Origin of the sequence: Streptomyces sp. NPDC087422, assembly GCF_044744145.1 — a bacterium.
In the GTDB taxonomy this organism is placed as follows: Bacteria; Actinomycetota; Actinomycetes; order Streptomycetales; family Streptomycetaceae; genus Actinacidiphila.
Window position 1 is genome coordinate 166,706 of sequence record NZ_JBIUXT010000012.1, and the last position, 57,671, is coordinate 224,376.

Annotated in this window: 48 protein-coding genes and 1 pseudogene (1 of these 49 cut by a window edge); 14 read left to right on the plus strand and 35 right to left on the minus strand. The window is 72.5% G+C overall.

What is annotated here, in order from left to right:
• Positions 1-262: 262 nt before the first annotated feature.
• The 6 genes from dxs to ACIO6U_RS30415 all read left to right on the plus strand — a co-directional run bounded on the left by dxs (position 263) and on the right by ACIO6U_RS30415 (position 8,818).
• The gene (gene dxs / locus ACIO6U_RS30390) at positions 263-2,188 is read left to right on the plus strand and encodes a 1-deoxy-D-xylulose-5-phosphate synthase (protein ID WP_355338639.1); all 1,926 of its coding nucleotides are present in this window, start codon (positions 263-265) and stop codon (positions 2,186-2,188) included.
• Between the two features lie 219 nt (positions 2,189-2,407).
• Positions 2,408-3,913, plus strand: a complete 1,506-nt coding sequence (locus ACIO6U_RS30395; RefSeq protein WP_401723965.1) for an amino acid permease — start codon at positions 2,408-2,410, stop codon at positions 3,911-3,913.
• Between the two features lie 45 nt (positions 3,914-3,958).
• Complete coding sequence (locus tag ACIO6U_RS30400; RefSeq protein WP_401723968.1) at positions 3,959-5,473, plus strand: glycosyltransferase; 1,515 nt, start codon at positions 3,959-3,961, stop codon at positions 5,471-5,473.
• A 43-nt stretch (positions 5,474-5,516) separates the two neighbouring features.
• Positions 5,517-6,383 (plus strand): thioredoxin domain-containing protein, encoded by an 867-nt coding sequence (locus ACIO6U_RS30405; protein WP_391048769.1) that lies wholly within the window; start codon positions 5,517-5,519, stop codon positions 6,381-6,383.
• A gap of 180 nt (positions 6,384-6,563) precedes the next feature.
• A complete protein-coding gene (locus ACIO6U_RS30410; RefSeq protein WP_401312151.1) occupies positions 6,564-7,829 on the plus strand; it encodes a peptidoglycan-binding protein in 1,266 nt (421 codons plus the stop codon).
• Positions 7,826-8,818 (plus strand): SPFH domain-containing protein, encoded by a 993-nt coding sequence (locus tag ACIO6U_RS30415; protein WP_355338651.1) that lies wholly within the window; start codon positions 7,826-7,828, stop codon positions 8,816-8,818. The genes ACIO6U_RS30410 and ACIO6U_RS30415 overlap by 4 nt, the downstream gene beginning before the upstream one ends.
• A 93-nt stretch (positions 8,819-8,911) precedes the next feature.
• Here ACIO6U_RS30415 and ACIO6U_RS30420 read toward each other — a convergent pair whose 3' ends face one another.
• From ACIO6U_RS30420 to ACIO6U_RS30440, 5 genes are all read right to left on the minus strand, one after another.
• A complete protein-coding gene (locus ACIO6U_RS30420; protein ID WP_355338654.1) occupies positions 8,912-11,038 on the minus strand; it encodes a 3-hydroxyacyl-CoA dehydrogenase NAD-binding domain-containing protein in 2,127 nt (708 codons plus the stop codon).
• On the minus strand, positions 11,035-12,255 hold the full coding sequence (locus tag ACIO6U_RS30425; protein WP_355338657.1) for an acetyl-CoA C-acyltransferase: 1,221 nt from the start codon (positions 12,253-12,255) through the stop codon (positions 11,035-11,037). Before ACIO6U_RS30425 ends, ACIO6U_RS30420 begins: the two co-directional genes overlap by 4 nt.
• A 286-nt stretch (positions 12,256-12,541) precedes the next feature.
• Positions 12,542-13,798, minus strand: a complete 1,257-nt coding sequence (locus tag ACIO6U_RS30430; RefSeq protein ID WP_401723974.1) for an HRDC domain-containing protein — start codon at positions 13,796-13,798, stop codon at positions 12,542-12,544.
• Positions 13,799-14,013: 215 nt separating this feature from the next.
• On the minus strand, positions 14,014-14,679 hold the full coding sequence (locus tag ACIO6U_RS30435) for a LuxR C-terminal-related transcriptional regulator (RefSeq protein WP_188280408.1): 666 nt from the start codon (positions 14,677-14,679) through the stop codon (positions 14,014-14,016).
• A gap of 247 nt (positions 14,680-14,926) precedes the next feature.
• Entirely contained in the window at positions 14,927-15,559 is a 633-nt protein-coding gene (locus ACIO6U_RS30440) for a DUF3000 domain-containing protein (RefSeq protein WP_188280407.1), read from the minus strand.
• Positions 15,560-16,154: 595 nt separating this feature from the next.
• Here ACIO6U_RS30440 and hemE point away from each other — a divergent pair.
• Positions 16,155-17,195, plus strand: coding sequence for a uroporphyrinogen decarboxylase (hemE, locus tag ACIO6U_RS30445; RefSeq protein ID WP_401723977.1), 1,041 nt, complete (start codon positions 16,155-16,157; stop codon positions 17,193-17,195).
• 4 nt (positions 17,196-17,199) lie between these two features.
• On the opposite strand, the gene ACIO6U_RS30450 is transcribed toward hemE, so the two are convergent.
• A complete protein-coding gene (locus ACIO6U_RS30450; RefSeq protein WP_401723980.1) occupies positions 17,200-18,330 on the minus strand; it encodes a DUF4349 domain-containing protein in 1,131 nt (376 codons plus the stop codon).
• 148 nt (positions 18,331-18,478) lie between these two features.
• On the opposite strand from ACIO6U_RS30450, the gene hemG reads away from it, so the two are divergent.
• On the plus strand, positions 18,479-19,891 hold the full coding sequence (hemG, locus tag ACIO6U_RS30455; RefSeq protein ID WP_401723983.1) for a protoporphyrinogen oxidase: 1,413 nt from the start codon (positions 18,479-18,481) through the stop codon (positions 19,889-19,891).
• A gap of 83 nt (positions 19,892-19,974) precedes the next feature.
• Positions 19,975-20,727, plus strand: a complete 753-nt coding sequence (gene hemQ, locus ACIO6U_RS30460) for a hydrogen peroxide-dependent heme synthase (protein WP_355338673.1) — start codon at positions 19,975-19,977, stop codon at positions 20,725-20,727.
• Here the strand turns inward: hemQ and ACIO6U_RS30465 are convergent.
• From ACIO6U_RS30465 to ACIO6U_RS30495, 7 genes and pseudogenes are all read right to left on the minus strand, one after another.
• Positions 20,676-21,020, minus strand: coding sequence for a hypothetical protein (locus ACIO6U_RS30465; RefSeq protein WP_401723986.1), 345 nt, complete (start codon positions 21,018-21,020; stop codon positions 20,676-20,678). The genes hemQ and ACIO6U_RS30465 overlap by 52 nt on opposite strands.
• Positions 21,021-21,084: 64 nt before the next feature.
• Positions 21,085-21,483: pseudogene (locus tag ACIO6U_RS30470) on the minus strand (TIGR04222 domain-containing membrane protein); the annotation flags it as partial.
• Between the two features lie 77 nt (positions 21,484-21,560).
• Complete coding sequence (locus ACIO6U_RS30475) at positions 21,561-22,358, minus strand: peptidyl-tRNA hydrolase (protein ID WP_401724042.1); 798 nt, start codon at positions 22,356-22,358, stop codon at positions 21,561-21,563.
• Positions 22,359-22,825: 467 nt separating this feature from the next.
• Positions 22,826-23,230, minus strand: coding sequence for a peptide-methionine (R)-S-oxide reductase MsrB (msrB, locus tag ACIO6U_RS30480; protein WP_355338679.1), 405 nt, complete (start codon positions 23,228-23,230; stop codon positions 22,826-22,828).
• A gap of 10 nt (positions 23,231-23,240) precedes the next feature.
• Positions 23,241-24,635 carry a UDP-N-acetylmuramate--L-alanine ligase gene (murC, locus tag ACIO6U_RS30485; protein ID WP_401723989.1) on the minus strand — a complete coding sequence of 465 codons (1,395 nt, stop codon included), beginning with the start codon at positions 24,633-24,635 and terminating at the stop codon, positions 23,241-23,243.
• Between the two features lie 261 nt (positions 24,636-24,896).
• Positions 24,897-25,364, minus strand: coding sequence for an indole-3-glycerol phosphate synthase (locus tag ACIO6U_RS30490; RefSeq protein ID WP_355338685.1), 468 nt, complete (start codon positions 25,362-25,364; stop codon positions 24,897-24,899).
• 210 nt (positions 25,365-25,574) lie between these two features.
• Positions 25,575-26,336 carry a pyrimidine reductase family protein gene (locus tag ACIO6U_RS30495; RefSeq protein ID WP_355338688.1) on the minus strand — a complete coding sequence of 254 codons (762 nt, stop codon included), beginning with the start codon at positions 26,334-26,336 and terminating at the stop codon, positions 25,575-25,577.
• 181 nt (positions 26,337-26,517) lie between these two features.
• Between ACIO6U_RS30495 and zapE the strand changes: the two genes are divergently transcribed.
• Both zapE and ACIO6U_RS30505 read left to right on the plus strand, forming a co-directional pair.
• Positions 26,518-27,555: a cell division protein ZapE gene (gene zapE / locus ACIO6U_RS30500; protein ID WP_391163888.1), complete on the plus strand. Its 1,038-nt coding sequence runs from the start codon at positions 26,518-26,520 to the stop codon at positions 27,553-27,555.
• A 19-nt stretch (positions 27,556-27,574) separates the two neighbouring features.
• Positions 27,575-28,549 (plus strand): PPK2 family polyphosphate kinase, encoded by a 975-nt coding sequence (locus tag ACIO6U_RS30505; RefSeq protein ID WP_355338694.1) that lies wholly within the window; start codon positions 27,575-27,577, stop codon positions 28,547-28,549.
• Between the two features lie 16 nt (positions 28,550-28,565).
• Here the strand turns inward: ACIO6U_RS30505 and ACIO6U_RS30510 are convergent, their stop codons facing one another.
• The 5 genes from ACIO6U_RS30510 to glgX form a co-directional block, all read right to left on the minus strand.
• On the minus strand, positions 28,566-28,718 hold the full coding sequence (locus tag ACIO6U_RS30510) for a hypothetical protein (RefSeq protein WP_223186409.1): 153 nt from the start codon (positions 28,716-28,718) through the stop codon (positions 28,566-28,568).
• Complete coding sequence (treZ, locus tag ACIO6U_RS30515) at positions 28,715-30,481, minus strand: malto-oligosyltrehalose trehalohydrolase (protein ID WP_401723994.1); 1,767 nt, start codon at positions 30,479-30,481, stop codon at positions 28,715-28,717. The genes ACIO6U_RS30510 and treZ overlap by 4 nt, the downstream gene beginning before the upstream one ends.
• A gap of 251 nt (positions 30,482-30,732) precedes the next feature.
• Positions 30,733-31,683, minus strand: a complete 951-nt coding sequence (locus ACIO6U_RS30520; RefSeq protein WP_391163891.1) for a GNAT family N-acetyltransferase — start codon at positions 31,681-31,683, stop codon at positions 30,733-30,735.
• Between the two features lie 316 nt (positions 31,684-31,999).
• Positions 32,000-34,522 carry a malto-oligosyltrehalose synthase gene (treY, locus tag ACIO6U_RS30525; RefSeq protein WP_401723998.1) on the minus strand — a complete coding sequence of 841 codons (2,523 nt, stop codon included), beginning with the start codon at positions 34,520-34,522 and terminating at the stop codon, positions 32,000-32,002.
• 205 nt (positions 34,523-34,727) lie between these two features.
• On the minus strand, positions 34,728-36,866 hold the full coding sequence (gene glgX / locus ACIO6U_RS30530) for a glycogen debranching protein GlgX (RefSeq protein ID WP_355338705.1): 2,139 nt from the start codon (positions 36,864-36,866) through the stop codon (positions 34,728-34,730).
• Between the two features lie 275 nt (positions 36,867-37,141).
• Between glgX and ACIO6U_RS30535 the strand changes: the two genes are divergently transcribed.
• Together ACIO6U_RS30535 and ACIO6U_RS30540 are read left to right on the plus strand one after the other, a co-directional pair.
• A complete protein-coding gene (locus ACIO6U_RS30535; RefSeq protein ID WP_355338811.1) occupies positions 37,142-38,371 on the plus strand; it encodes an SAV2148 family HEPN domain-containing protein in 1,230 nt (409 codons plus the stop codon).
• Positions 38,372-38,496: 125 nt separating this feature from the next.
• Complete coding sequence (locus tag ACIO6U_RS30540; RefSeq protein ID WP_391048729.1) at positions 38,497-39,207, plus strand: exonuclease domain-containing protein; 711 nt, start codon at positions 38,497-38,499, stop codon at positions 39,205-39,207.
• Between the two features lie 169 nt (positions 39,208-39,376).
• Here the strand turns inward: ACIO6U_RS30540 and ACIO6U_RS30545 are convergent, their stop codons facing one another.
• Entirely contained in the window at positions 39,377-40,243 is an 867-nt protein-coding gene (locus ACIO6U_RS30545; RefSeq protein ID WP_355338711.1) for an aminoglycoside phosphotransferase family protein, read from the minus strand.
• Between the two features lie 342 nt (positions 40,244-40,585).
• On the opposite strand from ACIO6U_RS30545, the gene ACIO6U_RS30550 reads away from it, so the two are divergent.
• Positions 40,586-40,807, plus strand: coding sequence for an STAS domain-containing protein (locus tag ACIO6U_RS30550; protein ID WP_188280389.1), 222 nt, complete (start codon positions 40,586-40,588; stop codon positions 40,805-40,807).
• Here ACIO6U_RS30550 and ACIO6U_RS30555 read toward each other — a convergent pair.
• The 16 genes from ACIO6U_RS30555 to ACIO6U_RS30630 form a co-directional block, all read right to left on the minus strand.
• On the minus strand, positions 40,766-41,788 hold the full coding sequence (locus tag ACIO6U_RS30555) for a sigma-70 family RNA polymerase sigma factor (protein WP_355338814.1): 1,023 nt from the start codon (positions 41,786-41,788) through the stop codon (positions 40,766-40,768). The two genes, ACIO6U_RS30550 and ACIO6U_RS30555, sit on opposite strands and share 42 nt — an antisense overlap.
• 258 nt (positions 41,789-42,046) lie before the next feature.
• Positions 42,047-44,296 carry an MMPL family transporter gene (locus ACIO6U_RS30560; RefSeq protein ID WP_401724046.1) on the minus strand — a complete coding sequence of 750 codons (2,250 nt, stop codon included), beginning with the start codon at positions 44,294-44,296 and terminating at the stop codon, positions 42,047-42,049.
• Positions 44,297-44,508: 212 nt separating this feature from the next.
• A complete protein-coding gene (locus ACIO6U_RS30565) occupies positions 44,509-45,261 on the minus strand; it encodes a sirohydrochlorin chelatase (RefSeq protein ID WP_355338717.1) in 753 nt (250 codons plus the stop codon).
• Entirely contained in the window at positions 45,261-46,196 is a 936-nt protein-coding gene (locus tag ACIO6U_RS30570) for an ABC transporter permease (protein WP_355338720.1), read from the minus strand. Before ACIO6U_RS30570 ends, ACIO6U_RS30565 begins: the two co-directional genes overlap by 1 nt.
• Entirely contained in the window at positions 46,183-46,986 is an 804-nt protein-coding gene (locus ACIO6U_RS30575) for an ABC transporter ATP-binding protein (protein WP_401724004.1), read from the minus strand. Before ACIO6U_RS30575 ends, ACIO6U_RS30570 begins: the two co-directional genes overlap by 14 nt.
• Before the next feature lie 73 nt (positions 46,987-47,059).
• A complete protein-coding gene (locus ACIO6U_RS30580; RefSeq protein WP_401724007.1) occupies positions 47,060-48,205 on the minus strand; it encodes an aliphatic sulfonate ABC transporter substrate-binding protein in 1,146 nt (381 codons plus the stop codon).
• Positions 48,206-48,466: 261 nt separating this feature from the next.
• Positions 48,467-49,831: a sulfate adenylyltransferase subunit 1 gene (locus tag ACIO6U_RS30585; protein ID WP_401312203.1), complete on the minus strand. Its 1,365-nt coding sequence runs from the start codon at positions 49,829-49,831 to the stop codon at positions 48,467-48,469.
• A 2-nt stretch (positions 49,832-49,833) separates the two neighbouring features.
• On the minus strand, positions 49,834-50,769 hold the full coding sequence (cysD, locus tag ACIO6U_RS30590) for a sulfate adenylyltransferase subunit CysD (RefSeq protein WP_355338732.1): 936 nt from the start codon (positions 50,767-50,769) through the stop codon (positions 49,834-49,836).
• Entirely contained in the window at positions 50,766-51,305 is a 540-nt protein-coding gene (gene cysC / locus ACIO6U_RS30595) for an adenylyl-sulfate kinase (protein WP_355338820.1), read from the minus strand. The genes cysD and cysC overlap by 4 nt, the downstream gene beginning before the upstream one ends.
• Before the next feature lie 95 nt (positions 51,306-51,400).
• Positions 51,401-52,105, minus strand: a complete 705-nt coding sequence (locus ACIO6U_RS30600; RefSeq protein ID WP_355338735.1) for a phosphoadenylyl-sulfate reductase — start codon at positions 52,103-52,105, stop codon at positions 51,401-51,403.
• Positions 52,102-52,281: a hypothetical protein gene (locus ACIO6U_RS30605; protein WP_355338738.1), complete on the minus strand. Its 180-nt coding sequence runs from the start codon at positions 52,279-52,281 to the stop codon at positions 52,102-52,104. Before ACIO6U_RS30605 ends, ACIO6U_RS30600 begins: the two co-directional genes overlap by 4 nt.
• Positions 52,278-54,002 carry a nitrite/sulfite reductase gene (locus ACIO6U_RS30610; RefSeq protein ID WP_391048716.1) on the minus strand — a complete coding sequence of 575 codons (1,725 nt, stop codon included), beginning with the start codon at positions 54,000-54,002 and terminating at the stop codon, positions 52,278-52,280. Before ACIO6U_RS30610 ends, ACIO6U_RS30605 begins: the two co-directional genes overlap by 4 nt.
• 155 nt (positions 54,003-54,157) lie before the next feature.
• Complete coding sequence (locus ACIO6U_RS30615; protein ID WP_355338823.1) at positions 54,158-54,241, minus strand: putative leader peptide; 84 nt, start codon at positions 54,239-54,241, stop codon at positions 54,158-54,160.
• A gap of 150 nt (positions 54,242-54,391) precedes the next feature.
• The gene (locus tag ACIO6U_RS30620; RefSeq protein ID WP_355338744.1) at positions 54,392-54,943 is read right to left on the minus strand and encodes a GNAT family N-acetyltransferase; all 552 of its coding nucleotides are present in this window, start codon (positions 54,941-54,943) and stop codon (positions 54,392-54,394) included.
• A gap of 229 nt (positions 54,944-55,172) precedes the next feature.
• Complete coding sequence (locus ACIO6U_RS30625; protein WP_391048710.1) at positions 55,173-56,450, minus strand: GAF domain-containing protein; 1,278 nt, start codon at positions 56,448-56,450, stop codon at positions 55,173-55,175.
• Positions 56,451-56,833: 383 nt separating this feature from the next.
• Positions 56,834-57,671: the 3' portion of an acyl-CoA dehydrogenase family protein gene (locus ACIO6U_RS30630; protein WP_401724013.1), read on the minus strand. The gene runs 800 nt beyond the window's last position; only the last 838 of its 1,638 coding nucleotides appear in the window; its start codon lies beyond the right edge, outside the window; the stop codon is at positions 56,834-56,836.

The window sequence follows — 57,671 nt, forward strand, 5'->3', positions numbered from 1 at the left end:
ACGCGGGCGGACACGCGCACCCCGGCAGCACCTCGAACCGCCGGGCGGACCTGGAAATCCAGGTCCGCCCGGCGGTTCGCCGTTGCCGTGCCGTGACATACATCGCACAGGGCGGCCGACAGCCTTGGAACCGGAAGATTAGACTCGTCGGATCGGCCGTATCGAAGCGATCCGGCCGTGTCGGCGTCCACGTCGGCAAAACCGTGGGACAGACCTTCGACAGGTGCCGACAGGTACCGACAGGCAGCAGAGGGAGGAACGGGTGGCAGTGCTGACCCGTATCAACGGACCGCGCGACCTCGACCGGCTCAGCCAGCAGCAGCTCGTGGAGCTGGCGGGGGAGATCCGTGCCTTCCTCGTCGACGCGGTGTCCAAGACCGGCGGGCACCTCGGCCCCAACCTCGGTGTGGTCGAGCTGACCATCGCCCTGCACCGCACCTTCCACTCGCCCGTCGACCGGATCCTCTTCGACACCGGCCACCAGGCGTACGTGCACAAACTGCTCACCGGACGCAAGGACTTCGCGAAGCTCAAGAGCAAGGGCGGCCTGTCCGGCTACCCGTCGCGCGCCGAGTCCGAGCACGACGTGATCGAGAACAGCCACGCCTCCACCGTCCTCGGCTGGGCCGACGGTCTCGCCAAGGCCAACGAGGTGCTGGGCCGCACCGACCACGTGGTCGCCGTGATCGGCGACGGCGCGCTCACCGGCGGCATGGCCTGGGAGGCGCTGAACAACATCGCCGCCGCCCAGGACCGCCCGCTGATCATCGTCGTCAACGACAACGAGCGGTCCTACGCGCCCACCATCGGCGGCCTCGCGGACCACCTGGCGACCCTGCGCACCACCGACGGCTACGAGCGCTTCCTGTCCCGTACCAAGGACCTCCTGGAGCGCACCCCGCTGATCGGCCAGCCGCTCTACGAGACGCTGCACGGCGCGAAGAAGGGCCTGAAGGACTTCATCGCCCCGCAGGGCATGTTCGAGGACCTCGGCCTGAAGTACGTCGGCCCGATCGACGGCCACGACGTGGAGGCGCTGGAGTCCGCGCTGCTGCGCGCCAAGCGGTTCGGCGGCCCGGTCATCGTGCACTGCATCACCGAGAAGGGCCGCGGCTACAAGCCCGCCGAGCAGGACGAGGCCGACCGCTTCCACGGCATCGGCCCGATCCACCCCGACACCGGTCTGCCGGTCGCCGCCGCGGGCGCCGACTGGACGTCCGTCTTCGGTGACGAGATGGTCGCGCTCGGCAAGGAGCGCGACGACATCGTCGCCATCACCGCCGCGATGCTCCAGCCGGTCGGCCTGGAGAAGTTCGCCAAGGCGTTCCCCGACCGCGTCTACGACGTCGGCATCGCGGAACAGCACGGCGCGACCTCGGCCGCTGGTCTGGCCACCGGCGGCCTGCACCCGGTCTTCGCGGTCTACGCGACCTTCCTCAACCGCGCCTTCGACCAGGTCCTGATGGACGTGGCCCTGCACAAGTGCGGTGTCACCTTCGTCCTGGACCGGGCGGGCGTCACCGGCAGCGACGGCGCCTCGCACAACGGCATGTGGGACATGTCCATCCTCCAGGTCGTGCCGGGACTGCGGATCGCCGCCCCGCGCGACGCCGACCAGGTACGCGCCCAGCTCCGCGAGGCCGTCGCGGTGGACGACGCGCCGACCGTGGTGCGCTACTCCAAGGGCGCGGTCGGCCCGGCCGTCGCCGCCGTCGGCCGGATCGGCGGCATGGACGTGCTGCGCGAGCCGTCCGAGGGCGAGCGCCCCGACGTCCTGCTGGTCTCGGTCGGCGCCCTCGCGCCGATGTGCCTGGAGATCGCCGGGCTGCTGGACGCGCAGGGCATCACCACCACCGTGGTCGACCCGCGCTGGGTCAAGCCGGTGGACGAGGCGCTGCCCGGCCTGGCCGCCAAACACCGCGTCGTGGTCACCGTCGAGGACAACGGGCGGGTGGGCGGCGTCGGTTCCGCCGTCGCGCAGGCGCTGCGCGACGCGGAGGTGGACGTGCCGCTGCGCGACTTCGGCATCCCGCAGCGCTTCCTCGACCACGGATCGCGCAAGGACGTGATGGCCGACATCGGGCTCACCGCGCCGGACATCGCCCGCCAGGTGACCGGCCTGGTCGCCACCATCGACGGCCGCTTCGCGGACGACGCGGACCACGCCCGCGAGATCGCCCGCGACTGATCCCACCGCCCGCCCGCCCCTCGCCGGGGACACGGCGGCGCACCCGTACGACGCGGGGGTCCACCCATACGGGTGGACCCCCTCTTCCATCGGCGTACGCGTAGGCGCGCCTATTCGGGTGAGACGGACCTCCGGAGTGCAGTAACGCAGTAGCGGCTGCCGACCGACGGAATCGACCGGCCGAACCGACCGGCCGCCGGACGATCTGGAGGTGTGACGGTGGACACCGACACGCGTGACGACACGGCCCCCCGACCCCGGGGGGTGTTCCGCACCAAGAGCATCGAACAGTCGATCGCGGACACCGAGGAGCCGGAACACGGCCTGCGCAAGGAGCTGTCCGCGCTCGACCTGATCGTCTACGGGGTCGGAGTCATCGTCGGCACCGGCATCTTCGTGGTCACCGGCTCGGTCGCCAAGGACTACGCGGGGCCCGCCGTCGCGCTCGCCTTCATCGTCTCCGCGATCGTCTGCGGCCTGGCCGGGCTCTGCTACGCCGAGTTCGCCTCGACCGTGCCGGTGGCCGGATCGGCGTACACCTTCAGCTACGCCTCCATCGGCGAACTGCCCGCCTGGATCATCGGCTGGGACCTGATCCTCGAACTGGCGCTGGGCGCGGGCGTGGTGGCGGGCGGCTGGTCCGGCTACATGGCCAATCTGCTGTCGCACTTCGGCATCGACATCCCCAAGGTCCTCACCCACGACGGCGGCGGCTTCGGCTTCGACCTGCTGGCCGCGGTGCTGGTACTGGTGCTCACCGGCATCGTGATGGCCGGAATGAAGCTGTCCGCGCGGGTCACGACGCTGATCGTCGCCGTCAAGGTGACCGTGGTGCTGCTGGTGATCTTCGCCGGGCTGTTCTTCATCACCGGCAGCAACTACCACCCGTTCCTCCCGGCGTCGAAGGCCAACACCGGCAGCGGCTCCGACCTGCACGCGCCGCTGGTGCAGATGATCTTCGGCTTCACCCCGTCCTCGTTCGGCGTGATGGGCATCTTCTCCGCCGCCGCCGTGGTCTTCTTCGCCTTCATCGGCTTCGACATCGTCGCCACCGCCGCCGAGGAGACCAAGAAGCCGCAGCGGGACATGCCGCGCGGCATCCTCGGCTCGCTGGTCATCTGCACCGTGCTGTACGTGGCGGTCTCGCTCGTCGTCACCGGCATGCAGAAGTACTCGGAGCTGGACACCACCGCGCCGCTGGCGTCCGCCTTCAAGTCGGTCGGCGCGCCCTTCTGGTCCGGCCTGATCAGCTTCGGCGCGGCCGTCGGCCTGACCTCCGTGGTGATGATCCTGCTGATGGGCCAGACCCGGGTGTTCTTCGCGATGAGCCGCGACGGGCTGCTGCCGCGCGCCTTCTCCCAGGTGCACCCGAAGTTCGGCACCCCCTACCGGACCACGGTGCTGCTCGGCGTGATCGTCGCGCTGATCGCCGGATTCTTCACCGTCGGCGAACTGGAGGAGATGGTCAACGTCGGGACGCTCTTCGCGTTCGTCGTCGTCGCCATCGGCGTCGTCGTGCTCCGCCGCACGCGCCCCGACCTGCCGCGCGCCTTCCGCGCGCCCTGGGTGCCCGTCCTGCCGGTGGCCTCGGTGTGCGCGTCCCTGTGGCTGATGCTCAACCTCAGCGTGGAGACCTGGCTCCGGTTCGCCGTATGGATGGTGATCGGCTTCGTCATCTACTTCGGCTACGGCCGCTCCCACAGCAGGCTGGGCCGCGGGCGCTAAGTGCAGCCGACGAGCGCGGTACTGCCGGCGCGGCCGGCCGTACCGGTGGCCGTACCCGCGGGTGCCCCCGGCCGCCGCGACCGGCGCTACTGGTCGCGGCTGGCCGCGCTGCTCGCGGCGCTCACCGTCCTGCTGCGCCTGCCGTCCTTCGCCCGCCCGGTGTGGAATCCCGACGAGGGCTATCTGGCCGTCCAGGCGCGGCTGCTGGCGCACGGCGGGGTGCTGTACGACACGGTGGTCGACCGCAAGCCGCCGCTGCTGCCGTGGCTGTACCAGGGGCTCTTCGCGGTCTTCGGCGACGGCTCGCTGTGGCCGCCGCGCACGGCCGCGCTGCTGGCGCACCTGGCGACCGCGCTGCTGCTGGCCGCGGTCGCCCGCCGCCGCTGGGGCGACCGGTCGGGGGCGGCGGCGGGCGCGGGATACCTGCTGCTGTCGGTCGGTCTCGCGCCCGAGGACACCCTGGCGGCCACCTTCGAGGTCTTCATACTCCCGTGGACCGCCGCCGCCGTCTGGTGCGCCGACCGGTCCCGCTGGGGACTGGCGGGCGTGGCCGTGGCGGGCGCGGCCCTGACCAAGCAGACCGGCGCGGTGATACTGCTCCCGGTGGCCTGGACGCTGTGGCGGGCGGCGCGGGCCGGACGCGCCCCGGCGCTCGCGGGCGCGCTGCGGCTCTGCCTCGGCTTCGCGCTGCCGGTCGGCGCGGTGGCCCTGCTGACCGGACCCGGCCGCTTCCTGTTCTGGACGGTCACCGGCTCCGCCGAGTACGTCTCGCCGCGCGGCGCCTGGCTGACCGGGCTGAGCCGGGCGGCGGGCGGCGCCAGCGTCCTGGCGGTGGCCGCCGCCGGAATGCTGCTGGCCGCGGGCGCCGCCTGGGCGCTGCGGCGCCGCCCGGTCCCCGCCGACCTGTGGGTGTGGCTGGCCGCCTCCGGGGTCGCCGTGGTCTCCGGCTTCCAGTTCTACGGCCACTACTTCCTCCAGATGGTGCCCCCGCTGGTGCTGATCGGCGTGGCCGCCGTCCGCGCGCTGCCCCGGCTGCGCGCCGCCGTCACCTGCTGGACGGTCCTGGCCTGCGCCGGATTCCTGGTCTGGGACCTGGCCGCGCCGAGCCGCGAGCTGGACCACGCGGTCGCCGTCGCCGCCGCGGTCCGCGCGCACACCGCGCCCGACGATCGCGTCCTGGTGTGGGGCATACACCCCGAGACGTACTGGTTCGCCGACCGGCGGCCCGCCAGCCGCTATCTGACCGCGGGCTTCCTCACCAACTTCAGCGGCGGGCGCGGCGGGGTCCGGGTGGGGGAGCGGTACGCGGTCCCCGGCGCCTGGCGTGCCTTCGGCGCGGAATTCTCCGCGCACCCGCCCGCGCTGGTGGTCGACGACTCCCGCGGCGACCCGTACGCGATCTCGCGCACGCCGACCCTGCGTGACCTGCTGGGTTCCGACTACCGGCGGGTGGCGACGGTCGACGGCGCGGTCGTATGGGCGCGCGAGGCCGCAGGACCGGCCGGGCGCGGCGGCGCCCATGGGGGACCGGCTGGACGTGGCGCATGGGGGCGATGGTAAAAAGGCGCGAGAGCTGGTGCGGCAATATCGAGGTGGCGTTGTCATGACGGAGTCCAAGGGACCCGGGAACCAGGACCGTGCGAAGGACGGGGGGAGCAAGCCCAAGCGCAAGTCCCTCCTGGACCGGGTACGGCCCTACGCGGTCGGCACGACCGCGATCGTGGTGGTCTTCGGCGGGTCCGCGCTGATCGGCCAGCACGTACGCAGCACCAAGGACGACAAGGTGCGCGAGCCCTCGGGCGTCATCGCCGCGCCCATCGTGCCCACGGGCCCGGTGGACACCGCGTCGCCCAGCCCCAGCGCCGCCCCCACGGGCCCCAAGCTCGGCCTGCCGGTGCGGCCGTCCGTGCCGGTCACGGTCACGATCTTCGTGGACCTGCGCAGCCCCGACTCCAAGGCGTTCGCCGACGAGTACCAGGCCACGCTGACGCAGTTGCTGACGACCGGCCAGGCGGAGCTCCAGTACCGCCTGGTGACCGCCTCCGACCAGCAGTACGGCGGCGAGGGCTCCAAGACCGCGGCCAACGCGGCGGCGTGCGCGCAGGACCAGAGCCGCTTCACGCAGTTCATGAAGGAGGTCTGGAAGCACCAGCCGGACCCGAAGAGCGACACGCTGACCCACCTGAACTTCCTGAAGGAACTGGCCGTCAAGGCCGGGAAGATCAAGCTCAGCACCTTCGAGCCGTGCCTGGAGCAGGGCGACCACAACGGCTGGGTGCAGCAGTCGCAGAACGACTTCGCGAAGTCCGACCTCGGCTCGATCCCGGTGGTGGAGATCAACGGCACGCCGGTCAAGGACGTGCACTCCACGCTGACCCCGCAGAAGCTGCGCAAGATGGTGCTCGCCGAGGCCAAGCGCGTGATCGCGGTGCAGGCCACGCCGTCGGACACGCCCGCGCTGCTGGGCTGACGGACTGTCGGATTTCTCCGGCAGCTCCGTCGTCCGCACCGCGGTAGCTCCGCTGTCCCGCCGCTCCCCGCGGTCGGGTGTTTCGTGCCCTTGAATCATCGGTATGTCAGATTTCGTCAACTTTTAGGCGAAATCGGGTACTGAAGGCATGTGACACCCGATCACGGAGGAGTGGTGCGCATGTCCATACCGGTGTTCGATGACGTCGAACCGCTGCCCGCCTGCGGTTGCGAGGAGTGCGCCCGACGGCGCCTCACCGACTCGATGGCGCGCGACACCGGTGGACCGGCCACCGGCGCGACGACCCGTGTGGTGGTCGTGGCCGCCGCCGCGGGCACCGCGCTGGGCAGCGCCGCCGGAGCGGTCGCCGCCGTGCCCGTGCCGTCGGAGGCCACCGCCTTCACCACGGGCCACGCCGCGCTCGCCGCCGCCCCCGCCACGGTCCCGGCCGCCACCCCCCTGCGGCTCACCCGCGACCAGATCATCCAGCGCGCCCGCACCTGGGCGGACGCCAAGGTGCCGTACAGCATGACCGCGTACTGGAAGGACGGGTACCGGCAGGACTGCTCCGGCTTCGTCTCCATGGCCTGGGGTCTGGGCAGCAGCGCCTGGACCGGCAGTCTGGCCGGCTACGGCGTCCGGATCACCAAGGACGAGCTGATGCCCGGTGACATCCTGCTCTTCCACAACGCCGCCGACCCCGAACACGGGTCGCACACGGTCATCTTCGACGGCTGGGTGGACGACGCGCACACCGCGTACACCGGCTACGAGCAGACGGTCCCGGCCACCCGGGTCCAGACCACGCCGTACGCATACTGGTCCAATTCCGGGAAATACATTCCCTACCGGTACAAGTATCTGGCGGGTGGCAGCAGTTCGGGATCGGGGTCCGGTGGGTCGTCGTCGGGTTCCACGGCCTTCCCCGGCACGTCCGCCTTCGGCCCCGGCGCCGACAACGCCAACGTCACCCGGCTCGGCACCATGCTGGTCGGCCGCGGCGCCAGCTCGTACTACAAGGTCGGTCCCGGACCGAAGTGGAGCGAGTCCGACCGCGGCGCGACCAGCGCCTTCCAGCGCGCCCAGGGCTGGTCGGGCAGCGACGCGGACGGGCTGCCCGGCCCCACGACCTGGTCGTACCTCGTCCAGGACAAGGGCCGCGACATCTCCGGCGCCCCGCGGGCCTCCGGCGGCACCCCCGCCAAGGCCCCGGCCTACCCCGGCGCGGGCGCCTTCCGGCCCGGCCAGACCAACGACTCGGTACTCGCCCTCGGCAAACGGCTCGTCGCCAAGGGCTTCGGCAAGAACTACACGGTGGGCCCCAGCCGTACATGGGGCGAGGCAGACCGGCGCAATGTCGAGGCGTTCCAGCGGTCCCTGGGCTGGACCGGGCGCGACGCGGACGGCTACCCCGGCCCCGAGACCTGGAGACGACTGTTCACGTGACGACATCTTCCACCGCCGCCGGGACGGGGCTGCCGGAGCAGACCCGCCCGGCCGCCCACAGCGGCGGCACCGAAGTCCACCCCGCCCCCGCCGCCCCGCCGGAGCTCGTCGAACGGCCGGGGCCCTGCCTGCCCGGCTGGACCGCGACCGCCGTCGTGCTCGCCGCGACCGTCGGCGTCTGCTGGCTGCTGTGGCGCGCCGGCGTCCTGCCCGCCGACGTCGCCGGCCGCCCCCTGCTGCCGCCCCCGCCCGGCGGCGGCTCCGCCAGCGGCCTGTGGAGCGGCGTCCTGCTGCTCGCCGCGGTCGCCGCCTTCGCCGCGGGCGGCCTCACCAGAGGCCGCAACGGCAGCGTCTGGGTGCTCACCCGGCACGGCTCCTACCGCGGCACGGTCCGCCGTACCGGCCTGCTCTGGATCAGCCCGCTGCTCACCCGCCGCAGGCTCGACGTGTCCCTGCGGCACTGGCGCAGCCGCCCGATCGACGCGGTCGACGCCAACGGCACCCCGCTCCAGCTCAGCGTCCTGCTGGTGTGGCGGGTCAGGGACACCGCCAAGGCGGCCTTCGCCGTCGACGACCACAACCTCTTCCTGCGCGAGCAGGTCGAGGCCGCCGTCGCGCTGGCCGTCTCCCGGCACCCGGCCGACGACTTCCGGGGCGCCGCGCCCACCCTGCGCGACAGCGAACGGCTCGGCGACCACCTCACCAAGCTGATCGCCGCCGACCAGCGCCCGGTCGGCATCGAGGTCTTCTCGGCCACCCCGGTCCGCCTCGACTACGCCCCCGAGGTCGCCGCGGCCATGCGGCGCGCCCAGATCGCCGCGCTGGACGCCAAACACCGCAGAGCCGTACTCGACGACGTCCTGGCCACCGTCGCCGAGACCGTCCGCGGTATCACCGAGCGCGGCCTCGTCCAGCTCGACGACTACGAACGCAAGGCGCTGGTACGGGACCTGACGGTGGCGCTGTGCACGACCGTGCCGAAGAAGTGAGCCGCGCCGGGACCCGCGTGAGCTGAGCCGGAACGGCGAAGCGCCGGACGGCCCCCTGACATCGGGGCCGTCCGGCGCTTCGCCGCGTCCGTCCTAGGCGGGGACGCTCGCCACGCCAGGCGCCAGGAACGGCTTGCCGTTCACCCGCTGGGACACGCCCTCGCGGTCCAGGTACGGGGTGACGCCGCCCAGGTGGAAGGGCCAGCCCGCGCCGGTGATCAGGCACAGGTCGATGTCCTGCGCCTCGGCCACCACGCCCTCGTCCAGCATCAGGCCGATCTCCTGCGCGACGGCGTCCAGCACCCGGTCGCGCACCTGCGCCTCGGTGAGCACCGAGTCGCCCTGCTTGAGCAGCGCGGCGACCTCGGGGTCCAGCTCCGGCACGCCGGAGTCGTAGACGTAGAAGCCGCGCTTGCCCGCCTTGACCACGGCCGCCAGATTCTCCGAGACGGTGAAGCGGTCGGGGAAGGCGCCGTGCAGCGTCTCGGAGACGTGCAGACCGATGGCCGGGCCGACCAGTTCGAGCAGCACCAGCGGCGACATCGGCAGGCCGAGCGGCTCGACGGCCTTCTCCGCGACGGCGACCGGCGTGCCCTCGTCGATGACGTTCTGGATCTCGCCCATGAAGCGGGTCAGGATGCGGTTGACGACGAACGCCGGGGCGTCCTTGACCAGCACCGCGGTCTTCTTCAGCTTCTTCGCCACGCCGAAGGCGGTGGCCAGCGACGCGTCGTCGGTCCGCTCGGCGCGGACGATCTCCAGCAGCGGCAGCACCGCTACCGGGTTGAAGAAGTGGAAGCCGACGACCCGCTCCGGGTGCTCCAGCTTCGAGGCCATCTCGGAGACCGACAGCGAGGAGGTGTTGGTGGCCAGGATCGCGTCCGGGCGCACCACCGCCTCCAGCTCCGCGAAGACCTGCTGCTTGACGCCCATCTCCTCGAAGACGGCCTCGATGACGAAGTCCGCGTCGCCGAAGGCGGTCGCCTTGTCCAGGTGACCGGAGACCAGCGCCTTGAGGCGGTTGGCCTTGTCCTGGCCGACGCGGCCCTTGGCGAGCAGCTTGTCGATCTCGCCGTGGACGTAACCCACGCCCTTGTCGATCCGCGCCTGGTCGATGTCGGTCAGCACGACCGGCACCTCCAGGCGGCGGGCGAAGAGCAGCGCGAGCTGCGAGGCCATCAGGCCCGCGCCGACCACGCCGACCTTGGACACCGGGCGGGCCAGCGACTTGTCGGGCGCGCCCGCCGGGCGCTTGCCGCGCTTCTGCACCAGGTTGAAGGCGTAGATGCCGCTGCGCAGTTCGCCGCCCATGATGAGGTCGGCCAGCGCCGCGTCCTCGGCGTCGAAGCCCTGCCGCAGATCGCCGTTCTTCGCCGCGGCGATGATGTCCAGCGCGCGGTACGCGGCAGGGGCCGCCCCGTGCACCTTGCTGTCCGCGACGGCCCGGCCGCGGGCCACGGCCTGGTCCCACGCCTCGCCGCGGTCCACCTCGGCCCGGTCCACCTCCAGCTCGCCCTTGAGGACGGCCGCGGTCCAGGCCAGCGACTGCTCCAGGAAGTCCGCCGCCTCGAACAGCGCGTCGGCGATGCCCAGTTCGTACACCTGGGCGCCCTTGAGCTGACGGTTCTGGTTGAGCGAGTTCTCGATGATGACGGTGACCGCGCGGTCCGCGCCGATCAGGTTCGGCAGCAGTACGCAGCCGCCCCAGCCGGGCACCAGGCCGAGGAAGACCTCGGGGAGCGAGAAGGCGGGCAGCGAGGCCGACACCGTGCGGTAGGTGCAGTGCAGACCGACCTCGACACCGCCGCCCATGGCCGCGCCGTTGTAGTACGCGAAGGTCGGCACGGCCAGGGACTGGAGCCGCTTGAAGACCTCGTGGCCGCTCCTGCCGATGGTCAGCGCCTCGTCGCGTGTCCTGAGCACCTCGACGCCCTTGAGGTCGGCGCCGACCGCGAAGATGAACGGCTTGCCGGTGATGCCGACGCCGGTGATCGCGCCCTCCGCCGCCTCCTTCTCCACCTGGTCGAGCGCCGCGTCCAGGTGGGCCAGCGACTGCGGGCCGAAGGTGGTCGGCTTGGTGTGGTCCAGGCCGTTGTCCAGCGTGATCAGCGCGAAACGGCCCGCGCCCGGCAGCTCCAGGTGCCGCACCTGGGCCTGGGTGACGACCTCGCCGGGGAACCGCTCGGCCGCCCCCTTCAACAGCTCGGTGGTGCTGCTCACTTGGTGCCTCCGTCGAAGTGGGGGTTCTCCCAGATGACCGTGCCGCCCATGCCGAAGCCGACGCACATGGTGGTGATGCCGTAGCGCACGTGCGGCTGCTCCTCGAACTGCCGGGCGAGCTGCGTCATCAGCCGCACACCGGAGGAGGCCAGCGGGTGGCCGTAGGCGATGGCGCCGCCGTACTGGTTGACCCGCGGGTCGTCGTCGGCGATGCCGTAGTGGTCGAGCAGCGAGAGCACCTGGACGGCGAACGCCTCGTTGATCTCGAACAGGCCGATGTCGCCGATCGACAGACCGGCCTTGGCCAGCGCCTTCTCGGTCGCCGGGATCGGGCCGATGCCCATCACCTCGGGCTCGACACCCGCGAAGGCGTACGAGACCAGGCGCATCCGTACCGGCAGGTCCAGCTCCCTGGCGACGTCCTCCGCGGCGAGCAGCGAGGCGGTGGCGCCGTCGTTGAGACCGGCAGCGTTGCCCGCGGTGACCCGGCCGTGCGGGCGGAAGGGGGTCTTGAGGCCCGCGAGCTGCTCCAGCGTGGTGCCCGGCCGCATCGGCTCGTCCGCCGTCGCCAGGCCCCAGCCGGTCTCCCCGGCCTCGGGGGTGGTGCGGCGGATCGCGATCGGCACCAGGTCCTGCTGGATCCGGCCGTTGGCGTACGCCTTCGCGGCCTTCTCCTGGCTGCGGACGGCGAATTCGTCGGCGCGCGCCTTGGTGAGCTGCGGGAAGCGGTCGTGCAGATTCTCCGCGGTCATGCCCATGAACATCGCGGACTCGTCGACGAGCTTCTCCGAGACGAACCGCGGGTTGGGGTCGACGCCCTCGCCCATCGGGTGCCGTCCCATGTGCTCGACGCCGCCGGCCACCACGACGTCGTACGCGCCGAAGGCGATGCCGCCGGCCGTGGTCGTCACGGCGGTCATCGCGCCCGCGCACATCCGGTCGACGGAGAAACCGGGCACGGTGGTCGGCAGCCCGGCGAGAATGCCCGCCGTCCGGCCCAGGGTGAGGCCCTGGTCGCCGATCTGCGTGGTCGCGGCGACCGCGACCTCGTCGATCCGCGCCGGGTCCAGATCCGGGTTGCGCCGCAGCAGCTCCCGGATGCACTTGATCACCAGGTCGTCGGCCCGGGTCTCGTGATACATGCCCTTCGGGCCCGCTTTGCCGAACGGGGTGCGGACGCCGTCAACGAATACGACGTCCCTTCCGGTACGAGGCACGGTGGGTCTCCCTCTTCGACGATGTGGAACGCGGCGCTGAAGCACGCTTCCTACGGCTCGCCTCACATGCTACTCGTCGGTAACTCATGTGCACAGCTTCCCTCGCGGAAGCGGCGCAGCTCACATCGCACGGATGTTACCGAAGGTTACCCCTAAGGCGGGAGACCCTGAGGGAGCGCCGCAGGCGGGTCGGCCGTTCGGACGCAGAACCGCTGACTGCGGACCACCGACGCAGGACCACGGACGGGGAACCGCCGCCTGCGGACGGGCCACCGGCCCCGGCGGGCTATTCGCCCGGGGGCGGGTCCGCCGGGCGGGCGGTCAGCGCGACCGTCAGCAGCGGGGTGGTCAGCTCGACCTGCCACGGGCGGGCGCCCATGTCCGCGAGCTGGGCGGCCACGACCTCCTCGCTCGCGTTCGCCGGAGGCGCCCAGCACAGTCGTCGCACGGTGTCCGGGGTGATCAGATTCTCCTGGGGGAGATTCAGCTCCTCGGCCAGCGCGCTCACCGCGGCGCGCGCCGCGGAGAGCCGGGCGGCGGCGACCGGGTCCTTGTCCGCCCAGGCGCGCGGCGGCGGGGGGCCGGAGTACGCGGCGGCGGGCTGCGGCAGCTCCCGCTCGGGCAGCGCGCGCGCCCGGTCGATCGCGGACTGCCACTGGTCGAGCTGGCGGCGGCCCATCCGGTGCCCGAAACCGGGCAGGGCTGCCAGCGCGTGCGCGTTCGGCGGGCTCTCCAGCGCCGCCGTCACGATCGCGGCGTCGCTGAGCACCCGGCCGGGGGAGACGTCCCGCTCACGGGCGGTACGGTCGCGCGCCAGCCACAGCTCGCGCACCACGGCGATCTGCCGACGCCGCCGCACCTTGTGCATGCCCGAGGTCCTGCGCCAGGGGTCGACGCGCGGCGCGGCCGGCGGGGCGGCGGCGATGGCCGCGAATTCCTGGAGCGCCCACTCCAGCTTCCCCTGGGTGCGCAGCTCCTCCTCCAGCGCGTCGCGCAGATCCACCAGCAGCTCGACGTCGAGCGCGGCGTACCGCAGCCACGGGTCGGGCAGCGGGCGGGTGGACCAGTCCACCGCCGAGTGGCCCTTCTCCAGCGCGAAGCCCAGCACGTTCTCCACCATCGCGCCGAGGCCGACCCGGGCGAACCCGGCCAGCCGCCCGGCCAGTTCTGTGTCGAACAGCGAGGTGGGGTGCATGCCGATCTCGGACAGGCACGGCAGATCCTGGGTGGCGGCGTGCAGCACCCACTCGGTGCCGGTCAGGGCGTCGCCCAGGGTGGACAGGTCGGGGCATCCCGTGGGGTCGATCAGCGCGGTCCCTGCTCCGGCGCGGCGCAACTGGACCAGATAGGCCCGCTGCCCGTAGCGGTAGCCGGAGGCGCGCTCGGCATCGACGGCGACCGGACCGGAACCCGCGGCGAAAGCCGCGACGACATCTGCGAGAGCCTCCGGGCTGGCGGTCACCGGCGGGATTCCCTCGCGCGGGTCCAGCAGCGGGACCGGCGCCGGGCCTGCTTGGGTTGCGGTCTCTCTGGCGTCGGTCACTTGTTAAGGGTAGCCGGGTACGGCGTGTCAGGTGGAGATCCAACGGACAGGGCGTACGGTACGTCGCCGCCGGGTCCGTGAGCGCCGGGGCCGCGGCACCGCCACGACGGCCGACGCGCGCGCGTATACGGCGGGCGTACGCGCGGACACGGGCGCGCGTATACGAAACGACCCCCGGCGGAACGTTCCGCCGGGGGTCGCTCACGGCCGGGGCCTCAGTGGATGATTCCGGTGCGCAGGGCCACCGCGACCATGCCGGCGCGGTCCCCGGTGCCCAGCTTCCTGGCGATCCGGGCGAGGTGGCTCTTGACGGTCAGCGCCGAAAGGCCCATGGAGACGCCGATCGCCTTGTTCGACTGGCCTTCCGCGACCAGCCGCAGGACCTCGACCTCGCGGCCGGACAGCTCGCGGTAGCCGCTGGGGTGGCCGGGGGCGCCCGGCGGGCGGCGCTGCATACGGGCCGCGGTGGCGCCCAGCGGCGCCAGTCCCGGCCGGGTGGCGAGACCGCCGGGGCTGTTGCGGGTGCCGGTCACGACATAGCCCTTCACCCCCCCGGCAAGCGCGTTGCGCACGGCGCCGATGTCGTCGGCGGCGGAGAGTGCGAGGCCGTTGGGCCAGCCTGCCGCGCGGGTCTCGGCGAGCAGGGTGAGGCCGGAGCCGTCGGGGAGATGGACATCGGCGACGCAGATGTCGCGGGGGTTACCGACCCGGGGACGGGCCTCGGCGATGGACGAGGCCTCGATCACGTCGCGAACCCCGAGAGCCCACAGGTGTCGGGTGACAGTGGAGCGGACGCGGGGGTCGGCTACGACGACCATGGCCGTCGGCTTGCTGGGGCGGTAGGCGACCAGGCTCGTGGGCTGCTCGAGAAGAACGGACACCGGGCCTCCTGTGGCAAAGGGGACTGAAACGGTCACAATCTCCTTCGGCAGCAATTGCTCCGGCCTTTAGGGAAAGATCACGATTTATTGAGGATCATTTCCGGCAATTCGGACGAGAAATCGAACATGCGAGAAGTGAGTGCGCCGCGCGATACGCCGGGGAGTGCGCGGGGGCGCGTCATTGGGGGCGCGTGACGTCACCGCAGGCCGGGGCGGTGCGCCGAGCTACGGAAGCGGTCCGACGGACTCAGGTACGGCGCTTCGGCATCGGCACCACGCCGCTGCCCCCGCGCACCAACGGCTCCGGGCCCTCCGACGGCGGCAGACCCGCGCACGCGCACAGCAGATCGCACCAGGCCGCCAGGTGCGCCGCCACCTCGGGCGCGCCCCCCGCCCGCTCCCTCGGCGTCCACGACGCCCGGATCTCGATCTGCGTGTCGTCCACCCGGTCCGCCAGCGCGCCGAAGTAGTGCGACGACGCCCGCGAGACCGTACCGCTCGGGTCGTTGTACGCCGCCCCGCGCGCCGCCAGCGCCCCGGTCAGCCAGGACCAGCTCACCTCGGGCAACAGCGGATCCCCCGCCATCTCCGGCTCCAACTCGGCCCGCACCAACGTCACCAGGCGGAACGCGCCGTGCCACGCCTCGTGCCCGTCCGGCTCGTGCAGCAGCACCAACCGCCCGTCGGCCAGCTCCTCGCCGTCCGCCAGCACCGTCGCCTCCAGCGCGTACGCGTACGACGCCAGCCGCTTCGGCGCGGCCGTCTCCTCGATCCTGACCTCCGGCCTCACCCGCACCGAGCGCAGGGTGTCCACCGAGCGCCGAAAGGGGAGGGGGACGTCGTCACTGCCGTCGCCGAGGTGCCCGTGAACCGCTGCCATGCCCGGAAGACTAAGCCGCCGATGCCCTCCGGGCTCGGAACAACACCCTTATTGCCCTTCGGGGCGCGTTCCCGCTCCCCGCGAGGAGCACCCTTGCGCCTGCCGCGCGCCCCCAACCCCCCGACTGGGCGGCGGGGTTCGCCGCTGGGGTGGCTGTGGGGGGTGAACGTCAAGGGGGGCGCTCTTGCGTGGGGTCAGCGGTACGGGGGGGCGGGGGTGGGAGGGGGTGAACGTCAAGGGGGGCGCTCTTGTGTCGGCTCAGCGTCACGGCGGACCGTGCGTGGGAGCCGTCTTTTCTATGCTCACCGCGATTCCCTTTTTTTGCCGCCCTCTCGCCTCCGGCGGCTTAGATCCGGTGTCGACGGTCGATCGTGCTCGCTCCCTCGTTCCTCGGTCGCTGTGCGCGTTCTCCCTTTCGACACCGGCGCCGCCTTCGGCTCGCTGGCTACCGGCGAACCCCACCGCGCAGCGGTGCCGTAGGGGCGCAGCCCCTCGCGTAGACGCACCCTGGGGGCGAACCCCAGCGCGCGGACGTGTGCTAGGGGCGCAGCCCCCTTGGTGGGGGTGGTGGGGGAGACGTGGGAGGATTCTCGGCGTGAGTGCGCACCAGCAGACCGCTGCTTCCCCGTTCATCCGCGCCTGTCGGCGCGAGCCCGTGCCGCATACGCCGGTGTGGTTCATGCGGCAGGCCGGGCGTTCGCTGCCCGAGTACCTGAAGATTCGCGAGGGCGTCGCGATGCTGGACTCGTGCACGCGGCCCGACCTCATCGCCGAGATCACGATGCAGCCGGTGCGGCGGCACAAGGTCGACGCGGCGGTCTACTTCAGCGACATCGTGGTGCCGCTCAAGGCGATCGGGATCGACCTCGACATCAAGCCCGGCGTGGGCCCGGTGGTGGAGGACCCGATCCGTACGCGGGAGGACCTGAAGCGGCTGCGGGCGCTGGAGCCCGAGGACGTCGGTTACGTCACCGAGGCGATCGGCCTGCTGACGGCCGAACTCGGCGAGACGCCACTGATCGGATTCGCTGGCGCGCCCTTCACGCTGGCCAGCTACCTCGTGGAGGGCGGCCCGTCGCGCAACCACGAGCGGACCAAGGCGCTGATGTACGGCGACCCCGAGCTGTGGCGTGACCTGCTGGACCTGCTCGCCGACATCACCGTGGGCTTCCTGAAGGTGCAGATCGAGGCGGGCGCGAGCGCCGTCCAGGTCTTCGACTCGTGGGTGGGGGCGCTCGCGCCCGTCGACTACCGGCGCTACGCGATGCCCGCGTCGGTGAAGGTCTTCGACGCGGTCGAGGAATACGGCGTCCCGCGCATTCACTTCGGCGTCGGCACCGGCGAACTGCTCGGTCTGATGGGCGAGGCGGGCGCGGACGTCGTCGGCGTCGACTGGCGGGTGCCGCTGGACGAGGCGGGCCGTCGGGTCGGTCCCGGCAAGGCGCTCCAGGGCAACCTCGACCCGTCGGTGCTCTTCGCCCCGACGGCGGCCGTCGAGGCGAAGGCCCGGGAGGTGCTGGACGCGGCCCCGGCCACCGGCCATGTGTTCAACCTCGGCCACGGTGTCCTGCCCAGCACCGACCCGGACGCTCTCACCCGTCTCGTCGACTTCGTGCACACCTCGACCGAGGTGTGACGGCTCAGTCCGTCGGCGGCTCCTCCGCACGCTCCGGCGCGTCCGTACCCGCCGGAGCCGTGGAGGGCGTGCGCTGCGGGTGGATCGGCGCGTGCGAGGACGGGCTCCAGGGGCGCGGCGCCATTGTCGGCGGCTCCTGCCGGGGCCAGCGGCGGCGCACCAGCCGGTAGCCGATGAAGCCGGCCAGCGCGACCACCAGGAACGGCAGCACGGCCGACAGGACGACCAGCACACCGCGGATCGTCACGTAGAAGGCGTGCCAGCCGCCGCCCAGCGCGTGGCCGACCTGCGTCCAGAAACCGTCCTCGTGCTTCGGCTTCGGCTTCGCCGCGACGTGCTTCACCGGCGGCTCGACCAGCCGCAGCGTCACCGTGGCCAGATCCGTCCGCTCCCGCAGTGCCGCCTGCTGCGCCTGGAGGGACTCCAAGTCGGCCTCGCGGGTGCTCAGTTCGCGCTCCAGCGACACCACGTCGCTGAGCGAGCCCGCCTGGTCCATCAGCTTGCGCACCCGGGCCACACTGGCCTGCTGCGACTTGATCCGGCTCTGTACGTCGACCACCTGGCCGGTGACGTCCTCGACGCCGACCTTGCGCTCCATCAGCGTGCCGAGCCCGGCCAGCCGGGTCAGCAGACCGTCGTACGCCGCGGGCGGCACCCGGAGCTGGATCGTCGACTGCTCGTGGCCCCCGGCGTCGACCGAGGTGTCCTCGGTGCCCCCGTAACCGCCCGCGTCGGCGACCATCGCGCGGGCCTTGTCGAGCGCGTCGCCCACCTTCGGGGTGCGGACGGTCAGGTGGGCCGTACGGACGAGGTAGCTGGGCGCGGACGGCTTGGCGTTGTTGCCGGTGGTGGCGGCCTTGTCCGACGCGGAACCGGGCGTACCGGAAGGCGCGTTCCCGGCGTCCGTACCGCTGCCGCCGTTCTTCATCGAGTCGCTGCCGCTGTCGTCCTGGCCGCGGGCCGCCGGGGCGGCGGCCTTGTCGGAAGCGCCGCCGCTTTCGCTGCTGCACCCGGCGACCGCGAGCGAGGCGGCCAGCAGCAGCACGGCAGGGACGGCGGCCAGCCGCCGCCGTCCGCGCCGGCCGGCGTGGTGCGCGCGCCCGGTGCGCGGCGCTCCGGGTCTGTGTGTCCTCACGTCAATTCCCCCCAGGTGCGAGCCTCGTGAGGCCCGCCTAGTGACCTGTAGTGACAGTTGGACGTGGATGGTCCGCGCCGGGTTGCGGTCCCGCGGTAGCGATGGGATCACGTTCGGAACTCGGAACGGAGTCTGAGACAGTGGACGCATGAGCCAGACGCACAACGGCACGGGCGCTCCTGAACACGCGATCGTCATCGGCGGCGGAATCTCCGGCCTCGCCGCGGCGCACCGGCTGGCGGGCGCGGGCGTCCGCGTCACGCTGCTGGAGGCGTCGTCGCGGCTGGGCGGCAAGCTGTACGCCGACGAGATCGCCGGGGTGCCGGTCGACCTCGGCGCCGAGTCGATGCTGGCCCGCCGCCCCGAGGCGATCGCCCTGGCCCGCGAGGTCGGGCTCGGCGACGACCTGGAGCCGCCCGCGGTGCTCGGCGCCGCGCTGTGGACCCGCGGCAAGCTGCGGCCCATGCCCAAGGGACACGTCATGGGCGTGCCCGGCGACCTCGGGCCGCTCGCCTCGTCCGGTGTGCTGTCCGCCGCCGGTCTCGCCAGGCTCCCGCTGGACCACGTACTGCCGCGCACCGAACTCGGCGACGATGTCGCGGTCGGCGCCTTCGTCGCCGCCCGGCTCGGCCACGAGGTCGTGGACCGGCTCGTCGAACCACTGCTCGGCGGCGTCTACGCGGGCAACGCCTACGAGATCTCGCTGCGCGCCGCGGTGCCGCAGCTCTTCGAGGCCATGCGCACCGGGCGCTCCCTGATCGAGGCGGCCCGCGACATCCAGCGCCGGGCCGCGGCCAGGGCGGGCGGCGCGGGACCGGTCTTCAACGGCATCCGCGGCGGCGTCGGACGGCTGCCGCTCGCGGTCGCCGAGGCGTGCCGCGCCACGGGCGTCACCATCGAGACGGACGCGCCCGTCCGCGAACTGCGGCGCACTCCGCACGGCTGGCAGGTCGGCCTCGACGGCCGCGCGCTGGAGGCCGACGCCGTGGTGCTCGCCGTGCCCGCGCCGACCGCGGCCCGGCTGCTCGCCGCCGAGTCGCCCGCCGCCGCGGCCGAACTGGACACCGTCGAATACGCGGGCATGGCGCTGGTCACCATGGCCTTCCGTCGCCGTGAGATGACACGGCTGCCCAACAGCAGCGGCTTCCTCGTCCCGCCGGTCGACGGCCGCACCATCAAGGCGTCCACCTTCTCCAGCCGCAAATGGGGCTGGCTCGGCGAGGCAGGCGGCGACACCGTCGTCCTGCGCACCTCTATCGGCCGCCACGGCGACGAGGCGGACCTCGCCTGGGACGACACCGACCTCGTCCGCCTCTCCCGCGACGACCTGGAGGCCGCCGTGGGCCTGCGCGCCGCCCCGATCGCCGCCCGCGTCACCCGCTGGACCGCGGGTCTGCCCCAGTACCCGGTCGGCCACCTCGCCCGCGTCGCCCGCGTCCGCGAACACCTCACCAAGCTCCCCGCCCTGGCCGCCTGCGGCGCCGCGTACGACGGCGTCGGCATCCCCGCCTGCATCGCGGGCGCCCACCGCGCCGCGGCCGAGCTGCTGCCGCGGGGCTGAACGGCTCCGCGCCGGGTGGCCCCGCGGGCGTCGTGGGGGACCCTGGTGCCGAGAGCGTCGGGGGGCGCGGGAGAATGGGGGGTATGACCGACTCGACTGCCGACCGCGCTTCCGATTCCGCCGACGCCACGTCGGCGAAGGCCCCCAACGCGGGGAAGAAGGCCAAGGACCTCAACGAGGTCATTCGCTACACGCTCTGGTCGGTGTTCCGACTGCGCGACACCCTGCCCGAGGACCGCGGCGGGTACGCGGACGAGGTCGAGGAGCTGTTCGCGCAGCTCGCCGCCAAGGACATCACGATCCGCGGGACCTATGACGTCTCGGGGCTGCGGGCCGACGCCGATCTGATGATCTGGTGGCACGCGGAGACGGCCGAGGAGTTGCAGGAGGCGTACAACCTCTTCCGCCGCACCAAGCTGGGGCGCGCGGTGGAGCCGGTGTGGTCCAACATGGCGCTGCACCGCCCGGCGGAGTTCAACAAGTCGCATGTTCCGGCCTTCCTCGCCGATGAGACGCCGCGCGAGTGGGTCAGCGTCTATCCCTTCGTGCGCTCCTACGACTGGTACCTGCTGCCGGACGAGGACCGCCGCCGGATGCTCGCCGACCACGGCAAGATGGCCCGTGGCTACCCCGACGTGCGGGCGAACACCGTCGCGTCCTTCTCGCTCGGCGACTACGAGTGGATCCTGGCCTTCGAGGCCGACGAGCTGTACCGGATCGTCGACCTCATGCGGCACCTGCGCGCCTCCGAGGCCCGCCTGCACGTCCGCGAGGAAGTCCCCTTCTACACCGGCCGGCGCCGCGAGATCGCCGACCTGGTCGCGGGCCTGGCCTGACGCAGCAGCGCCCGTATCGCGGGGTCGCGCGGCGTGCGCGGCCCACGGGCGGCCAGGGCCGACAGCGGCGGCGCGTCCCGGGGTATCCCCCGGAGCGCCTCCTGCCCGGCCGGGGCCGCCCACCGCGTGTACGGATAGACCTCGACGCGCGCCACCGACCAGCACGCCCCCGTCAGCAGCAGCGGCAGCACGTACCAGAGCAGCGCGGGCGTGCCGTCCGGCGCACGGACCGACCCGTTCAGCGCGACGGTGGCCACCGCCATCGCCAACGTCAGCCCGGTGGCGCCGCGCACCTGCCGCCCCCCCCGCCGCGAGCCGTTCGCGTGCCGCCGCCGGAACCCCGAGCCCGGCGGCCACCAGCCGCTCGCCGAGCGCGCGTACGGCCTCCGGCCCGGCGTGCGCCGTGCGTATCGCGGCCAGCGGAGCCTGGCCGTCGGGGCCGGCCGACGCGAGCAGTGAGCGCTCCACCTCGTGCAGGCCGTCGAGGCCGCTGCCTTCCTCCGGCGCGACGACCGTGACCCAGCCGGTGTGGGCGGCCAGCACCCGCCGCTCACCGGCCAGCGCGACCAGCGCCGTGTCGGTCACCCGGCGCGGGCCTCCGGCCGGGAACGCCGTTTCGTACCGCCCGAGTTCGACGCCGTCCGTGGGCCGCCGCTCCCCGGGCGCTCCACTGGCCGCGGCGACCCCGGCCAGGCACAGGCGCGCACCGGCGGCGGTCGCCGCGGCGAACGCGACGAGCAGCAGAAGAATCCACATGAGGGATTTCTACCGGACTCCGCCGACACCGCGTTCTCGGCCTGTGGATAACTCCGCGAGCGGGCTGGCGGGGCCCGTCAGAGCGTGCCGGGGGCGGGATGCGCGCGCAGGGACGGGTGGTCCGCGACGACGGTGGCGGAGCCCGGGGCGACCTCGGTGAAGCCCGCGTCACGGACGACGGGGAGCGCGGAGGCGCTCAGGCGGGTCCACAGGGCGGGGGAGGGGGTGCGGACGGCCAGGGGGAAACCGGCGGCGCGCCAGGCGTCGCGGTCGGCGTCCGACAGCTCCCACCAGGCGAGTTGGGCGCCGTGCCCGGCCTGGGCCATGGCCTTCCCGGCCGACATGGTGACGTCGGGATTCATCCACAGCACGGGGCGCGGGTCGCCGGGTTCGAGCGGTGACGGCGGCTCCGGGTCGTCCAACTCCGTGCCGGAGACCTGGAGTTTGGCCAGTTCCTTCGGCCAGCCGTCGAGCGGCACGGGCGGGTAGACCCGCACTTCGGCGGGCGGCACATCGGCCGTACCCGCTTCCGTGTCCGCCCGCGGCACCGATCCCGACGCGGACCCCGATCCCGATCCCGATCCCGTCACCGTGATGCCCGGCAGGGCCGCCGCCCGCCGCCACTCCGCTCCGCGCGCCCGCCGTACGACCTTACGAATCCTGGCGTCCTGCCAGTCCCGTACGGCCTGCGCCCACTCGCCGTCGTCGGCCGTCGCGCGCTCGTCGCAGAGCAGGGTGAGGACGGCGCGCGCCGCCGTCTCCAGAGCGTCGGTACGGGTCGGGGGCGCGTCGCGCTCGATCCGGACGACGAGCGGGAGGACGAACTGGGGTGCCGCGTCGCGGTCGGCGGCCTGGTGCTGGAAGGGGCTGCTCACCGCCCCAGTCTGCCACCCGCTGCTGGACGCCGATCCGCCGTGGCGTGCGGCGTCGGTCCGTACGGAAGCGGCGGCTGCGGTGGCCACGCCGGAGCTGGTGGCGCCCGCCGATGCCGTCGTGCCAGCCACGATGCTCCCGCAGGGGCACCGCCCGCCCCGGCGGGGCGGTTCGGTTGTCTCCGGACCACCGGCCGGTGGGGGCGGGTCGCGCAGTTCCTCCCCCAGCCTTCGGCCGGGAGGTGCCCCCAGCGCCCCTTCGGGGCCCGTCCCGCCGTGGGGACGGTGGCCCGCCGTCGTGGCGGGCCGCGCAGTTCCTCTCCCAGCCTTCGGCCGGGAGGTGCCCCCAGCGCCGCTTCGGGGCCCGTTCCGCCGTGGGGACGGTGGCCCGCCGTCGTGGCGGGCCGCGCAGTCCCCGCGGCGCTGAACGGCTGCCCCCCCGCCGGAGGCGCACGGCACCCCCGGAGGGGTTACTCCGTGGGGGTCAAGGTCAGGGAGATGGAGTTGATGCAGTAGCGCTGGTCGGTCGGTGTGCCGTAGCCCTCGCCTTCGAAGACGTGGCCCAGGTGGGAGCCGCAGCGGGCGCAGCGGACCTCGACGCGGGTCATCCCGAGGGTGCGGTCCTCGATGAGTTCGACGGCGTCGGTGTCGGCAGGGTCGTAGAAGGAGGGCCAGCCGCAGTGGGACTCGAATTTGGTGTCGGAGCGGAAGAGCTCGGCACCGCAGGCACGGCAGGCGTAGACGCCGGTCGTCTTCGTGTCGGTGTACTCGCCGACGAAGGGCCGCTCGGTGCCGGCTTTGCGCAGGACCGCGTACTCCTCCGGCGACAGCTCGGCGCGCCACTGCTCGTCGGACTTGCTGACTTCGTAGGACATGGAGGTCTCCTCAGCTGCCGAGGCGGGCGAGAATCAGGGGACCGAGGTCGGTCACGTCGCCCGCGCCCATGGTGAGAACGAGATCACCCGGCTTCGCCATTCCTGCGACCACGTCCGGTACCGCCTGCTTGTCGTGTTCCGCGGTCACGTCGGCGCCCGCCGCGCGGGCCGCGTCGATGATGAGTGCGCTGGTCACACCGGGGATCGGGTCCTCGCGGGCCGGGTAGATGTCGAGGACGACGGAGGCGTCGGCGAGGGCGAGGGCGGCGCCCATCTCGGTGGCCAGCTCGCGGGTGCGGCTGAAGAGGTGCGGCTGGAAGACGACCAGGACGCGGGCGTCCCCGGCGGCGCCGCGGATCGCCTCCAGGTCGGCGGCCATCTCGGTCGGGTGGTGGGCGTAGGAGTCGATGACCTGGACGCCCGCCGCCTCGCCCTTGAGCTGGAGGCGCCGCTTGACGCCGGTGTACTTCGCGAGGGCCGAGGCCAGATTCCGGGTCGGGGCGCCGATCGCGGTGCCCGCGGCGAGCGCGGCGACGGCGTTGTGCGCGTAGTGGCGGCCCGGCACGGAGACGGTGAAGGTCAGCGGGCGGCCGTCGATGACGACGGTGACCTCGCTGGTCAGCCCGCGCGGGTTGACCTTCGTGATGCGTACGTCGGCGGTCTCGGCCTCGCCGACCGTCACGATCGTCAGACCGCCGATGTCCCGTACCCGCTTCGTCAGCTCGACGGCGCCCGGCTGGTCGGCGGAGATCACCAGTGTGCCGCCGGGGCGGATCTTCCCCACGAAGGTCTCGAAGGAGTCGTAGATCTCGTCCATCGAGGCGTAGTTGGCGTGGTGGTCGAGCTCCACGTTGAGGATGATCGCGACCTCGGGCGCGTACGTGTGGAAGCTGCGGTCGCTCTCGTCGGCCTCCGCGACGAAGATCTCGCCGCCGCCGTGGTGCGCGTTCGAGCCGGGCGCGTCCAGGTCGCCGCCGATCGCGTACGACGGCTCGCTGCCGAGCGCCGTCAGCGCGACCGCCAGCATCGAGGTGGTGGTGGTCTTGCCATGGGTGCCCGCGACCGCGATCGGCCGGGTGTCCTCCATCAACGCGGCCAGCGCGTCACTGCGGTGCACCACGGGGACGCCGCGCTCGCGGGCCGCCGCCAGCTCCGGATTCTCCGGGCGGATCGCGCTGGAGACGACCACCGAGGTGGCGTCCTGTGCCAGGTGCGCCGCGTCGTGGCCGATGTGCACGGTCACGCCGAGCGCGCGCAGCGCGCCCGCCGTCTCCGACTCACGTGAGTCACTGCCCGCCACCCGCGCCCCGCGCTGCGCGAGGATCTTCGCGATCCCCGACATTCCGGCGCCGCCGATGCCGATGAAGTGCGGTCGGTCCATGGCGGGGGGAACGGACGGGCTCATACGGAGGTCTCCCGGAGATGTGCGTGGTTCGTTTATTGACCGGGTCCTGATTCTCGCACCTCCGGGCGGGCGGACGACTCTGCCCGCGCGCCCGTGGCACCGCGCGCCGACCCTGACCGCGCGCCCATGGCACCCCCCGCCCGGCGAGACGTTTCTGCAAGGGGTGCCCGGGACACACGACGCCCGAGCCGCCGGGTGGCGCGGCGCCGCCTCATCGTGCCCTGCGGCTCATCGCGCTCGGCGCCTCATCGCGCGCTGCGCCTAATCGTGCTCGGCGAAGAGCTTCAGCACCGGCACCCCCACCTTGTGCCGCGCCCGCGACGTCCAGTCGCGGTGGAAGAACTCCTCCACGAAGTGCGGCGCGGTGAGCACGATGACCTCGTCGGCGTTGGTCTCCTCGACGACCGTGCGCAGCAGGTCGAGCGGGTGCTTGTCGACGATCCGGCCCACCGCCTCCGCGCCGGAGGCGCGCAGCGCCTCCAGGGAGTGCGCCAGGGCCCGCTCCGCGACCGGGGTGGCGTCGTCGCCCTCCGGCTCGCGGTCCTCGTGCGCGGCGTCATCCAGATAGCCGAGCGCCACGTCGTCCACGGCCCGCAACAGCCGGTCCTGGTCGCCGCGTGGCTGCATGAGCACGACGAAGGAGACCTGCTCGTCGCCGTGGAGAGAGGTGACGAGCTCCACGTCGGCCGGTGCGAGCGGCTTCTCGATCATGAGTACGGTCGTGAACACGGACGCGTCCTTCTTTCTCGTGCTTCGTCGGGGCCACCGGGCCGGCGTTGGAACAATCCTGCCCCGATCTTCGCGGGGCACTCGGGTAAGTGTTCCCGCGCGGAGCAAAACGGAACGAGGGAATCCGCTTTTTTCGGTCGCGGTTCCACCGTGCGGCGCGCCGCTGGTCAGGTGGGTGGCATGAGGGGTGTCGGTGGGACGGTCGGGCGGTCAGGCCCGGACGTAACGGGTGAACAGGAAGCCGTCCTCCTCCAGGACGGAGCGCGGGACGAGGCGGGCCGGGCCCGGAACGTCGGGGCCGTGCATGATCCGGGGCGCGTCGCCGCCCCCGAGCACCGGGGCGACGGTCAGGCACAGTTCGTCCAGCGTGTCGGCCGCGGCGAACTGCGCGAGGACTCGCGGGCCGCCCTCGTGGAGCAGCCGCGTGTGGCCCAGCGCGGCCAACTCGCGCACCGCGCGGACCGGGTCGACGCCTTCGCCGTCGCCCGCGACGACCACATGGGCGCCCGCCGCGCGGGCGGCGGCGACACGGTCGGCGGGCGGCGACGCGCCGGTCAGCACCAGGGTGGGGGTGACCGGCGCGGTGAACAGCGGTGTCGTGAAGTCCAGATCGAGTCCGCGGCTGATCACCGCGACGGCGGCGGCCGGGGTCTGGCCGTCGGCCGCCCTGCGCGCCGCGAACACCTCGCGGGCCCTCGCGGGCCGGTAGCCCTCCAGGCGAACCGTTTCCGCACCCACCAGCACCACGTCGGCCAGTGCGCGCAGCACGCCGAAGACCCGCATGTCCGCCTCCGACGACAGCGGCGCCGACCTGCCGTCGTACCGGGCCGCGCCGTCCAGCGACGACACCATGTTGGCCCGGAGGTACGGGCCCGCTCCCCGTTCGGGGTACGCGTACGCGTCCGCCAGACCGAGCGGGGTCTCCAGCCCGGCCGAATCGTTCGCTCCCGCTACGGGATAGAGCCGTCGCATCCCCGAAGTCTCCCACGCCGCGCCGCTACGGGCCGGTCGGCGCCCTCGGCCCGCCGCTCCCGTACGCGTGGGGTCGGACACATGCCGGCGGGGGCGGAACCGGGAGGCACTACGCTGGTGAGCTGTGTCGACCTCTGTCGTTTCGTCTGGGAGTGCCGCGATAGGCGGCGATGGCGGGCCCGTGTCACTCAGCGCGCGCACGCCGCATGTGCCGGTGGAGCGATTGGTGGCGGAGATGGTGCCGCCGCCGCGGTTCGACGGCGTCAGGTTCGAGACCTACGTGCCCGACCCGAATCAGCCCAGCCAGGCCGCGGCCGTACGGGCCCTGGCCGGTTTCGCGGCGTCGCTGACGGCCGCGCCGACGCCCAAGCGGTGGTTCCGGCGGGAGGCACCCGCGCCCGGCGGCCCCGGCGGGGTCTACCTCGACGGCGGTTACGGCGTCGGCAAGACCCACCTGCTGGCGTCGCTGTGGCACGCCACCCCGGCGCCCGCCGAGCGCAAGGCGTTCGGCACGTTCGTGGAGCTGACCAATCTGGTCGGCGCCCTCGGCTTCCAGCACGCGGTGGCGGCGCTCAGCGACCACCGGCTGGTCTGCATCGACGAGTTCGAATTGGACGACCCGGGCGACACTGTGCTGGTGTCCACGCTCCTCGGCAAGCTCGCCGACGCGGGTGTACGGCTGGCGGCGACGTCGAACACGCTGCCCGGCAAGCTCGGCGAGGGCCGCTTCGCCTCCGCCGACTTCATGCGGGAGATCCAGGGCCTGTCCGCCCGCTTCACCAGCCTGCGGATCGACGGCGAGGACTACCGGCACCGCGGCCTGCCCGAGGCGCCGACCCCGCACACCGACGAGCAGGTCACCGCCGCCGCGGCCGTCACACCCGGCGCCGCGCTCGACGACTTCGGCGCGCTGGCCGCGCACCTGGCCACCGTCCACCCCAGCCGCTACGGCGCGCTCTGCGACGGCGTCGGCGCCGTCTTCCTGCGCGGCGTGGAACCCGTCACCGACCAGGCGACCGCGCTGCGCCTGGTGGTGCTCGCCGACCGGCTCTACGACCGCGAGATCCCGGTCTTGGCCTCCGGCGTGCCCTTCGACCGCGTCTTCGGCCAGGACATGCTGGCGGGCGGCTACCGCAAGAAGTACTTCCGCGCCGTCTCCCGGCTCACCGCGCTCGCGCGGGACGCCGAGAAGCTGACCGGCACTGGCGGAGACCGCTGATCCGGCGCAGGATCGGTGCATGGCCAAGAGCGGGAGCAAGGACAAGGGCAAGGGCAAGCACGGCGCCGAGCACGCGCACGTGGACCGGCACGCGCACGAGGACGGCCGGGGCGGCAAGCACGCCGACGCCGCCGCCAAGAAGGCGCAGAAGGACCCGGGCCTGCGCTCCCTGCTGCGCGTGCCGCCCGGCGGCGGACCGGTCAACCTGCGGGCGTACGACCCCTCCGCGACCCCCGGCGGCCCGCGCGACAAGGCGACGGCCCTGGCCGCGACCGCGGAGCTGCGCGCCCGGCTGGCCGAGCTCCAGGAGCGGCTGTGGGCGCAGAGCACCGCGGGCGACCCGCACTGCGTGCTGCTGGTGCTCCAGGGCATGGACACCTCGGGCAAGGGCGGCACCGTCAAGCACGTGTCCTCCGGGCTGAACCCGTCGGGCATCCGCGTCACCGCGTTCAAGGCGCCCACCGAGGAGGAGCGTCAGCACCCCTTCCTGTGGCGCATCCGCCGCGCGCTGCCCCGGCCCGGCGAGCTGGGCGTCTTCGACCGTTCGCACTACGAGGACGTGCTGATCGCCCGCGTGCGCGACCTCGTGCCGCGCGCCACCTGGAGCCGCCGCTACAGCGTCATCAACCGCTTCGAGCAGTCGCTCGCCGACGACGGCGTCACCGTCGTCAAGGTCTTCCTGCACATCAGCTACGACAAGCAGCGCGAGCGGCTGCTGAAGCGGCTCGACAACCCGGACAAGCACTGGAAGTTCAACCCCGGTGACATCAGCGAGCGCGCGCTGTGGCCCGCGTACCAGAAGGCGTACGAGGTGGCCCTGGAGCGCTGCTCGACCGACGCCGCGCCCTGGCACGTCGTGCCGTCCGACCGCAAGTGGTACCGGAACTGGGCGGTCGCCAAGCTGCTGCTCGAACACCTCGAACTGATCGACCCGGCCTATCCGAAGGCCGACTTCGACATTGAGGAGAACCGCGTCGCGCTCCTCAAGACCTGACCCGCGTGCCCCGGTCCTAGCCGGAGCACGCGGTGCGCTGCGCCTCCTGCCACTCGCACACCGGGCAGTACGTCGCGCCGCGCGTGCTCGCCGGATACTCGGTCGGCTCGCCGCACAGCACGCAGTCCGCGAGGGCTTCCGCGTCGGGCGTCGGGGTCGTCTGTGTCACCCGTTCACCGTAACGCGGGCGCGCAGCACGGCGGCCCCCCGGGGCGGAAGCTGGACGGCCGCGTCCGGGCCCGGCAGCACCTTGCACGACGGCCGGGCCAGCACCACCTCGCACGGCACGTCCAGCGGCACCCGCGCGGGCGCGTCGGAGAAGTTCACGACCGTACGGAAGGGGCCGCGGGCCAGCCGCAGCGTCCGGCCGCCCGCGGTCGCCGCGACCGTGTCGAGCTGGGGATCGGTCAGGGCGGGCTCCGACCTGCGCAGCGCGATCAGCCCGCGGTACCACTCCAGCAGCTCGCGGTGCCCCGCCTTGTCCGGCTCGGCCCAGTCCAGGCACGAGCGGTCCCGGGTCGCGTGGTCCTGCGGATCGGGCACGTCCTCCTCCGCCCAGCCGTGGTCGGCGAATTCGCGGCGCCGCCCGCGCGTGATGGCCGCGCCCAGCTCCGGGTCGTCGTGGTCGGTGAAGAACTGCCAGGGCGTGCCCGCGCCCCACTCCTCGCCCATGAAGAGCATCGGGGTGAACGGCGAGGTCAGGACGAGGGCCGCGGCCACGGTGAGCTGGTCAGGGGTGAGCCGGTCGCCGGTCGCGCGGTTGCCGATCTGGTCGTGCGTCTGCGCGTAGCCCAGCAGCCGGTGGGCGGGCGCGGCGGCCCGGTCCAGCGGGCGGCCGTGGTGCCGGCCGCGGAAGGAGGACCAACTGCCGTCGTGGAAGAAGCCCCCGGTGAGCGTCTTGGCCACCGCGCCGGGCCCGGCGGCGGCGAAATCCGCGTAATAGCCCTGCGCCTCGCCGGTGACGGCCGCGTGCAGGGCGTGGTGGAAGTCGTCGCTCCACTGGGCGTGCAGTCCGAGGCCGCCCGCCTGGCGCGGGGCCGTCGTCCGCGGGTCGTTCAGATCGGACTCGGCGATCAGGAACAGCGGGCGGCCGAGCGCGGCTGACAGCCCGTCCACGGCCGTCGACAGCTCCTCGAGGAAGTGCAGGGCGCGCGTGTCCACCAGCGCGTGGACGGCGTCGAGCCGCAGCCCGTCGAGCCGGTAGTCGCGCAGCCACGACAGCGCGCTGCCGATCAGGAAGTCCCGCACCTCGTCGGAGCCGGGCGCGTCCAGATTGACCGCGTCGCCCCAGGGGGTGTGGTGCCGGTCGGTGAAGTACGGGCCGAACGGTGGCAGATGGTTGCCCGACGGGCCCAGGTGGTTGTGGACCACGTCGAGGACGACGCCCAGGCACTGCTTGTGCGCCGCGTCGACAAATCGCTTCATTCCCTCGGGGCCGCCGTACGGCTCGTGCACCGCCCACAGCGACACGCCCTCGTACCCCCAGCCGTTGGTGCCGGGGAACGGGCACACCGGCATCAGCTCGATGTGCGTGATGCCCAGCCGGGCCAGGTGCGGCAGCCGCTCGATCGCCGCGTCGAAGGTGCCCTCGGGGGTGAAGGTGCCGACGTGCAGTTCGTAGACCACCGCGCCGGGCAGCGCGCGGCCCGGCCACGGCACCGTCCAGGCGAACGCGTCGTGGTCGACGACGGCGCTCGGCCCGTCCGGGCCCTCCGGCTGGCGGCGCGAGCGCGGATCGGGCAGCGGCGGACCGCCGTCGAGCAGATACGCGTACCGCGTGCCCGGCCCGGCGGACACCTCCGCGCGCCACCAGCCGGCCCGCGCCGGGTCGGGGCCGAGGCCGTGCCGTGTGCGGTCGTCGATCAGGATCTCCACCTGCTGGGCATCCGGCGCCCACACCTCGAACAGCACCCACGGCTCCCGTCTCGTCATCCGGTTCGTTCAGCGTCTTCGGTCTTCCGCGCGGCGGTCTTCCGCGCGGAAGTTCTCCGTACAGCGGTTTTCTGTACGGCGGTACGGCAGTCTTCTGTACGGCAGTCTTCTGTACGGCGGTCTTCTGTGCGGGCGCCCCCGAGGCCGTTCCTCGCGGGTGCCCGGGGCCGTGGCCGCGCCACGGACCCCGGGCACATGCATGCCCACGGAACGGCCTCCCGCATCACCGCGAGCGGATCAGCGGGGGAACATCACACTGCGTCGGGGACGAAGTCGATCCGCTCCTGAACGATCGGATACCCCGCCTTCGCGAAATTCCGCGCCATCGGGACATTCGTCCGGTCGGTGGCCGCCGCGACCTTGACCGCGCCGCGGTCGACCAGGTCGTGAGTGCACTCGACCAGCAGGTCGTACGAGTAACCGCGGCCCCGCTGCTCGGGCACCACGGCGATGAAGCCGATGCACGGGCCGGCCGGATTGCGCGCGGGCACGTGCAGCCCGGCCACCTCGCCGTCCGGGGTGTACGCCACCCGCCGCCAGTCGGCGGGCGAGGGGAACCAGTCGAAGATGCCGATGGTCTCGTCGAGGGCGGCCTCCAGGCCCTGTTCGGCGATCATCCGGCGGTCGTGGGCGTCGAGAGTGCCCTCCATGATGCGGGCCATGACGGCCCGGAAGGCGGTGTCGTCCGGCTCGGGCCGGTACTCAAGACGCCCGGTGCGCGGCGGCAGCGGGCAGTCCGCCGTCCACTCGTAGCGGTACCGCTCGACCAACTCGCGCAGTCCCGCGGCCTCGACGGCCGCCGCGCGGCTCCGCGCCGCCGCCGTCACGTCGGGGCGCTCGCGCCAGTCGGGCGGCAGCAGCAGGCTGTACTCGGTGTTCAGCGGCGCGGCGCGCAGCAGTTCGGTGGCCGCCTCGGCTTCGCCCTCGGCGAAGTCGAACCAGTCCAGGGCCAGCGGCTCGCTGTCCTCGGGCTTGGCCCACCACGCGGCCCGCGCGACGACCTTCGCGCCGCGCAGCGCGACCCACGACCACTCGGGCCGGTACTCGCCGCCCGCGTCGAGGGTCGCGAAGGACTGGCCGAGCAGGGCGCGGCCGACGAACGCGTCACCGGTGCCGGTACGCGTGCCGGATGCCGTCTCGGCAAGGGAGTTGAACAGGGCGGACTCGCCCGCGACCAGCGGGCGGAAAACCAGATCGGACATGGTGAAGCGATTCCTTCGGGAGTTCGACGGAGCGCTCCCGGGACCATCTCCCCGTGGATCTACGGACGCCCTGCGGAGGGGCGGGAGCGCGGCACAGTGATGTACGTCATCGCTCTCGCCTCCTTCTCGTCCGGTCATGGGCGTGATCAGCACCCTAGGCGGGCGACGGCCGACAAGGCCACCGGTTATTACGCGGCGGCCTTGTCGGGATGTCGACGCGGGTGCGCGGGAGCGGGCGTGGGCGGCTCAGCCCGCCGGGCTCACCCCGCCGGGCTCACCCCGCCGGGCTCACCCCGCCGGGCTCACCTCTCCGCGCTCACCTCTCCGGGGTCAGCAGGGCCACAGGGCTGCGGCCCAGCAGTTCGGCCAGCGGGGCCGCGCCCTCGTACGTCCCGCCGCCCAGGCGGTCGTGCCAGCGGCCCGGAGGGAGCGGCAGCGACGCCTCGCGCCAGCCGCCCGCCGCGGCGAGGCGGGCGGAGAGCCGGGTGACGACGGTGAGGGCGGAGCCGCCGCGCAGGAAGGCGAGGCAGTGGTCACCGGCAGGACCCTGCGCGACGAGGGGGATATAGGAGGCGCTCGGGCCGTACCACTCGGGGCGGTCGCGCCGCAGCCGGAGCGCCACCGCGGTCAGGCGCAGCTTGGCCTCGTCGAAGGAGCCCGGCGCGGCGCCGTCCAGCAGGCCGTCCAGGGTGCGGTCGACGCCGAACCGCTGGGTCCCGCCGACCGGCCCGTTCATGGGGCCGCGGTTGTCCGGGTCGACCAGGGTGTACACCGGGAATTCGGTGTTCTGGTAGACGTCGGGCACCCCCGGCATCGTCAGGTGCACCAGCGCCGCGCCGAGCGCGTTGGCGTCGGCGTACGGGGCGAGGGAGTTGACGAATTCGCCGACGTCGTAGACGCCCGCGCCGCACGGGCCCTGCTCGGTGAAGTCGGTGACGGCCTTCTCGTACGCCTCGTCCTGCTCGGTCCACGAGGTGTGCAGGCCCGCCTCGCGGACCGCCTTGAGGGCGGCGGGCACCAGCCGGTCCGGGTGGCAGAAGCCGAGGCCGACGCCGGTCTGGAAGACGGTGTACGCGGTGTGCCGGTCGGGCGCGGGCGCGTCGCCTGACCGCTCGGCGCGGGCCTCGCGGGCGCCCATCCACTCCCGCCAGGCGTCGGGGAGTTCGGACAGGACGGCCAGTCGCAACCGCAGGTCGGCGCTGCGCTTGGTGTCGTGCGTGGACAGGACGGTGCCGGTGCCGGGGTGGTCGCGCTGGATCCGCGCGCAATAGGCGTGGAATTCCTCCGGGGCCGTCGCCGGATGCGCCGGGCTGCGGCCGACCTCGCACAGCGACAGCAGCGGCGAGTAGCGGTAGAAGGCGGTGTCCTCGACGGACTTGGCGTGCAGCGCGGAGGCGACCTGCGCGAAGCGGACGGCGAAGTCGTCGGCGTCCTCACCGGGCACCGTCGCGCCCTCGGCCGGGCGGCCGAGCGCCAGGTCGCGCAGCAGGCCGATCGCCGGGGCGAGCCGCCCGTCGGCGCTTTCCGCCGCACTGGAGGCGGCCTCGGTCACCATCAGGGTGTCGCCGGGCGTCGCCGGGGTGCCGGGGCGCACGTACGGGCGGTACACCGGGATACGGACCAGCAGCTCGCGCAGCGCCTCCTCCAGCACGGACGTCGCATAGGGCGCCGTGTAAGGGTCGGTTTCCCGGTGCTCGGCTGTTACCGGCCCGCCCGCCCCCTCGGTCCCGCCGCCCGTGCCGGGGCCCTGCGCCCGCTGTGCGCTCGCCGCGAGGCGGGAGACCTCCGCGGCGAGGTCGTGGCCGACGATGCGGTGGGCGGCGCGCCGCGCGGTCGGCTCCCACCGGCCGCCGCGGCTGTCCTCGACGCCGGTGAACTCCCGGTAGAAGTCGGTCACTTCGGCGACGCCCGCCGGGTCGGTGAACAGCCCGTCGATCCGGTCGAGCGCGTCGTACCCGGTGGTGCCCGCGCACGCCCAGTCGGCGGGCAGCGCCTCGTCCCGCTGGAGGATCTTCTCCACCACCGTCCACCGCCCCTCGCTGGCCTCGGCCAGGCGGCGCAGATAGCCCGCCGGGTCGGCGAGGCCGTCCGGGTGGTCGATCCGCAGCCCGTCGGCGACGCCTTCGCGCAGCAGCCGCAGCACGGTCGCGTGGGTGGCCTCGAAGACGTCCTGCCGCTCGACGCGGACCGCGATCAGGTCGGAGATCGTGAAGAAGCGGCGGTAGTTCAGCTCGGTGCGGGCCTGCCGCCAGTACGCCAGCCGGTACCACTGCGCCTCCACCAGTTCCGGCAGCGGCAGATTCTCCGTGCCCGGCCGCAGCGGGAACCGGTGGTCGTAGTAGCGCAGCACCTCGCCGCCCGCGCGCTTGTCGGAGACCACCGAGAGCTGCCCGAGGACGTCGGGCAGGGGGTCGCCCAGCACGGGCAGCAGCACCTTGCCGCCCAGCGCGGCCCAGTCGATGTCGAACCAGTCGGCGTACGCGGAGCCGGGACCGTCGCGCAGCACCTCCCACAGCGGGCCGTTGAGGTGTTCGGGCGCGGGCACCGCCATGTGGTTGGGGACGATGTCCAGGATCAGGCCGAGGCCGTGCTCGCGGGCGGTGTGCGACAGCGCCCGCAGGCCCTGCTCGCCGCCCAGCTCCTCGCGTACCCGCGAGTGGTCCACCACGTCGTAGCCGTGGGTGGAGCCGGGCACCGCTTCGAGGATCGGCGACAGATGCAGGTGCGAGACGCCGAGCGAGGCCAGGTACGGCACGTGCGCGGCGGTGTCGGCGAAGGTGAAGCCGGGCTGCACCTGCACCCGGTAGGTGGCGGAGGGCGTCACGGGAAGTCCGGTCATGAGGTCTTCTCTACCCCGGATTCGGCCGTGAAGCGGCCGAACGCGCCCGGGTCTCCCCGGACGCCGTCCGTATCGCCGAAAGCGGCCCGTCCTTCCCCGTGGCAGGCCGGCCGCGCCGCCGACCCGCGGGCCACCTGCCGCGCCGCCTCACGCGGAGCCCCGGCCGCGCCGCCTCACGCGGAGCACTCGTCGCGCCGCCGGGCCGCTACAGCGCCGGGCGCTGGAGCACCACCATGCTGCGGTCGGCCAGCTCCACCCGGTCCCCGGCCTGTACGCGCTGGCCGGTGCCCGGCGGGACGCCCCCGGCCAACTGGGTGTCCACCACGAGCTGCCACTCCAAGCCGTGGTTGACCGGGACCACGAACTCCTGCGGCTTCGGCGCCGCGTTGACCATCAGCAGGAACGAGTCGTCGGTGACCGGCTCGCCGCGCGGCCCCGGTTCGGAGATCGCGTTGCCGTTGAGGAAGACCGACATCGACCTGGCGTGCGCCGCCTGCCAGTCGCGCTGCGCCATCTCCTGCCCCTCGGGCGTGAACCAGGCGATGTCCGACAGTTCGTCGTGCGTGCCCTCGACCGGCCGCCCGTGGAAGAAGCGCCGCCGCCTGAACACGGCGTGGTCGCGCCGCAGCCACACCATCGTGCGCAGGAACTCGTGCAACTGCTGCGCCTCGTCGTTCGGCCCGCCGTCGTCCGGCTTGCCGGGCCAGGACACCCACGCCAGTTCGTTGTCCTGGCAGTAGACGTTGTTGTTGCCCTTCTGGGTGCGGCCGAACTCGTCGCCGTGCGAGATCATCGGCACGCCCTGCGAGAGCATCAGCGTGGCGAGGAAGTTGCGCATCTGCCGCCCGCGCAGCGACCGCACCTTCTCGTCCTCCGTCGGCCCCTCCGTACCGCAGTTCCAGGACCGGTTGAAGCTCTCGCCGTCACGGTTGTTCTCGCCGTTGGCGTCGTTGTGCTTGTCGTTGTACGACACCAGGTCGCGCAGCGTGAAACCGTCGTGGCAGGTGACGAAGTTGACCGAGGCCAACGGGCGGCGGCCGTCGTCCTGGTAGAGGTCGGAGGAACCGGTCAGCCGGGAGCCGAACTCGGCCAGCGTGGCGCTCTCGCCGCGCCACAGGTCCCGTACCGTGTCGCGGAACTTCCCGTTCCACTCGGTCCACAGCGGCGGGAAGTTGCCCACCTGGTAGCCGCCCTCGCCGACGTCCCACGGCTCGGCGATCAGCTTCACCTGCGAGACCACCGGGTCCTGCTGGACGAGGTCGAAGAAGGACGAGAGCCGGTCCACCTCGTGGAACTGCCGGGCCAGTGTGGCCGCGAGGTCGAAGCGGAAGCCGTCCACGTGCATCTCGGTGACCCAGTAGCGCAGGCTGTCCATGATGAGCTGGAGGACGTGCGGGCTGCGCATCAGCAGGCTGTTGCCGGTGCCCGTGGTGTCCGTGTAGTACCGCTTGTCGCCGCCCAGCCGGTAGTACGAGGCGTTGTCCAGGCCGCGCAGCGACAGCGTCGGCCCGAGGTGGCTCCCCTCGGCCGTGTGGTTGTAGACCACGTCCAGGATCACCTCGATCCCGGCCCGGTGCAGCGCGCGGACCGCCGTCTTGAACTCCAGCACCTGCTGCCCGCGGTCACCCAGTGAGCAGTACGAATGGTGCGGCGCGAAAAAGCCGATGGTGTTGTAACCCCAGTAGTTCGCGAGGCCCGCGTCCACCAGACGGTGGTCCTGGATGAACTGATGCACCGGCATCAGTTCCAGTGTCGTCACCCCGAGTTCCACCAGATGGCCGATCACCGCCGGGTGAGCCAGCGCCGCGTAGGTGCCGCGGATCTCCTCCGGCAGACCCGGGTGAGTCATCGTCAGGCCCTTGACGTGGGCCTCGTAGATGATGGTCTTGTGATAATCGATCCGCGGGGCGCGGTCGTCGGCCCAGTCGAAGTACGGATTCACCACGACGGACGTCATGGTGTGCGGGGCGGAGTCCAGATCGTTGCGCGAGTCGGGCTGTCCGAAGCGGTAGCCGTAGACCGCCTCGTCCCAGTCGATGCTGCCGCTCATCGCCTTGGCGTACGGGTCGAGGAGCAGCTTCGCGGAGTTGCAGCGGTGGCCGCGGGGCGGGTCGTAGGGCCCGTGCACCCGGAAGCCGTACCGCTGACCCGGCATCACCCCCGGCAGGTAGGCGTGCCGTACGAAGGCGTCCGCCTCGCGCAGCTCGACGGCCGTCTCCGACCCGTCGTCGTGCAGCAGGCACAGCTCGATACGGGACGCCACCTCGGAGAAGACGGCGAAGTTGGTGCCCGCGCCGTCGAAGGTGGCACCCAGGGGGTACGACTGACCCGGCCAGACTTGCATCTCGTGACTCTTCCACTCCCGGACCGGGAGAGCGCGGACCGATTCCGCGCACCCGGCCAGCTTCGTTGCCGAATTCGTTGCCGAGAGTGCATCCTCCCACCTGGTCCACCCGAGGGTGACAAAGCCACAACAGCCAGCTACCGCAAGGGTGATGAGCTTGTCCGGTAGTAGTCAAGTAGGGTCAACAGGGCTGCGGGGCACCCTGCACCGCAGTACCCTTCCTTGATCGTGGACGGGGGTGGGAGGCGGGTGGCGTGGAGACGTCCGGAGGTCTGATGCTCCCGGGTGGTGGAGATCAGGAGGACCGTCAGGTCGCGGACGGTGCCGCCGCCGAGGCGGTGCAGAGCGCGGTCACCCTCGCCCAGCCGCTGGAGATCGGAGCGGAGCTGGACTGGGGCGCGGAAGCCTGGTCGGAGGTACGCACCCGCGCCACGCGCGCCGGGCGGGCCTACGTATGGCTCAACCTCGTGGAACAGCGCCTGCGCGCCGTCGTCAACGCTGTGCTGCGCCCGATCTACGAGCCCGTGCACGGCGAGGAGTGGGTGGTCGCCGCGGCGGGCCCGGCCGGGCACGAATGGGTGCAACGGGCCGTCGCCGTACGGGAAGTGAGCCGTCGTAAGGGCTTCCTGCTCGACCCCGCCGACGACAATGTGCTCAGCTTTCTGACGCTGCCCCAGCTCCGCGAACTGGTCGTCCAGCACTGGCCGTGCTTCGAGCCGTACTTCGACGACCGCCGCGACCTCGAACTCGCCCTGGACGAGCTGGAGGTGGCCCGGCATGTCGTCTCGCGCAACCGGGCGCTGTCCAGGACCGTCCTGGACCAGGCCGAGCGGGCCGCCGCCAAGCTGCTGGAGCTGCTGGGCGCGGGACCCGCCCGTACGGCCGCGCAGCGGCTGCCGGTGGACGCCGTCGAGGACCTGGTCGCCGACCGCTACTCCGATGTCATCGGCGTCTACCCGGACCGGGTGCGGCTGCAACGGCAGCTCCCCGTCGAGGACTTGTTCTCCGGCGCGCGCCGGCTCGACGCGATAGGCATCGGCCTCAATCTGCTGGTGCAGAACTACTCGGGGCGGCGCCTGGTGCGGCTCGCCGAGTCCGGCTGCCGGGTCAGACTGCTCTTCCTCAACCCCGCGAGCAGTACGGTCCGCCGCCGCGAGCGGGAACTGGGCCTGGGGCGCGGTGAGCTGGCCCGGTCGGTCGAGATGAACATCATGCACATGCGCCGGGTGCGGGCCCGGCTGCGGGACCCCGACGCCTTCGAGATCCGGGTCTTCGACGAGACCCCGCGCTTCACCGCCTACCTCGTCGACGGCGACACCGGCGACGGCCTGGCCGTCGTGCAGTCCTATCTGCGGCGGGCCCGCGGCATGGAGGTGCCGGTGCTGCTGCTGCGCGGCGGGTCCCGGCAGGTGGTCGCCGAGGAAGGGCCCGCGGAACACGGGCTCTTCGAGGTCTACCGCGAGGAGTTCGAGGGCATCTGGACGGATTCCCGTCCCGTGTCGTGACCTCCGGGGGAGGGGCGGGGACGCCCCGGAAAACGGAACCCCGCCGTCCGGCGCTGTCAGTGGTCCGCGCGATGATGGCAGGGCACACGGGGGTTACGGGGAAATGGGTGGGAAGGATGCTCGCCATGGCATGGCATGAGGAGCTGTTGGTCGGGTTCGACCTGGAGACGACGGGGACGGATCCGCGCCAGGCGCGGATCGTGACCGCGGCGGTCACCGAGGTGAAGGACGGGGAGCCGGTACGGCACCGGGCGTGGCTGGCCAATCCTGGCGTCGCCATTCCCGAGGAGACCACCGCCATCCACGGCATAAGCACCGCCCGCGCGGCGGCCGAGGGGCGCCCGGCGCCGGAGGTCGTCGCCGAGATCGCCGACGCCCTGCGGGGGTACTGGGCGGCCGGGGTGCCCGTCGTCGTCTACAACGCGCCCTTCGATCTCACCCTGCTGGACGAGGAGTTGCGGCGGTACGCGCTGCCGCCGCTGGCCGTTCCCGGGGCCCGCCCGGGGCCCGTGCTCGACCCGCTGGTGATGGACCGCGCCCTCGACAAGTACCGGCGCGGCAAGCGCACCCTGGAGGCCGCCTGCGGCGTCTACGGTGTCGTCCTCGACGGCGCGCACGAAGCGGGCGCCGACGCCCTCGCCGCCGTCCGCGTCGCCCGCGCCCTCGCCGCCCGCTACCCCCAGGTCGCCGACGCCGACCTCTGGGACCTCTACGACGAGCAGCGCGGCTGGTACGCCGACTGGGCCGAGGACTTCGCCTCCTGGCTCCGCCGCAAGGGGTCCGCCGACGCCTCCACCATCGACCGCGCCTGGCCGCTGCGCGTCTCCGCCGCCTGACCCCTCCGGGGCCGGTCACCCGCCAACCCGCGGCCCGCCGCTGCGGCGGATCGAAGAGGCGCCGCCTCTTCGGCTCACCTGTGCGTCGCGGTCAACTGGGGGCCGTGCAAGGGGTGATGGGGTGGGGGAGGGCGGTGCCTTCCTTGAAGGCCGCCGCGGTGGGGCGGGGTCAGAAGGAGTACCAGCGGACGGTGGGGTCGGCGGCTCTCAGCGAAGCGACACGTCGGCGGAATTCGTTGAGGGCGGCCGGGCTGGCGGGGGCGTGCTGGGCGACCCAGGCGCAACTGGCGGTCTCGCGGGCACCGCGCAGGACGGTGATGCCGGGCCACTCGGTGACGTCCCAGCCATAGGCGGCGGTGAAGGCGTCGTACGCCGCCGCGGGCACCCCGTAGCGGTCACGGCTGAGCGCCTGGACGACGAGGTCGTGCTCGCGCAGGTCGGAGGAGAAGGTCTCCAGGTCGACCAGGACCGGCCCGTCGGGCCCGATGTGCACATTGCGCGGCAGCGCGTCCCCATGGATCGGCCCGCGCTCCAGGTGCGGTACGAGCTCGGCCGCGGCGGTCGCGAAACCGTCGCGCCGATTGCGCAGATACGCCGCGTCCGCCGGATCGATCGCGTCCCCGGCCAGCCGCAGCCAGCGCTCGACCCCGCCGAGCAGCTCACGCGGCGGCAGCCCGAAGTCCGGCTCGGGCAGCGCGTGCACGAGCAGCAGCAGCGGCGCCACATCGGCGGGCTCCGCGGGCCGCAGCGGCTCGGGCAGCCGCTGCCAGTACGTGATCGGGTGGCCGTCCACCAGCCGCACTTCGGACTCCGCCGAGCGCACGGCGGGCACATCGTGCTTGGCCAGCCAGTCGGCGGTGCGCACCTCGCGCCGGGCCCGCTCCAGCAGATCGGCGCTGCGGCCGATCTTGATCACCAGACGCCCGGCGGCGTAGACCGCGTTCTCGCCGAAGGCGAGCAGCTCGGCCTCGTGATGCCCGGCGGCATCCAGCACCGCCCGTGCCCGCTCCCGCGTGAACACCCTCGTGTCCGCCATGCCGAAACCCGAACCCTTCGCCGAATCGCCCGCAGTCCCGAATCGTCCACTGTCCCGTACCGCCGCGCCCGCCCGCGCCCTCCTCGTACGCCCCCGCCGTGTCACGCGCCGCCCCACCGACGTGCCGCTTTCCGTACCGCATATGCCGACAGCATCGGTCAACGGCGCGGAACTAGGCCAGTGTCGCATCCGCGCGCCCCCTGAACGCGCGTCACCGGCTGAGAATGCGCCGTGAATACGCCCGAATACGTCGGGCGCGCAGCGATGAATCCTGGCCGCCCGGCCGGTCGGTATCCATGAAGGCCCGTCCGGGGGCCAGGTCCAGGAGAGGCGGAGAAGACTGTGACGGCGGCACCCGGCCCGACGGAACCCCTGGTCGTGGACGTGACCGGGCTCCCCGGCGGCGCGCCCGGCACCATCGGCGCGCTCGCCCGGCTGGGGCTGGCCGCGCACAGGACCGGGCACACCGTGCGGTTGCGCGGCGCCACCGCGGAACTCCGCGAATTGCTCGAACTCGCCGGGCTAGCGGGGCAGTTCGAGTGGGAGGCCGAAAAGCGGGAATAGGTGCGCGGTGTCGAGGAACGCGTTGATGCCGGTGATCCGGCCGTCGGTGATCTCCAGCACCTGGAGCGCCCACGGGTGGTGGCCGCCCTCCGGGCCGTTCGACCGGTACTGCCCGAAGCCGGGCGATCCGTTCGCCCACACCGGCAGCAGCCGGGAGTCCTTGCACTCGATACCGGTGCCGAGGAACCAGTCGCGTATGTCCTGGTGACCCTGGAGCCACAGGGCGTACGGCGGCATGGACAGCGTGACGTCCTCGTGCAGCAGGGCGGTCAGCGAATCGAGGTCGTAGCGCTCGAAGGCGTCCACATAGCGCGCGAGCAGCTTCTCCTGCGCCTCGTCCATCGGCGCGGCGGCGGCCTTGGCGTAGTCGGTCCCCGCCGTGCTCACCCCGGCCTCGCTGAGCGTGGCGCGGGCGCGCTGCAACGCGCTGTTGACCGACGCCACCGTCGTACCGAGCAGTTCCGCGGTCTCGCTGGCCTTCCAGGCCAGCACCTCGCGCAGGATCAGGACGGCCCGCTGCCGAGCGGGCAGGTGCTGGAGGGCGGCGACGAAGGCCAGCTTGATCGTCTCGCGGGAGACCACGACATCGGCCGGGTCGCCGGAGGACGGCAGGGCGCGGACGTCGGGCACCGGCTCGATCCAGACGCTCTCCGGGGAGGCGGCGGGCAGCGTCGCGTCGGCGTGCGACGCGGGGGACAGGTCCATCGGGCGGGCCCGGCGCTTGCCCGCGTTGAGACTGTCCAGGCACACATTGGTCGCGATCCGGTACAGCCAGGAGCGGAACGAGGCCCGCCCCTCGAAGCCACGCTGCCCGCGCCAGGCGCGGACCAGCGTCTCCTGCACGGCGTCCTCGGCCTCGAACACCGAGCCGAGCATGCGGTAGCAGTAGCCGGTCAGCTCTGCCCGGTGCTCCTCAAGACGGAGCTCCACCTCGTCGGCAGCCAGGGCGGTACCGCTCCCGGCGCTTTCGCTCTCTCTCACGGTCACGCTTTCCACACTAGGCCCGCCCACTGACAACGAGCCCGGAAAAGGGGCCCGGAACACCGCCCGGAACGCGCCGGAGCCCCCGTCCCGGGCGGGACAGGGGCTCCGTGACCTGCGGAGAAACGCGGGATCCGAATTTTCCGAGGTAATTTTCGCGCCGGGCCGAGGCGGGCCGGGCCGGGCCGGGAACAGGTCCTGGGGCCCCGGTCGGGCCGGGAACAGGTCCCAGGGACCTCCCCGGCTCCTGGCCGGGGATCAGACCCGGTCGGGCACCTGGTCCCGGTACGGCTCCTCCGGCAGCGCGACGACCGGCGGCGGGGCCAGGGTCGACTCGTCGTGCGTCATGTCGGGCAGCCGGTGCATCCAGCGCGGCAGGTACCAGTTGCGCTCGCCGAGCAGGCTCATCACGGCCGGGAGCAGCACCCCGCGGATGACGGTCGCGTCGATCAGCACCGCGAAGGCCAGGCCGACACCCATCTGCTTCATGCTCTGCATGGACAGCGTCCCGAAGATCGCGAACACCGCGACCATGATGACGGCGGCGCTGGTCACGACGCCCGCGGTGGTGGTGATGCCGTGCTCGATCGCGCCGCGGGTGCTCATCCCGCGCACCTTGGCCTCGCGGATCCGGGAGACCACGAACACGTGGTAGTCCATGCTCAGCCCGAACAGGATCACGAAGAGGAACAGCGGCAGCCAGGCCACCACCGCGCCCGTACCGGTGGCGCCCACCAGCGACGCGCCCCAGCCGTGCTGGAAGACCGCGGACAGGATGCCGTAGGCCGCGCCCACCGAGAGCAGATTCAGCACGATCGAGGTCAGCGCGATGGTCAGCGACCTGAAGGACAGCAGCATCAGCAGGAAGGCGAAGACGGTCACGAAGGCGAAGACCGGCAGCACACTGCTGGTGATCTTGGCCGTGAAGTCCATCGACCCGGCCGTCCCGCCGGTCACCGGCGCCTGGAGGCCGTCGACCTTGCCGAGCGTGTCGGGCCGTACGTGGTCGCGCAGCGTCCGCACGTTGTCCTGGGCCTTGGCGCGGTCGCTGCCGCCGGCCAGCGGTACGTCGATCTGGGCGACGTTCTGCGCGGCGTGCACGGTCAGGGTGACCGGGCCCTTGCTGGCGCCCGAGGACACGGCCTCGGCGCGGAAGGCGGCGATGGCCTTCTTGACCGCCGGGGCGTTGATGTCGTCGGCCTTGACGACCACGTTGGCCTGGTCGGGACCGCCGGGGAACGCCTCGTTGATGTGCTCGTAGGTCTGGATGATCGGCAGCTTGCTGCCCAGTTCCTGCGGCATCGACAGATTCGCGGTCTTCATGCCGAACGCGGGGAGCGCGATGACCAGCAGCGCGCCGCCCGCCATCACCGTGGCGGTCTTGGGGTGGCTCAGCACCGGGCCCAGGACGGTCTTCCAGAAGCGGCTGCTGGGGTTGGCGGCGCGCCGGGCGGTGTTCTTCCGGCCGCGGTTCAGGAACGGGATGCGGCCCTTCTCGACCCGGTGGCCGAGCAGCGACAGCAGCGCGGGCAGCACGGTGACCGAACCGAACATCGCGATGGCGACGACGATCATCGTGGCCAGGCCCATCGCCTTGAAGTCACCGATGCCGGTGAAGAGCATGCCCGCCATGGCCACGATCACGGTGATGCCGGAGATCAGGATGGCCCGCCCCGAGGTGGCCGCCGCGATCTTGATCGCGGTCTGTCCGTCGTGCCCCGCGGCCCGCTCCTCACGCTCGCGGCGCAGGTAGAACAGGCAGTAGTCGACGCCGACGGCCAGGCCGACCAGCAGCATCACGGAGTTGGCGGTGTCGCTCATCGGGATGATGTGGCTGACCATCGCCACCACACCGCCCGCGGCCATGAACGCCGTCATCGCCAGCGCCACCGGCAGCAGCGCCGCGACCAGCGCGCCGAACGCGATCAGCAGGATGCCCAGTGCCACGGGCACGGCGGAGAACTCGGCGGTCTTGAAGTCGCTGCCGAAGGCGTCGTTGAGCACCTTCCCGCCGCTCGCGTCGCCGAATTCCTCGATCCGCAGGTCCGTGTGGCGCGACTGGACCTTCTTCACCGCGTCCATGACCGGCTGCACCTTGTCGGGCGCGTCGTCCGCCAGGCCGAGCATGTCGAAGCGGACCAGCGCCGAACGCCGGTCGGCGGAGACGGCCTTGGTGTCATAGGGCGAGGTGACCGCGGTGACCTTGCCCGTGCCCTTGACCGCGGTCATCACCTCGGCGACCGCGGTGCGGAAGGCCGGGTCGGTCGCGTGACCCGAGCCCTTGGCCTGGATCAGCACCATCTCGCCCGCCGCGCTCTTGAGCCCGGCGTTCTCCTTTATCGTGGCGGCCTGGTTGATCTCGCCGGACATCGACTTGTCCTGGTCGAGGTCGACCCGGCCCGCCGACTGTCCGACGAACATCGCCAGGATGACGAAGAGCAGCCACCCGCCCACCGCCGCCCAGCGGTGCCGGGCGCTCCAACCGCCCATAGCCGCCGCGATGCCCATCCTGCTGCCGTGTGCGCCTGAGCGACTCACGGTGTCCCCCTTGAAGGATCGTCATGGGTGGCGGCCTGACCTGGTGATCCGGGGCCGCTCCGTACGCCTATGACGCTATGGGGACGCGGGGCGCCGACCCATCCGGCCTGCTGGTGACTTCCGGGAGGGCGGGCTCCCCCTCAGGGGTGGGGACAACCCCACCATGGCCGGGAAGTTGGCCCTTACACCGACACCAGTCGGCGCGCGGGCAGCAGCGCCTCGTCGTACCGGCGCAGCAGTAGTTCGGCCAGCTCCGGCGCGGCGCCGAGCACCGGCGCGAGCACGTCGGCGCCCGCCTCCCGCGCGCCGCGGGCGATCCGGTCGGGCAGGAAGCCCGGCGCGATGACGTACGGGGCCACGGCGATCCGGCGGACGCCCTCGGCGCGCAGCGCGCGTACGGCGTCCTCGGTGCGCGGCAGGGCGGCGGAGGCGAACGCGGGCCGCACGGCGCGCCATCCGGTGCGCCGCCACTCCCGCGCGATGTCGGCGATCACCGCCCTGGCCTCCGGGTCGGTGGAGCCCGCGGAGGCCAGCACCACACCGGTCGAGGCGCGGTCGCCCGGCCGCAGCCCGGCCTCCGTCAGCCGCCGCTCCAAGGTGGCGACCAGCAGCGGCGACGGGCCGAGCACGTCGGCCTGCGTGATCCGCAGCCGGGAGGGGGCGTCCCGCAGTACGGCGGGGATGTCGGCCTTGGCGTGGAAGGCGCGGGTCAGCAGCAGCGGAAGGGCGACGGTCTCCCGTACGCCCTCGGCCGCGAGCCGTTCCAGCACCTGGGGCACCGAGGGGGCGCAGAAGTCCAGGAAGCCGGTCTCGACCCGCAGACCCGGCCGCGCCGCCCTGACCCGCCGGGTCAGCGCGCGCACGGTCTCGGCGTGCCGCGGGTCGCGGGAACCGTGCGCGATGACGACCAAGGGGGGCCGGGCGGCGGGGCGCACTACTGCTGGGCCCCGGCGGTCAGGCCGCGGCTGCGCAGCACCCAGCGCTCCAGCGGGCTGAAGATGATCTGGTCGATGGCGATGCCGACGAACAGGATCAGCAGGATGCCGAGGAAGACCCCGGCCATGTCGGAACCCTCGCGCATGTTCTCCAGGTAGCGGCCGAGGCCGACGCCCAAGTCCGGTGAGGACGCGATGAGTTCGGCGGCCATCAGGGAGCGCCAGGAGAACGCCCAGCCCTGCTTGAGGCCCGCGACGTAACCGGGCAGCGCGGCGGGCAGCAGGATGAACCAGGCGCCGCGCAGGCCGGTCGCGCCGATGGTGCGGCCTGCGCGCAGGTACAGCGGCGGCACCTGGTCGATGCCGGACACCAGGCCGTTGGCGATCGACGGCACCGCGCCCAGCAGGATCACCGTGTACATCGCCGAGTCGTTGATGCCCAGCCAGATCACCGCGGCGGGCACCCACGCCACCGACGGCAGCGACTGGAGCCCGGACAGGATCGGGCCGATCGCCGCCCGGACGAACGGCACACGGGCCACCAGCAGGCCCAGCGGGGTGCCGATGGCCAGCGCGGCGACGAAGCCGAGCAGGCCGCGCTGCACGCTGGTCCAGATGATGGAGAGCAGGTCGCCCTCGTTCCACCGCTCGGACAGCGCCTGGCCGACGGCGTGCGGGCTGGGCAGCTTCGTCGGGTCGGAGAAACCGCCCCACACCGCGAGCTGCCAGACCACCAGCACCAGCAGGATCGCGGTGACCGGCGGCAGCACCTTCTTGAACAGGATCTCCCAGAAGGGCGCCCGCCGGACCTCGACGGTCTCCAGCGCGTCGAGGCCCGCTTCGAGCCCTGACAGGTCGTGCCGGTCCGCGGCGCCCGGCCCGTCCGTCTTCCCGAGCGGGACGGCGCCTTGCGCGGACGTCTCAGTGCTGGCCATGGCGGCGGATCTCCCCACGCAGTTCTTCGGTGATCTCGACGGACAGGTCCGCCACGGCCGCGTCCTCGATACGGCGCGGCTGCGGGATGTCGATGGTCCACTCACGGGCGATCCGCCCCGGCCGCGACGACATCAGCACGACCCGCTCGGCGAGCCGTACCGCCTCCCGGACGTTGTGCGTCACGAACAGCACCGACAGGTCGGTCTCGGACCAGATCCGGGTCAGCTCGTCGTGCAGCACATCGCGGGTGATGGCGTCCAGCGCCGCGAACGGCTCGTCCATCAGCAGCAGTTGGCTGTCCTGGGCGAGCGCGCGGGCCAGTGCCACGCGCTGCCGCATACCGCCGGACAGCTCGTGCACCCGCTTGCCGTACGCGCCGCCGAGCCGTACGAGCTCCAGCAGCCGCTCGGCCTCGGGGCGGCGCTCCTCACGGGGCACGCCCCGCAGCCGCAGGGCCAGTTCGATGTTCTTGCCCGCCGTCAGCCACGGGAACAGCGCGTGTTCCTGGAACATCAGGGCGGGCCGCCCGCCGGGCGCCGCGATGGCGCCCGCGGACGGCTTGTCGAGTCCGGCGACCAGATTGAGCAGGGTGGACTTGCCGCACCCCGAGGCCCCCAGGAGGCAGACGAACTCACCGGGCCGCACGTCGAGCGTGATGTCGTCCAGCACGAGTTGCCGGGCGCCGGGCCTGCCGAACGCCTTCGACACATGGTCGAGCCGCGCGGCGTACGCCTCGGGCTCCGCGGTCTGCGCGTCGGCACTGGTGAGGGTGTCGGCCATGGGTGTCACCTCCTGGGGTCCTACGGGGCGGGTGCGGTTGACGCCGCTACGGGTCGTCGGGGGGCGGGTGTCGCGGGCGGGGCTACTGAGCGCCGAGCCCCGCGGCGTCCACCGTCGGCTTGCCGTCCGCCGTGAGCACCTTGTTGAGCAGCGTCAGGTCGTACAGCCCGTTGAGCTTCGGCGCCTTGAGCAGACCGGCGTCCACGGCGTGCTGCGCCTCCTCGCCCGCGGTCTTCGCCAGCGGGTCGTCCAGCACCTGGATGGACTTCCAGGCCGGGTCGAGGACGTTGGCCGGGAGCGCCTTCTGCGTCAGCTTCTTGAGCTGGTCGTTCGCGTCCGCCTTGGCCTTGTCGGGGTTGGCCGCGATCCACGCGTTGGTGTTCACCGAACCGCGCAGCACCGCCTCGACCACGTCCGGGTGCGCCTTGAGGAACTTCTGCGACACGATCACATTGGTGATCACGAACTTGTTGTCGGGCCACAGCGTGCTCTCGTCCAGCAGCACCTTCGCGCCCTCGGCGACCAGCTTCGACGCGGTGGGCTCCGGCACCCACGCGCCGTCGATGGAGCCCTGCTTGTACGCGTCGGGGGTGATCTTGTTGTCGGTGCGGACCACCGACACATCGCCCTTGCCGCTCTGCGCGTCGACCTTCCAGCCCTTGGTCTTGATCCAGTTCAGCAGCGCCACGTCCTGGGTGTTGCCGAGCTGCGGGGTGGCGATCTTCTTGCCCTTGACGTCGTCCAGCGTCTTGATCTTGTCGGGGTTGACGACGAGCTTCACACCGCCGGACGCCGAACCCGAGATGATCTTCAGGCTGGCGCCGTTCGACTTGGTGTAGCCGTTGATCGCGGGGGAGGGGCCGATCCAGCCGATGTCGATGGAACCGGCGTTGAGCGCCTCGATCTCCTCGGGGCCCGCGTTGAAGGTCAGTTCCTTGACCGTGGTGGCGCCCAGTTCCTTCTGGAAGATGCCTTCCTTGAGGCCGACCAGCGGGGTGGCGTGCGTCAGGTTCGGGAAGTAGCCGATCTTGACCTGGTCGGCGGAGAGCTTCTTCGCGTCGGCACCGGCACTGGCGGCCGGCGCGGTCGTCGCGTCACTCGACTTGTCGTCGTTGGAGCCGTAGCCGCAGGCGGCGAGAGCGCCGAACAGGATCGGCAGAGCGGCGGCCGCGGCGGTGAGTCTGCGGCGGCGGAGGGCGCGGGATACGGGACGGGACTGGGCAGACACGTGGGTGTCCTCTCGTAAGGCCCGGCGTGTCGCGCTCGTGGTCAGGGCGCGGCCGGAAGTTCGTCAGGTCTTCGAAAGCGGTGCAACGGGGGCCGCTGTGCGCGGCGCTGGGGTACGGCGGCGGTCACGGCGTGCCCGTGGTCCGCGGCCGGGCGCGTCAGCCCACACATCGTGCGACCCCGCCCGTACCCGCGCCGAGCGAGCCGCTGCCGACGCGGCCGCCCTCCTTCGCGAAACCCGAGAAGGCATCCTGAGTCATCGTCAGAAGTCCCAACCCTCGTCGTCGGCCGCGCCACCCGCGGCCGGATCCGTCTTCTCCGCGAACGCCTCGCCCGCCATGCCCGCGGTCAGCGTCGTACCGTCCGCCGGGTCGATCAGCAGGAAGGAACCGGTCAGCCGGGAGTCCGCGTACGCGTCCACCGGCAGCGGCTCCGCGGTGCGCAGCAGCACCGCTCCGATGTCGTTGACCTCCAGCTCAGCGGGCTCGTTGTCGTGCGCGAGACCGTGCGAGAGGTCGATCCGGTACGGCAGGCCCTTGACGATCGCCTTCACCGTCCGGGTGGTGTGCTTGAGCAGCACGCGGTCCCCGATCCGCAGCGGACGCTCGTGCAGATGGCACACCGTGGCCCTGATGTCCTGGGTGATCGCGGGCGCCGTCGCGGTCGGCGCGATCATGTCGCCGCGCGAGATGTCCAGGTCGTCGGCGAGCAGCACCGTCACCGACTGCGGCGCCCACGCGGTGTCGACGGCCTCACCGAGCGCGTCGATCCCGGAGATCGTGGTGGTACGGCCCGACGGCAGCACCGTCACCGCGTCGCCGACGCGCAGTAGCCCCGAGACGATCTGGCCCGCGTAACCGCGGTAGTCCGGGTGCTCCGCGGTCTGCGGCCTGATCACGTACTGCACGGGGAACCGCGCGGGGCAGCCGGTCAGGTCGTGGCTGACCGGGACCGTCTCCAGGTGCTCCAGTACGGTCGGGCCGCCGTACCAGTCCATGTGCGCGGACGGCTCGACGACATTGTCACCGGCCAGCGCGGAGATCGGGATCGCGGTGATCTCCGGGACGCCCAGCGAGGCCGCGTAGGAGGTGAACTCCTCGGCGATGGCGGCGAACACGGGCTCCGCGTAGTCCACCAGGTCCATCTTGTTGACCGCGAGCACCACGTGCGGGACACGCAGCAGGGCCGCGACGGCCGCGTGCCGCCGGGTCTGCTCGATCACGCCGTTGCGGGCGTCGACCAGCACCACGGCCAGCTCCGCCGTCGAGGCGCCGGTGACCATGTTGCGGGTGTACTGCACATGGCCCGGGGTGTCGGCGAGGATGAACCGCCGCCGCGCGGTGGCGAAGTAGCGGTAGGCGACGTCGATGGTGATGCCCTGCTCGCGCTCGGCCCGCAGGCCGTCGGTGAGCAGCGCCAGGTCCGGGGCCTCCTGGCCGCGGCCGAGCGACGCCCGCTCGACCGCCTCCAGTTGGTCGGTGAGCACCGATTTGGAGTCGTGCAGCAGCCGCCCCACCAGCGTGGACTTGCCGTCGTCGACGGAGCCCGCGGTGGCGAAGCGCAGCAGCGTGGTGGCCGACAACTGCTCGGCGGTGAGGGGGTTGGTGGGACCCGTGGTGGCGGTCATGGTTAGAAGTACCCCTCGCGCTTGCGGTCTTCCATCGCGGCTTCCGACATCTTGTCGTCGGCGCGGGTCGCGCCCCGCTCGGTCAGCCGGGAGGCGGCGATCTCGGTGATCACCGCGTCGAGCGTGGTGGCCGCGGAGTCGACGGCGCCCGTGCAGGACATGTCGCCGACCGTGCGGTAGCGCACCTGGCGGGTCTCCACCGGCTCACCGGCCTTCGGGCCGCCCCACTCGCCCGCGGTCAGCCACATCCCCGACCGGTTGAACACCTCGCGCTCGTGCGCGAAGTAGATCTCGGGCAGCGCGATCTTCTCGCGGGCGATGTACTGCCACACGTCCAGCTCGGTCCAGTTGGACAGCGGGAAGACCCGTACGTGCTCGCCCGGCGCGTGCTTGCCGTTGTAGAGCTGCCACAGCTCGGGGCGCTGGCGGCGCGGATTCCACTGCGAGAACTCGTCGCGCAGCGAGAACACCCGCTCCTTGGCCCGCGCCTTCTCCTCGTCGCGCCGTCCGCCGCCGAACACCGCGTCGAAGCGGTGCTCCCTGATGGCCTCGGTCAGCGGCACCGTCTGGAGCGGGTTGCGGGTGCCGTCGGGCCGCTCGCGCAGCCGCCCGTCGTCGATGTACTCCTGCACCATCGCGACATGCAGCCGAAGGCCGTGCTCGGCGACCGTACGGTCCCGGAACTCCAGCACCTCGGGGAAGTTGTGCCCGGTGTCCACGTGCAGCAGCGAGAACGGCACCGCCGCGGGCGCGAACGCCTTCAGCGCCAGGTGCAGCATGACGATCGAGTCCTTGCCGCCGGAGAAGAGGATCACCGGCCGCTCGAACTCGCCCGCCACCTCCCGGAAGATGTGCACGGCCTCGGACTCCAGCGCGTCCAGGTGCGAGAGGGCGTACGGGCTGTCCGTGCTTCCGGAGTGCGCGACGGCGGCGGTCATATGGTGAGCCCCTTCTCGACAAGCAGCGCGTGCAGTACGGAAGCCGACTCCTCGACCGTGCGGCCCTGGGTCTCGATCCGCAGATCGGGGTCGGCCGGGATCTCGTACGGGTCGTCCACGCCGGTCAGGCCGGTCAGTTCACCCGCGGCCTGCTTGGCGTACAGGCCCTTGACGTCACGCACCGAGCAGACCTCGACCGGTGTCGCGACATGCACCTCGACATAGCCGGTGCCCTGCTGCTGGTGGCGCTTGCGGACGGCCTCGCGGCTGTCGGCGTACGGCGCGATGACCGGGACGAGCGCCAACACGCCGTGCGAGGCGAGGAGTTCGGCGACGAAGCCGATGCGCTGCACATTGGTGTGCCGGTCCTCGCGGCTGAAGCCGAGGCCCGCCGAGAGGAATTCGCGGATCTCGTCGCCGTCGAGCACCTCGACCCGGCGGCCCTGCGCGCGCAGCCGCTCGGCGAGTGCGTGGGCGATGGTGGTCTTGCCCGCGCTCGGCAGACCGGTGAGCCAGACGGTGGCGCCGGTGGTCATCCCCAACTCCTGACTGGTCGTCACTGCCTCGGTCGTCACCGCGCCGGTCCGCGTGGGGCCGGCCTTCGTGGCACCGGTCCCCGTCCGACCGGCCGTCACAGGTGGATCCCGCACTCGGTCTTGCCCAGGCCCGCCCAGCGTCCGGCGCGGGCGTCCTCGCCCTCCAGCACCCGGCGGGTGCACGGCGCGCAGCCCACCGAGGCGTAACCGTCCGTCAGCAGCGGGTTGGTGAGGACCCCGTGCTCGGCGACGTACGCCTCCACGTCGTCCTGCGTCCAGCGGGCGATCGGCGCGATCTTGACCTTCCGCCGCTTGGCGTCCCAGGACACCACCGGGGTGTTGGCCCGGGTCGGCGACTCGTCGCGGCGCAGGCCCGTCGCCCACGCCTCGTAGCCGCGCAGGCCCTCCTCCAGCGGAGCGACCTTGCGCAGCGCGCAGCACCGGTCGGGGTCGCGGTCGTGCAGCTTCGGCCCGTACTCGGCGTCCTGCTCGGCCACGGTCTGCCGCGGGCTGATCGTGATGACGTTGACGTCCATCACGGCCGCGACCGCGTCCCGCGTGCCGATGGTCTCGGGGAAGTGGTAGCCGGTGTCGAGGAAGACCACGTCCACGCCGGGCAGCGCCCGCGAGGCGAGGTGCGCGACCACGGCGTCCTCCATCGAGGACGTGACGCAGAACCGCGGCCCGAAGGTGTCGGCGGCCCAGCGCAGCACGTCGAGCGCGGACGCCTCCTCCAGGTCGCGGCCCGCCTGCTCGGCCAGGGTGCGCAAGTCCTCGGCGGTGTGCTGTGCGGTGGTCACGAGGCGCCTCCATGCGGGGAGTTGGCGGTCGTTCCCCTGGACAGCAGCCCGAGGAACTTCAGCGTGAATGCGCGATTGCAGGCGTGGCATTCCCACGCGCCGTGGCCTTCCTCGGACGGACGCAGGTCCTCGTCCCCGCAGTAGGGGCAGTAGAACGGCGCGGCCCGCTCGCTCATGACAGCTCCTCAGCGGAGGCGCGCGCCGCCCACTGCGCGAAGCGCTCGCCGTCGGTGCGACCGGCCTGGAAGCGGGTCAGCACCCGCTCCACGTAGTCCGGCAGCTCCGCCGAAGTGACCTTCAGACCGCGGACCTTGCGGCCGAAGCCCGCCTCCAGGCCGAGGCTGCCGCCCAGGTGCACCTGGAAGCCCTCGACCTGCTCGCCGTCGGCGTCGGTGACGAGCTGTCCCTTGAGACCGATGTCCGCGACCTGGATACGGGCGCAGGAGTTGGGGCAGCCGTTGATGTTGATGGTGACCGGCTCGTCGAAGTCCGGCAGCCGCCGCTCCAGTTCGTCGATGAGCGAGGCGCCGCGCGCCTTGGTCTCCACGATGGCGAGCTTGCAGAACTCGATTCCGGTGCAGGCCATGGTGCCGCGCCGGAAGGGCGACGGCGTGGCCTGGAGGTCCAGCGACTCCAGACCCGCGACCAGCGACTCGACCCGGGACTCCTCGACGTCCAGGACGAGCATCTTCTGGTCGACGGTGGTCCGCAGCCGGTCGGAGCCGTGCTCGGCGGCCAGTTCGGAGATCTTCGTCAGCGTCGCGCCGTCGATCCGGCCGACCCGCGAGGCGAAGCCGACGTAGAAGCGGCCGTCCTGCTGCCGGTGCACGCCGATGTGGTCGCGCCACTGCCGCACCGGCTGGTCGGGCGCCGGACCGTCGGTCAGCTCGCGCTTGAGGTAGTCGTCCTGGAGCACCTGGCGGAACTTCTCCGGACCCCAGTCGGCGACCAGGAACTTCAGCCGGGCGCGGGCGCGCAGCCGCCGGTAGCCGTAGTCGCGGAAGATGCCGATGACGCCCGCCCACACCTCGGGCACCTCGTCCAGCGGCACCCAGGCGCCCAGCCGCACACCGAGCTTGGGGTTGGTGGACAGCCCGCCGCCGACCCACAGGTCGAAGCCGGGGCCGTGTTCGGGGTGCCGGACGCCGACGAAGGCGATGTCGTTGATCTCGTGCGCCACATCCAGCAGCGGCGAGCCGGAGACCGCGGTCTTGAACTTCCGCGGCAGGTTGGAGAATTCCTTGCTGCCGATGTAGCGGTCGTGGATCTCGTCGATCGCGGTGGTGCCGTCGATGATCTCGTCCTCGGCGATGCCCGCGACGGGCGAGCCGAGGATGACGCGGGGCGTGTCGCCGCACGCTTCCATGGTGGACAGGCCGACCGCCTCCAGGCGGCGCCAGATCTCCGGTACGTCCTCGATCCGGATCCAGTGGTACTGGATGTTCTGCCGGTCGGTGAGGTCGGCGGTGCCGCGGGCGAACTCCTGCGAGATCTCGCCGATCACCCGGAGCTGGGCCACGGTCAGCCGGCCGCCGTCGATCCTGACCCGCATCATGAAGAACTCGTCGTCCAGCTCCTCCGGCTCCAGGATGGCGGTCCTGCCGCCGTCGATCCCGGGGCGGCGCTGCGTGTACAGCCCGTACCAGCGCATCCGGCCGCGCAGGTCGGCGCCGTCGATGGACTGGAATCCGGCCTTGGAGTAGATCGTCTCAATGCGTGTCCGCACATTGAGACCGTCGTCGTCCTTCTTGGTCTGCTCGTTGCCGTTGAGCGGCGTGAAGTGCCCCATGGCCCACTGGCCCTCACCGCGGTGCCGTCCGGCCTTGCGGCGCGACGCGGCAGCCCCGGCGGCGGCGTCTCCGGCCGGAGTCTGGGGCAGGTCAGGGGTGGAAGCCATGGCGATGCGTCCTTCGGGCAGGCTCGAATACGGTCGATTACGCGCGGGAGCACCCTATGGCCTGGGAAAACGCAGGGCTGTGAAACACAGCGGGGCGGCCGGGGACTCCCGGGCATCCACGACGACGGGGATGGCGGGGAGCGGAGCTAAGTCGGTCAGACCGCCGGACAGATGGCGCTGGACACGCGGCAGAAGTCGACGTGCGGCCGACCTACCAAGGCGATTCCAGTGCGTGACATGACGAAAGCGTGGCATGCGGGTCTCCGGAGAGTCCACCGCCATCCATTATGTGGACCAGATAATCTCACCAGGTGAGAAACTGTGGCGTCGGTCACGCCCCGCCCGGCGCGACCGGCGCGTGGACGGTCACGCGACCGGCGCGCGGACGGTCACGCGCCCGGCGGAGTGGACGGGGAAGCGGCGACCGTCGTGTCGAACACCCGGAAGCCGCGCCGCCGGTAGTTGTCCAGCGCGTACGGCCCGTCCAGCGAGCAGGTGTGCACCCACACCCGCTCGGTCGGTTCCCTTCCCTCCCAGCGGTCGCCCAGGTCCCAGGCCCGCTCGGTGCCGAAGGACAGCAGATGGCCGCCGAGACCGCGGCCCCTGGAGTCCGGCAGCAGCCCGAAGTAGACGATCTCCACCACGCCCGCGTCCTGCGCCCCCAGCTCCACATAACCCGCGGGGGTGCCGTGTTCGTACGCCACCCACACCTCGGTGCCGGGCCGCGCCAGATGGGCCCGCCACTGCTCCGGCGGCCACGGCAGCCGGTCCCGCCACGCGCAGTCCGCGCCGACCGCCGTATACAGAAAGCGCCCGAATTCGGCCGACGGGACCTGCGACCGCACGATCCGGACACCCGACGCCTCGGGCGGCACGGCCGCGGCCCGCAGCTCGTCGGGCGAGGTCAGTTCGAGGGACCAGGTGGTCACGGGCGTACTCATGCGGCCCACCCTAGGCGGTGCGGCCCGGCGCCCCGGGCCCGCCCCGGACGCCGCGACCGGGCACCCGGTGGCCGGATCTCGCCCCCGGCCCGCGCCCGTACCGCGCTCCGCGCGCCCCCACCGCGCGGACACGTCCTCTTGACGGCCGCGCCGCCGACTCGTTTCGATGGTCATCACGCGAATGCGGCCGGACACGTACGGTGACCGGCCGCGCCCGGCGGCCGTACGGTCAGCGGCGCGCGGCCAGCACCGCGGGCGCGAGCGAGTGCGGGAGGAGGTCCAACGGGTGGTGCGGACGGATGAGTTCGACATTCACCCCGTCGGCGAAGCGGTACGGCCGGTGCGCCAGCACGCCCGCCAGATTCCGCCGCAGCCGGGACAGCTCCGCGCGCACCGTCACCGTACGGCTCGGATCGCCGAACAAGTCGGCGGCCAGCTCGGCCGCGGTCCTGCCGCCGCGGTGCACCGCGAGCACGAACAGCAGCTCCGCGTGGCGCGGACTGAGCTGCTGCGCCCAGCTCCCGGCCGCGCCGCTCACCGTCACCATCCAGTTGCGCGGACGGCTCACGTCCAGCACCACCTGGCTCGCGCCCGATGCCCGCTCGCGGCTGCCCAGCCGTACCAGCCAGCCGCCCGGCAGCGGCTCCACCGAGCACAGGCCGAGCGAGGGCAGCCACATCTGCCCGGCGCTGACGGCCGCGGGCAGTTGCAGCCGGTCCGGCGGCGCCATCCCGGCCACCGCGGCCACCCAGCCGTTGGGGTCGACGGCCAGCGCCTGGCCCTCCATCCGGGCCAGCAGCGGCGCGGCCACCGACCGCAGCCGCTCGACCGCCGCCCAGTGCCTGGCCCGCAGTTCGCCCTCGGCGACCCTGGCCACCGCGGAGACCAGCGACAGATTCGCCGGGTGCGCGGTGGAGGCGGGACCGGTCACATTCACCACGCCCAGCAGCCGTCCGTCGCGCGGATCGTGCAGCGGGGCCGCGGCGCAGGTCCAGCCGTGCAGATTGCGCACGTAGTGCTCGGCCGAGTGCACCTGGAGGGGGGTGCCGGTCACCAGCGCCGTACCGATCGCGTTCGTGCCGACCGCGTCCTCGGCCCAGCTCGCGCCCTCGGCGAAGCCCAGCCGGTCCGCGAGGGACTTGCGGGACGCGAGGCTGCCGTCGCGCCACAGCACCCGGCCCTCCGGGTCGGTGACGATCATGATGTGCCCGGCCACGTCCGCGACCGCGTGCAGACCGTCGCGCAGCAGCGGCAGCAGACCGCCGAGCGGGGTGGACTGCCGCCGGTACTCCAGCTCGTCGGTACCCAGCAGCCCGTCGTTGCGACCGGTGTCCGGGTCCAGGCCCCGGCTCAGGGCGCGTGTCCATGACTCGCCGATCACCGGCCGCGGCGGCTTCGGCGGCACATCACCCGCAAGAGTGGCTTCCCGGACCGAGGCCAGCAGGTGCGCGGACGCGCGGGCGTCCATCGCGTCCCTCCGGCCGACCTGGATCGGAAAGTGTGTCACGTCGCCCCCGCCCTGCGTGCTCTCCGTCTTCCACTGCCCATGGTGCCGCCGTACGGGCCCGGCCGTCGCGATTTCCCTCCCGTCCACCGGAGGTCCCCACACGGCCTGACGACATGTGCAACGGGCTGCAACCATTGCGAGCGTACGCGACTTCGACGGAGAGTGACGCGGCGTCACCGGCGCGCGGCAGCCCCCCGGCCGCGCTGCCGGGGCGGTCGGCCTGACGGCCCAACAGACCGGGGGTGGTGCCGAGTCGGCGCGGCGCCACCCTCCGTGGGCGCGGCGGCGGAAACCTTTCTGCTCCCCCTTCGGGGGGCGAGCGGAGGGACAGCCGCTGCCGCGCCGTTTTCCGTTCCGCCGCGACGGGACTTCGCGGACGCGCCCTACGACTGGACCGGGCGGGCGCGGTCGACGATCGAGGACAGGTCCAGGGTGTGGGGGAGGGTGCCGAAGGTGGCGCCCCAGTCGTGGCCGAGGCGGGAGGCGCAGAAGGCGTCGGCGACCTCGGGGGGCGCGAAGCGGACCAGGAGGGTGCCCTGGAGGACCAGCGCCATGCGCTCGACGATGCGGCGGGCGCGGGTCTCGACTCCGTCGAGGTCGGCGAGTTCGCCGAGGAGGTCCTTGACGGCGCCGTCGAGGCGGTGGTCGGCCCCGCGGGCCAGCCCCAACTCGGCCAGGAAGGCGTTGAGGGCCAGCGGCTCCCGCTGGAGGACGCGCAGCACGTCGAGGGCCTGGACGTTCCCCGAGCCCTCCCACACCGAGTTCAGCGGCGACTCGCGGAAGATCCGCGGCATGCCGGACTCCTCCACGTAGCCGTTGCCGCCCAGGCACTCCAGCGCCTCGGCCGCGACGACCGGACAGCGCTTGGTGACCCAGAACTTGGTGACGGCCACCGCCAGCCGCCGGAAGTGCCGCTCCTGCTCGGTGTCCGCGTCGCAGGCCGCCGCCAGCCGCAGCGCCGTGGTCGTCGCGGCCTCCGACTCCAGCGCGAGGTCCGCCAGCACGTTGCGCATCAGCGGCTTGTCGGCCAGCGGCCCGCCGAAGGCGCTGCGGTACGTGGCGTGGTGCACGGCCTGCGCCACCGCCTGCCGCATGAGGGCGGCCGAGCCCAGCGCGCAGTCGAGACGGGTCGCCGCGACCATCTCGATGATGGTGGCCACCCCGCGCCCCTCGTCGCCGACCCGCCGCGCCCACGTACCGCTGAACTCCACCTCGCAGGAG

Bases quoted from the DNA above. Each gene is read 5' to 3' on its own strand.
- ACIO6U_RS30405 (WP_391048769.1), top strand. From the start codon at position 5,517: ATGACGGAGTCCAAGGGACCCGGGAACCAGGACCGTGCGAAGGACGGG.
- ACIO6U_RS30410 (WP_401312151.1), top strand. From the start codon at position 6,564: ATGTCCATACCGGTGTTCGATGACGTCGAACCGCTGCCCGCCTGCGGT.
- ACIO6U_RS30440 (WP_188280407.1), bottom strand. From the start codon at position 15,559: ATGGCAGCGGTTCACGGGCACCTCGGCGACGGCAGTGACGACGTCCCC.
- hemG (WP_401723983.1), top strand. From the start codon at position 18,479: ATGAGCCAGACGCACAACGGCACGGGCGCTCCTGAACACGCGATCGTC.
- hemQ (WP_355338673.1), top strand. From the start codon at position 19,975: ATGACCGACTCGACTGCCGACCGCGCTTCCGATTCCGCCGACGCCACG.
- msrB (WP_355338679.1), bottom strand. From the start codon at position 23,230: ATGTCCTACGAAGTCAGCAAGTCCGACGAGCAGTGGCGCGCCGAGCTG.
- murC (WP_401723989.1), bottom strand. From the start codon at position 24,635: ATGAGCCCGTCCGTTCCCCCCGCCATGGACCGACCGCACTTCATCGGC.
- ACIO6U_RS30495 (WP_355338688.1), bottom strand. From the start codon at position 26,336: ATGCGACGGCTCTATCCCGTAGCGGGAGCGAACGATTCGGCCGGGCTG.
- ACIO6U_RS30505 (WP_355338694.1), top strand. From the start codon at position 27,575: ATGGCCAAGAGCGGGAGCAAGGACAAGGGCAAGGGCAAGCACGGCGCC.
- treZ (WP_401723994.1), bottom strand. From the start codon at position 30,481: ATGACGAGACGGGAGCCGTGGGTGCTGTTCGAGGTGTGGGCGCCGGAT.
- ACIO6U_RS30520 (WP_391163891.1), bottom strand. From the start codon at position 31,683: ATGTCCGATCTGGTTTTCCGCCCGCTGGTCGCGGGCGAGTCCGCCCTG.
- treY (WP_401723998.1), bottom strand. From the start codon at position 34,522: ATGACCGGACTTCCCGTGACGCCCTCCGCCACCTACCGGGTGCAGGTG.
- glgX (WP_355338705.1), bottom strand. From the start codon at position 36,866: ATGCAAGTCTGGCCGGGTCAGTCGTACCCCCTGGGTGCCACCTTCGAC.
- ACIO6U_RS30535 (WP_355338811.1), top strand. From the start codon at position 37,142: ATGCTCCCGGGTGGTGGAGATCAGGAGGACCGTCAGGTCGCGGACGGT.
- ACIO6U_RS30540 (WP_391048729.1), top strand. From the start codon at position 38,497: ATGGCATGGCATGAGGAGCTGTTGGTCGGGTTCGACCTGGAGACGACG.
- ACIO6U_RS30545 (WP_355338711.1), bottom strand. From the start codon at position 40,243: ATGGCGGACACGAGGGTGTTCACGCGGGAGCGGGCACGGGCGGTGCTG.
- ACIO6U_RS30560 (WP_401724046.1), bottom strand. From the start codon at position 44,296: ATGGGCATCGCGGCGGCTATGGGCGGTTGGAGCGCCCGGCACCGCTGG.
- ACIO6U_RS30570 (WP_355338720.1), bottom strand. From the start codon at position 46,196: ATGGCCAGCACTGAGACGTCCGCGCAAGGCGCCGTCCCGCTCGGGAAG.
- ACIO6U_RS30585 (WP_401312203.1), bottom strand. From the start codon at position 49,831: ATGACCGCCACCACGGGTCCCACCAACCCCCTCACCGCCGAGCAGTTG.
- cysD (WP_355338732.1), bottom strand. From the start codon at position 50,769: ATGACCGCCGCCGTCGCGCACTCCGGAAGCACGGACAGCCCGTACGCC.
- cysC (WP_355338820.1), bottom strand. From the start codon at position 51,305: ATGACCACCGGCGCCACCGTCTGGCTCACCGGTCTGCCGAGCGCGGGC.
- ACIO6U_RS30605 (WP_355338738.1), bottom strand. From the start codon at position 52,281: ATGAGCGAGCGGGCCGCGCCGTTCTACTGCCCCTACTGCGGGGACGAG.
- ACIO6U_RS30610 (WP_391048716.1), bottom strand. From the start codon at position 54,002: ATGGCTTCCACCCCTGACCTGCCCCAGACTCCGGCCGGAGACGCCGCC.
- ACIO6U_RS30615 (WP_355338823.1), bottom strand. From the start codon at position 54,241: ATGTCACGCACTGGAATCGCCTTGGTAGGTCGGCCGCACGTCGACTTC.
- ACIO6U_RS30620 (WP_355338744.1), bottom strand. From the start codon at position 54,943: ATGAGTACGCCCGTGACCACCTGGTCCCTCGAACTGACCTCGCCCGAC.